At 71.9% G+C, this 56,574-nt stretch carries 51 protein-coding genes and 1 pseudogene; 38 read left to right on the forward strand and 14 right to left on the reverse strand.

All coding sequences use genetic code 11. The annotated features are described in order from the left end of the window. The first annotated feature begins 97 nt into the window (after positions 1-97). Positions 98-1,051: a heme o synthase gene (locus tag ACGFIB_RS29110; RefSeq protein ID WP_189105026.1), complete on the forward strand. Its 954-nt coding sequence runs from the start codon at positions 98-100 to the stop codon at positions 1,049-1,051. Between the two features lie 133 nt (positions 1,052-1,184). On the opposite strand, the gene ACGFIB_RS29115 is transcribed toward ACGFIB_RS29110, so the two are convergent. After that, the gene (locus ACGFIB_RS29115) at positions 1,185-2,735 is read right to left on the reverse strand and encodes a N,N-dimethylformamidase beta subunit family domain-containing protein (protein ID WP_357248168.1); all 1,551 of its coding nucleotides are present in this window, start codon (positions 2,733-2,735) and stop codon (positions 1,185-1,187) included. Between the two features lie 139 nt (positions 2,736-2,874). On the opposite strand from ACGFIB_RS29115, the gene ACGFIB_RS29120 reads away from it, so the two are divergent. Both ACGFIB_RS29120 and ACGFIB_RS29125 read left to right on the forward strand, forming a co-directional pair. Further along, positions 2,875-4,185 carry a PrsW family intramembrane metalloprotease gene (locus ACGFIB_RS29120; RefSeq protein ID WP_393376318.1) on the forward strand — a complete coding sequence of 437 codons (1,311 nt, stop codon included), beginning with the start codon at positions 2,875-2,877 and terminating at the stop codon, positions 4,183-4,185. A gap of 290 nt (positions 4,186-4,475) precedes the next feature. Next, positions 4,476-5,555: a lytic polysaccharide monooxygenase auxiliary activity family 9 protein gene (locus tag ACGFIB_RS29125; RefSeq protein WP_393376319.1), complete on the forward strand. Its 1,080-nt coding sequence runs from the start codon at positions 4,476-4,478 to the stop codon at positions 5,553-5,555. A gap of 259 nt (positions 5,556-5,814) precedes the next feature. Here the strand turns inward: ACGFIB_RS29125 and ACGFIB_RS29130 are convergent, their stop codons facing one another. Together ACGFIB_RS29130 and ACGFIB_RS29135 are read right to left on the reverse strand one after the other, a co-directional pair. Then, positions 5,815-6,618, reverse strand: coding sequence for a SanA/YdcF family protein (locus ACGFIB_RS29130; protein ID WP_393376321.1), 804 nt, complete (start codon positions 6,616-6,618; stop codon positions 5,815-5,817). Between the two features lie 6 nt (positions 6,619-6,624). After that, positions 6,625-7,623: a COX15/CtaA family protein gene (locus ACGFIB_RS29135; RefSeq protein WP_393376323.1), complete on the reverse strand. Its 999-nt coding sequence runs from the start codon at positions 7,621-7,623 to the stop codon at positions 6,625-6,627. 169 nt (positions 7,624-7,792) lie between these two features. Between ACGFIB_RS29135 and ACGFIB_RS29140 the strand changes: the two genes are divergently transcribed. Further along, the gene (locus tag ACGFIB_RS29140) at positions 7,793-8,479 is read left to right on the forward strand and encodes a GntR family transcriptional regulator (protein WP_317984875.1); all 687 of its coding nucleotides are present in this window, start codon (positions 7,793-7,795) and stop codon (positions 8,477-8,479) included. A 97-nt stretch (positions 8,480-8,576) separates the two neighbouring features. Here the strand turns inward: ACGFIB_RS29140 and ACGFIB_RS29145 are convergent, their stop codons facing one another. The 3 genes from ACGFIB_RS29145 to ACGFIB_RS29155 form a co-directional block, all read right to left on the reverse strand. Beyond that, the gene (locus tag ACGFIB_RS29145) at positions 8,577-9,485 is read right to left on the reverse strand and encodes an EamA family transporter (RefSeq protein ID WP_142572472.1); all 909 of its coding nucleotides are present in this window, start codon (positions 9,483-9,485) and stop codon (positions 8,577-8,579) included. Positions 9,486-9,645: 160 nt separating this feature from the next. Beyond that, positions 9,646-10,362: an ABC transporter permease gene (locus ACGFIB_RS29150; protein WP_142572541.1), complete on the reverse strand. Its 717-nt coding sequence runs from the start codon at positions 10,360-10,362 to the stop codon at positions 9,646-9,648. A gap of 56 nt (positions 10,363-10,418) precedes the next feature. Further along, complete coding sequence (locus ACGFIB_RS29155; protein WP_393376324.1) at positions 10,419-11,375, reverse strand: ABC transporter ATP-binding protein; 957 nt, start codon at positions 11,373-11,375, stop codon at positions 10,419-10,421. Positions 11,376-11,713: 338 nt separating this feature from the next. On the opposite strand from ACGFIB_RS29155, the gene ACGFIB_RS29160 reads away from it, so the two are divergent. The 19 genes from ACGFIB_RS29160 to ACGFIB_RS29250 all read left to right on the forward strand — a co-directional run bounded on the left by ACGFIB_RS29160 (position 11,714) and on the right by ACGFIB_RS29250 (position 29,966). Then, on the forward strand, positions 11,714-12,481 hold the full coding sequence (locus tag ACGFIB_RS29160) for a helix-turn-helix transcriptional regulator (RefSeq protein WP_393376529.1): 768 nt from the start codon (positions 11,714-11,716) through the stop codon (positions 12,479-12,481). Further along, on the forward strand, positions 12,478-13,890 hold the full coding sequence (gene sufB / locus ACGFIB_RS29165) for a Fe-S cluster assembly protein SufB (RefSeq protein WP_142572470.1): 1,413 nt from the start codon (positions 12,478-12,480) through the stop codon (positions 13,888-13,890). The genes ACGFIB_RS29160 and sufB overlap by 4 nt, the downstream gene beginning before the upstream one ends. Further along, positions 13,890-15,014: a Fe-S cluster assembly protein SufD gene (gene sufD / locus ACGFIB_RS29170; RefSeq protein WP_357167147.1), complete on the forward strand. Its 1,125-nt coding sequence runs from the start codon at positions 13,890-13,892 to the stop codon at positions 15,012-15,014. The genes sufB and sufD overlap by 1 nt, the downstream gene beginning before the upstream one ends. Next, positions 15,011-15,340 carry a non-heme iron oxygenase ferredoxin subunit gene (locus tag ACGFIB_RS29175; RefSeq protein WP_142572468.1) on the forward strand — a complete coding sequence of 110 codons (330 nt, stop codon included), beginning with the start codon at positions 15,011-15,013 and terminating at the stop codon, positions 15,338-15,340. The genes sufD and ACGFIB_RS29175 overlap by 4 nt, the downstream gene beginning before the upstream one ends. Positions 15,341-15,346: 6 nt before the next feature. Further along, complete coding sequence (gene sufC / locus ACGFIB_RS29180; protein WP_191052976.1) at positions 15,347-16,096, forward strand: Fe-S cluster assembly ATPase SufC; 750 nt, start codon at positions 15,347-15,349, stop codon at positions 16,094-16,096. Further along, on the forward strand, positions 16,096-17,358 hold the full coding sequence (locus ACGFIB_RS29185) for a cysteine desulfurase (protein ID WP_357248187.1): 1,263 nt from the start codon (positions 16,096-16,098) through the stop codon (positions 17,356-17,358). The genes sufC and ACGFIB_RS29185 overlap by 1 nt, the downstream gene beginning before the upstream one ends. A 3-nt stretch (positions 17,359-17,361) precedes the next feature. Continuing rightward, positions 17,362-17,799 (forward strand): Fe-S cluster assembly sulfur transfer protein SufU, encoded by a 438-nt coding sequence (sufU, locus tag ACGFIB_RS29190; RefSeq protein ID WP_142572465.1) that lies wholly within the window; start codon positions 17,362-17,364, stop codon positions 17,797-17,799. 67 nt (positions 17,800-17,866) lie between these two features. Continuing rightward, positions 17,867-18,256, forward strand: a complete 390-nt coding sequence (locus tag ACGFIB_RS29195; protein WP_393376327.1) for a metal-sulfur cluster assembly factor — start codon at positions 17,867-17,869, stop codon at positions 18,254-18,256. 463 nt (positions 18,257-18,719) lie between these two features. Continuing rightward, on the forward strand, positions 18,720-20,282 hold the full coding sequence (locus ACGFIB_RS29200; protein WP_142572539.1) for a DEAD/DEAH box helicase: 1,563 nt from the start codon (positions 18,720-18,722) through the stop codon (positions 20,280-20,282). 466 nt (positions 20,283-20,748) lie between these two features. Continuing rightward, a complete protein-coding gene (locus tag ACGFIB_RS29205; protein ID WP_142572463.1) occupies positions 20,749-21,714 on the forward strand; it encodes an acetylxylan esterase in 966 nt (321 codons plus the stop codon). A 128-nt stretch (positions 21,715-21,842) separates the two neighbouring features. Next, the gene (locus ACGFIB_RS29210) at positions 21,843-22,106 is read left to right on the forward strand and encodes a phosphoribosyl-ATP diphosphatase (RefSeq protein ID WP_357248191.1); all 264 of its coding nucleotides are present in this window, start codon (positions 21,843-21,845) and stop codon (positions 22,104-22,106) included. Positions 22,107-22,166: 60 nt separating this feature from the next. Further along, the gene (gene hisG / locus ACGFIB_RS29215; RefSeq protein ID WP_357261731.1) at positions 22,167-23,012 is read left to right on the forward strand and encodes an ATP phosphoribosyltransferase; all 846 of its coding nucleotides are present in this window, start codon (positions 22,167-22,169) and stop codon (positions 23,010-23,012) included. 365 nt (positions 23,013-23,377) lie between these two features. After that, entirely contained in the window at positions 23,378-23,920 is a 543-nt protein-coding gene (locus ACGFIB_RS29220; protein ID WP_393376329.1) for a PadR family transcriptional regulator, read from the forward strand. After that, on the forward strand, positions 23,917-24,648 hold the full coding sequence (locus tag ACGFIB_RS29225) for an ABC transporter ATP-binding protein (RefSeq protein WP_142572460.1): 732 nt from the start codon (positions 23,917-23,919) through the stop codon (positions 24,646-24,648). The genes ACGFIB_RS29220 and ACGFIB_RS29225 overlap by 4 nt, the downstream gene beginning before the upstream one ends. A gap of 5 nt (positions 24,649-24,653) precedes the next feature. Beyond that, positions 24,654-26,438, forward strand: coding sequence for an FtsX-like permease family protein (locus tag ACGFIB_RS29230; RefSeq protein ID WP_357261725.1), 1,785 nt, complete (start codon positions 24,654-24,656; stop codon positions 26,436-26,438). A gap of 16 nt (positions 26,439-26,454) precedes the next feature. Continuing rightward, positions 26,455-27,411, forward strand: a complete 957-nt coding sequence (locus ACGFIB_RS29235; RefSeq protein WP_393376332.1) for an ABC transporter ATP-binding protein — start codon at positions 26,455-26,457, stop codon at positions 27,409-27,411. 2 nt (positions 27,412-27,413) lie between these two features. Further along, the gene (locus ACGFIB_RS29240) at positions 27,414-28,151 is read left to right on the forward strand and encodes an ABC transporter permease (RefSeq protein WP_393376334.1); all 738 of its coding nucleotides are present in this window, start codon (positions 27,414-27,416) and stop codon (positions 28,149-28,151) included. Between the two features lie 46 nt (positions 28,152-28,197). Continuing rightward, positions 28,198-29,364 carry a sensor histidine kinase gene (locus tag ACGFIB_RS29245; protein ID WP_357248205.1) on the forward strand — a complete coding sequence of 389 codons (1,167 nt, stop codon included), beginning with the start codon at positions 28,198-28,200 and terminating at the stop codon, positions 29,362-29,364. Then, positions 29,361-29,966 (forward strand): response regulator transcription factor, encoded by a 606-nt coding sequence (locus ACGFIB_RS29250; RefSeq protein WP_393376336.1) that lies wholly within the window; start codon positions 29,361-29,363, stop codon positions 29,964-29,966. The genes ACGFIB_RS29245 and ACGFIB_RS29250 overlap by 4 nt, the downstream gene beginning before the upstream one ends. Positions 29,967-29,980: 14 nt before the next feature. On the opposite strand, the gene ACGFIB_RS29255 is transcribed toward ACGFIB_RS29250, so the two are convergent. Next, positions 29,981-31,252, reverse strand: a complete 1,272-nt coding sequence (locus tag ACGFIB_RS29255) for an EAL domain-containing protein (protein WP_393376338.1) — start codon at positions 31,250-31,252, stop codon at positions 29,981-29,983. Between the two features lie 228 nt (positions 31,253-31,480). Here ACGFIB_RS29255 and ACGFIB_RS29260 point away from each other — a divergent pair, with 228 nt between their 5' ends. The 5 genes from ACGFIB_RS29260 (at position 31,481) to ACGFIB_RS29280 (ending at position 37,311) form a co-directional block, all read left to right on the forward strand. After that, a complete protein-coding gene (locus tag ACGFIB_RS29260; RefSeq protein ID WP_393376340.1) occupies positions 31,481-32,176 on the forward strand; it encodes an acVLRF1 family peptidyl-tRNA hydrolase in 696 nt (231 codons plus the stop codon). A gap of 162 nt (positions 32,177-32,338) precedes the next feature. Then, entirely contained in the window at positions 32,339-33,937 is a 1,599-nt protein-coding gene (locus ACGFIB_RS29265) for an ABC-F family ATP-binding cassette domain-containing protein (protein WP_142572453.1), read from the forward strand. Between the two features lie 115 nt (positions 33,938-34,052). Then, entirely contained in the window at positions 34,053-34,268 is a 216-nt protein-coding gene (locus ACGFIB_RS29270) for a helix-turn-helix domain-containing protein (RefSeq protein ID WP_030507271.1), read from the forward strand. A 198-nt stretch (positions 34,269-34,466) separates the two neighbouring features. After that, complete coding sequence (locus ACGFIB_RS29275; RefSeq protein ID WP_223853909.1) at positions 34,467-35,324, forward strand: enoyl-CoA hydratase/isomerase family protein; 858 nt, start codon at positions 34,467-34,469, stop codon at positions 35,322-35,324. Between the two features lie 100 nt (positions 35,325-35,424). Next, positions 35,425-37,311 carry an ABC transporter ATP-binding protein gene (locus ACGFIB_RS29280; protein WP_142572452.1) on the forward strand — a complete coding sequence of 629 codons (1,887 nt, stop codon included), beginning with the start codon at positions 35,425-35,427 and terminating at the stop codon, positions 37,309-37,311. A gap of 61 nt (positions 37,312-37,372) precedes the next feature. Here ACGFIB_RS29280 and ACGFIB_RS29285 read toward each other — a convergent pair whose 3' ends face one another. Next, positions 37,373-38,251 (reverse strand): sulfotransferase family protein, encoded by an 879-nt coding sequence (locus ACGFIB_RS29285; RefSeq protein WP_393376342.1) that lies wholly within the window; start codon positions 38,249-38,251, stop codon positions 37,373-37,375. Between the two features lie 31 nt (positions 38,252-38,282). Between ACGFIB_RS29285 and ACGFIB_RS29290 the strand changes: the two genes are divergently transcribed. From ACGFIB_RS29290 to ACGFIB_RS29300, 3 genes are read left to right on the forward strand one after another with little or no spacing between them, the layout of a single operon-like run. Then, complete coding sequence (locus tag ACGFIB_RS29290; RefSeq protein ID WP_393376343.1) at positions 38,283-39,245, forward strand: S66 peptidase family protein; 963 nt, start codon at positions 38,283-38,285, stop codon at positions 39,243-39,245. A 43-nt stretch (positions 39,246-39,288) separates the two neighbouring features. Continuing rightward, a complete protein-coding gene (locus ACGFIB_RS29295) occupies positions 39,289-40,194 on the forward strand; it encodes a hypothetical protein (RefSeq protein ID WP_393376345.1) in 906 nt (301 codons plus the stop codon). 19 nt (positions 40,195-40,213) lie between these two features. After that, a complete protein-coding gene (locus ACGFIB_RS29300; protein ID WP_393376347.1) occupies positions 40,214-40,378 on the forward strand; it encodes a hypothetical protein in 165 nt (54 codons plus the stop codon). On the opposite strand, the gene ACGFIB_RS29305 is transcribed toward ACGFIB_RS29300, so the two are convergent. Beyond that, positions 40,360-42,132 (reverse strand): glycoside hydrolase family 15 protein, encoded by a 1,773-nt coding sequence (locus ACGFIB_RS29305; protein ID WP_393376349.1) that lies wholly within the window; start codon positions 42,130-42,132, stop codon positions 40,360-40,362. The genes ACGFIB_RS29300 and ACGFIB_RS29305 overlap by 19 nt on opposite strands. Positions 42,133-42,780: 648 nt before the next feature. Between ACGFIB_RS29305 and ACGFIB_RS29310 the strand changes: the two genes are divergently transcribed. Together ACGFIB_RS29310 and ACGFIB_RS29315 are read left to right on the forward strand one after the other, a co-directional pair. Then, complete coding sequence (locus ACGFIB_RS29310; RefSeq protein ID WP_393376351.1) at positions 42,781-43,719, forward strand: NADP-dependent oxidoreductase; 939 nt, start codon at positions 42,781-42,783, stop codon at positions 43,717-43,719. Then, positions 43,716-44,243: a cupin domain-containing protein gene (locus ACGFIB_RS29315; protein WP_393376352.1), complete on the forward strand. Its 528-nt coding sequence runs from the start codon at positions 43,716-43,718 to the stop codon at positions 44,241-44,243. Before ACGFIB_RS29310 ends, ACGFIB_RS29315 begins: the two co-directional genes overlap by 4 nt. A 153-nt stretch (positions 44,244-44,396) precedes the next feature. Here the strand turns inward: ACGFIB_RS29315 and ACGFIB_RS29320 are convergent. The 3 genes and pseudogenes from ACGFIB_RS29320 to yczE form a co-directional block, all read right to left on the reverse strand. Next, positions 44,397-46,226 (reverse strand): annotated as a pseudogene (locus ACGFIB_RS29320) (glycoside hydrolase family 15 protein); the annotation flags it as partial. Positions 46,227-46,265: 39 nt separating this feature from the next. Beyond that, positions 46,266-46,802: a hypothetical protein gene (locus ACGFIB_RS29325; RefSeq protein ID WP_393376354.1), complete on the reverse strand. Its 537-nt coding sequence runs from the start codon at positions 46,800-46,802 to the stop codon at positions 46,266-46,268. 5 nt (positions 46,803-46,807) lie between these two features. After that, on the reverse strand, positions 46,808-47,437 hold the full coding sequence (yczE, locus tag ACGFIB_RS29330) for a membrane protein YczE (protein ID WP_357261694.1): 630 nt from the start codon (positions 47,435-47,437) through the stop codon (positions 46,808-46,810). A gap of 64 nt (positions 47,438-47,501) precedes the next feature. Here yczE and yczR point away from each other — a divergent pair, with 64 nt between their 5' ends. After that, entirely contained in the window at positions 47,502-48,980 is a 1,479-nt protein-coding gene (gene yczR / locus ACGFIB_RS29335) for a MocR-like transcription factor YczR (RefSeq protein WP_393376356.1), read from the forward strand. Between the two features lie 40 nt (positions 48,981-49,020). Here yczR and ACGFIB_RS29340 read toward each other — a convergent pair whose 3' ends face one another. Further along, complete coding sequence (locus ACGFIB_RS29340; protein ID WP_393376358.1) at positions 49,021-50,526, reverse strand: peptide MFS transporter; 1,506 nt, start codon at positions 50,524-50,526, stop codon at positions 49,021-49,023. Positions 50,527-50,626: 100 nt separating this feature from the next. Further along, positions 50,627-51,346 (reverse strand): SDR family oxidoreductase, encoded by a 720-nt coding sequence (locus tag ACGFIB_RS29345; RefSeq protein WP_357261685.1) that lies wholly within the window; start codon positions 51,344-51,346, stop codon positions 50,627-50,629. 125 nt (positions 51,347-51,471) lie between these two features. Between ACGFIB_RS29345 and ACGFIB_RS29350 the strand changes: the two genes are divergently transcribed. The 4 genes from ACGFIB_RS29350 (at position 51,472) to ACGFIB_RS29365 (ending at position 56,419) form a co-directional block, all read left to right on the forward strand. Then, positions 51,472-52,335, forward strand: a complete 864-nt coding sequence (locus ACGFIB_RS29350) for a LysR family transcriptional regulator (RefSeq protein ID WP_142572441.1) — start codon at positions 51,472-51,474, stop codon at positions 52,333-52,335. Positions 52,336-52,432: 97 nt separating this feature from the next. Further along, positions 52,433-54,274: an AMP-dependent synthetase/ligase gene (locus ACGFIB_RS29355; protein ID WP_393376359.1), complete on the forward strand. Its 1,842-nt coding sequence runs from the start codon at positions 52,433-52,435 to the stop codon at positions 54,272-54,274. 93 nt (positions 54,275-54,367) lie between these two features. Then, on the forward strand, positions 54,368-55,276 hold the full coding sequence (locus ACGFIB_RS29360; protein ID WP_393376361.1) for a hypothetical protein: 909 nt from the start codon (positions 54,368-54,370) through the stop codon (positions 55,274-55,276). 180 nt (positions 55,277-55,456) lie between these two features. Then, positions 55,457-56,419: a hypothetical protein gene (locus ACGFIB_RS29365; RefSeq protein ID WP_357248249.1), complete on the forward strand. Its 963-nt coding sequence runs from the start codon at positions 55,457-55,459 to the stop codon at positions 56,417-56,419. The last annotated feature ends 155 nt before the right edge of the window (positions 56,420-56,574 follow it).

The following is a 56,574-nucleotide window of genomic DNA, read 5'->3' on the forward strand; positions in this document are numbered from 1 at the left end:
TGATTGACCAAGTGCCGGCTGCCGCCCGCAGACAGGCTGCCCGGAGATCCGCCCTAATCAGAGGTTACGCGTTGACCCCGCATGTGATGGAAGCGCCTTGACGGTCCTGACGAACAAGCAGACGGTGACCCCCCTCGGGTCCGCCGCCACGGCCACGGCTCCCCGCTCCATCGGGGCGCTCGTGAAGGCCTACGTGGCGCTCACCAAGCCCCGGATCATCGAGCTGCTGCTGATCACGACCCTGCCGGTCATGTTCCTCGCGGCGCATGGCCTGCCCGACCTGTGGACCGCGACCGCCACCATGGTCTTCGGCACCCTGTCGGCGGGCAGTGCGAACGTCCTGAACTGCTACATCGACCGGGACATCGACCGGACGATGCGGCGCACCCGCAGGCGGCCGCTCGCCAAGCACGACGTGTCGCCGGCCGGAGCGCTGGTCTTCGGTGTGATTCTCGGCACTCTTTCCACGCTCGGGCTCGCGCTCACGGTCAACGGACTGGCCGCCGCGCTGTCGCTGGGCGCGATCCTGTTCTACGTCTTCGTGTACTCGCTGGTGCTCAAGCGGCGCACGTCGCAGAACATCGTGTGGGGCGGCATCGCCGGCTGCATGCCGGTGCTGATCGGCTGGGCCGGCATCACCGGCGGGCTGTCGTGGGCCCCGGTCGTGCTGTTCGGCGTCGTGTTCTTCTGGACGCCGCCGCACACCTGGACGCTCGCCATGCGCTACCGCGAGGACTACGCGGCGGCCGCCGTGCCGATGCTTCCGGTGGTCACCACCGAGCGCCGGGTCGTCCAGCAGGTCGTCGTCTACACCTGGGCCACCGTGCTGTGCTCGCTGCTGCTGTGGCCGATCGCCGGCACCTCCCTGCTCTACCCGGCCGCCGCGCTCGTGCTCGGCGCGGTCTGCCTGGTGGAGGTCTACCGCCTGCTCGGCCGGGTCAACGCCGGCAAGACCGGCGTCGACCTGCGCCCGATGCGGTTCTTCCACTGGTCGAACATCTACCTGGCGCTGCTGTTCCTCGCCGTCGCGCTGGACTCCCTGTTCGCCTGATTCACTCGCTTCACCCAGGAGGTCCCGTCCGGGATTCGGACGGGACCTCGTCTGTGCGTCGCTCTGAGCGGGCGGGCGGTCAATCCGGCCCAACCCGCGAAGACTCGGCGAACCCCCGGCGACGCCCTGAGCGTCAGGCGCGATAGGTGCGGCGGACGTTGTCGTCGGGCGCGGGCAGGCGCTCGGCGGCCGGTCCCTCGGCGAAGCCCTTCAGCAGGTTGGTCGTCGCCGCGGTGACGAAGGCCCGCGTACGCGCGTCGATGCCGTGGGCCCGCGGCAGGTCGCGGGTGCGCGCCATGAGCGTCTCGGCCCACCGCATGGTCCCCGAGGCGAACACCCCGGCCCCGCCCGGGGCCGTGTAGTAGGCCGCGTCGGCGAAGCTGGGCCGCCCCACGCAGGTCACCGGCGAGTGGGCGAGGATCTGCAGCGGCCTGGGCGTCGGCACGTCGGTGTTCACCCGGTCGTACTCCACGCCCACGAGGTGCGCGAACGCGTCGCCGCGGCGCACGCCGGTGCCCGCGAAGATCCAGTGACGGGGCTCGTGCACCACGAACGGCGCGTCCACCGGATATCCGTCGTAGTAGACCCCGATGAGCGACGACTCGGGATCGGCCTTCGGCGCCGCGCGGAAGTCGGTCGTCGCCAGCGACGGGCGCGTCCGGACGAGCGGGTCGCGGTCCACCGCCGTCTTGTAGCAGACCACCAGCTTGCCGTCCTCCTCCATCCGGACGCGGCGGAAGCAGGTGTTGGCGCCGAGGAAGGCCAGGTTGGCGCCGGCGTCGCGGGCCTCGGTCACCGTGCGGCGCATCCCGGGCGTCCAGTACTCGTCGTGCCCCAGGAAGATCACCGCGGAGGCGCCGGTGAGCACGTCGTCGCCGGCCTCCAGGTCGCCGCCCGTCGTGTACGCCAGGGGCAGGCCGAGCCGTTCGGCGAGGGCCACCACCGGCCGTTCGTGGATGAGGAACTTCTCCATCCCGGTGCTGTCGTAGGGCCGGTCGAAGCTGACCGCGAGCGAGCGGCTCTCGTAGCGGCCGTCCTCGCCGTAATAGAGGCTGTAGCCGCCCCACCGGTTGTACGCCTGCCAGGTGGGGGTGGCGTGGACCAGGACCGTCCGGCCGGCCGCGGAGGCCGAGCGCACGACCAGCGGCACGTACCGCTGGTGGCCGCGCTCGGTGTCCAGACGCAGCAGGTAGGCCCCCTCCGGCCAGCCTTCCGTGGACACGCTCAGGGAGCGCCGCCACCCGGCCCGTACGGTGCGGGTGTCGCCGGCGAGCCGTCCGCGGCCCTGGTCGTGTCCCCTCATCCAGCCCGAACGCCACACCCGGCGGGCGAGTGTCCCGCCGTACCAGCCCATCCGGTAGGCCGTGACCCGGTAGCGGCCCTCGGTGGTGGAGACGTGCAGCCCGAACGACTCGCCGGGCAGCACGCTGGCGCGGTCGCCGTAGCCCTCGATCGCCTCGTCCGGGCCCCGCCTGCGCAGCCGCCAGTCCGCGTCGCCGGGGAGCAGCCGTTCCGCCGTCGCCTTCCTGGCCGGCGACGAGGAGGTGGCAGAGGGCGAAGGGGAGGCGGGAGTGGAGCCCTCCCGGGACCCGGGCGCGCATGCGGCGACCGAGCCGACGGCGGCGGCGCACGCGACACGGAGGAAACCGCGTCGTCCGAGCCCCTCACGTGGTGCGACATCCATGATCGCCCATTGTGCCCGCAACCGGCACGTGCTCGGGACGACCGCGTGCCTGCGGGATACTTGCCATGGCACGGAATGCGTAGGGATCTTTTGAGGCCGGAGGAGGACCGCGGCGGGCGTGGTCGGTTACAGTCGCACAGTGGCAGGCCTCGACCCCCGCGCCGTTCTCAGAGAGCGTCCGTCCATCGGCCTCATCGTGGGTCTGGTCGTCGCCGGAATCTGCGCCCTGGTGTCGTTCTCCTTCGACATCATCAACGGCGATCCGGTCCAGTTCTTCATCGCCCTCGGGCTCGCCGTGGCCCCCGTGCCGCTGCTGCTCGCTGGCGTGCTCGCCCTCGACCGCATGGAACCTGAGCCGCGCACCAACCTGATCTTCGCGTTCGCCTGGGGCGCGGGCATCGCCGTGCTGCTCGCCGGCGTGCTCAACTCGCTCAACCTCGTCTACGTGGCCCATCAGCTCGGGGACGCGACGAGCGCGCGCAACCTGGTCGCCACCTTCGGCGCCCCGCCCGTGGAGGAGACGGCCAAGGGGCTGGTCCTGCTCGGGCTGCTGTGGTTCCGGCGGCAGGAGCTGGACGGGCCCACCGACGGGATCATCTACGCCAGCATGGTCGGGCTCGGCTTCGCCATGTCGGAGAACGTCAGCTACTACCTCGCCGCGCTGGAGGAGAACGGCGCGCAGGGGCTCGCCGCGACACTCGTGCTGCGGGCCGTGCTGTCGCCGTTCGCCCATCCGCTGTTCACCTCTCTGATCGGCATCGCCGTCGCGTACGCCGCCCAGCGCGGCGGCGCGGTGGGGGTCGTCGTCATCGTCATCGGGTGGATCGGCGCGATGGTGCTGCACGGCCTCTGGAACGGCTTCGCCACGTTCGCCGGCCTCGGCGGGCTCGCCATCGCCTACCTGCTGCTGATGATCCTGCTCATCGTCGAGCTCATCGTGATCTTCCGGGACAGACGGCGGATCGTCGGCCTGATCCACCACTACCTGCCGCCGTACGAGCGCAACGGGCTGATCAACCAGGCCGACATCTTCATGCTGTCGTCCCTGCGCCGCCGTCGGCAGGCCAGGGTGTGGGCCAAGGCCCACGGCGGCAGGGCCGGGGCGCGGGCGATGATCGACTACCAGGTCGCCTCCACCGAGCTCGGGCTGCTGCACGCCCGCGCGGCCCGGGGCGGGGTGGACGAGGAGGCCTTCCGCGCCCAGCAGCGCTCGCTCGCGGACCTCATGGCCTACGCCAGGCTGTCGTTCCCGCTGCCGGAGCGCCACCAGGCGAACGCCGCGCGGGGGATGCCTCCGCCGGGGTACGCGCCGGGCGCCCCGCCCCCGGGCCGATGGCAGGGCGGTGGCCCCGCCGTGCCGCCCTGGTACGGACAGCCGCCGGGCCCGTCACAGGGCGGTCCCGGGCCGGGTGCCGAGCCGGGCGCCGGGCCCGGTGACCCGCCGCGCTGAGTCCACGCCGCGCTGAGTCCACGCGGCGGCACGATCGCGGTGCCGCTTGGCCCAGGCGGGCGGTGCGTGTTTCAATCACAGTGCGCGGTGGCCACTTGATGGGTGGGCTCCAGGAGGGCGTGTGGCGATGCCGCATGCGTTCTTCTCGTACGACAGCCCGAGACGGCGCGACCTTCCCGCGAAGGCGTGCCCGCCCACCATGAGGAGAACCCCCCACCATGGGAACCCCCAGCGAGAAAACCCCCGGCACGAGACTCACACGGCAGTCCGCGCGTGTGAGATCGCTGTCGATGACATCCGGGCGAAAATTCGCCGTCCTCGCCGCCGTCGCGGCCGTGCTCGCCGGTCTCATCGCGGTCCTGACGCAGACCGCGGCCGAGGCGCACGGCGCCCTGCAGGCCCCCGCGAGCCGCACCTACGCCTGCTACACCGACGGCCTCACCGGCGGCCAGATCATCCCGAACAACCCCGCCTGCAAGGACGCCGTGGCGGCCGGCGGCACCCAGCCTCTCTACGACTGGTACGGCGTGCTCCGCTCCGACGGAGGCGGCCGCACCCGGGGCTTCATCCCCGACGGCCAGCTGTGCAGCGGTGGTTTCAGCAAGTACGCCGCCTACGACGCGCCACGGACCGACTGGCCGACCACCACGCTGAAGGCCAACAGCACCTACAACTTCGTCTACGGCGCCTGGGTGCCGCACCCCGGTGGCTTCAAGCTCTACGTCACCAAGGACGGCTGGGACCCGACCCAGCCGCTCACGTGGGACGACATGGAGGAGCAGCCGTTCCTCACGGCCGACCCCGAGCCTGAGGTGAGCAACGGCGCCTATCGCTTCTCCGGCAAGCTGCCCGACAAGAGCGGCCGGCACATCATCTATGCGGTCTGGTACCGGTCGGACAGCCAGGAGACCTTCTACGGCTGCTCGGACGTGAACTTCCTCCGCGACGGCGCCTCGCCCAGTCCCTCGCCCAGTCCCTCGCCGAGCGCCTCGCCCACCAGGAGCCCGTCGCCCGGCCCGTCGCCCACCAGGAGCCCGTCGCCGAGCCCCTCGGCCTCCCCGACGTCCGGGAACCCGGCGTGCACGGCCACGGTGAAGCTGACCAACACCTGGCAGGGCGGCTTCCAGGGCGAGGTCACGATCAAGAACACCGGCACGGGCCCGCTCAACGGCTGGTACATCCAGTGGCAGATGTCGAACGGCGCGACGATCACCCAGGCCTGGAACGGGACGTCCATGCAGAGCGGGCCGTTCGCGATGATCCACGCCCCGGAGTGGAACTCCTCGCTGGCTCCGGGGGCCTCGGCCACGGCCGGGTTCCTCGGCAGCGGGTCGGCCACGCCGTCGATCAGCGACATCAGCTGCGGCTGAGCGAGGCCCGACCTCGCCGGGCACGGCCCGGCGCCGAGTCCGCGGGAGACGCCCGGGGGGCCGTCATGGCGGCCCCCCGGGCGTTGCGCGATGGGTGGACGGAGGAGGATCCGCCTCGTACCCGCGGTGCGATAGCCACTGTGGGTGTGGCCTCACCTCCCTCTGGGGATGGTGGGAGCGCTCCCACGTCGCCCGGACCCTAACGCGTCACGCCGTCACCGGCCAGTGGACGGACCTCCGCCCGTTCCGTCGGCCCAGCTCAGGGCGGGCCGCCCGGTGAAAGTTTCGCGCGCCGCCCGCCGCGCCCCGGCGAGACGGGGAGTCGGCCGGCCAGCGCGCGGTCGAGCGCGGTCTCGCGACGGCCGAGGAAGCGTGGTGAGGAGTGCAGGATCACGCTGTCCAGCAGGCCCTTGGCGGAGGCGGGAAACTCCCTGACGGCGTAGACCACCGTCTCGAGCGGCCAGTCGCGGCTGGAGTCGTCGCCGACGCCGAACGCGTCCAGCCCGGCCGCGCGGCACAGCGCGACGGCCCGGGGAAGGTGGAACACCTGGGTCACGACGAGGAGGCGGGACGCGCCGAAGACCTCTTTGGCCCGTACGCAGGAGTCCCACGTGTCGAATCCGGCGTAGTCGAGCACGATCTTTGCGGCCGGGACGCCGTGCGCGATCAGGTAGTCACGCATGATCGAAGGCTCGTCGTAGTCCTTGCGGCTGTTGTCGCCGGACAGCAGCAGGGCCCGCGCCTTGCCCGTGCGGTACAGCTCGGCGGCGATGTCGAGCCGGGCGCCCAGCATCGCACTGGGTTTTCCGTTCCAGACGCCCGCGCCGAGCACGAGCGCGGCCGGCATCGCGGGCACCTCGGCGGTCCAGCGCGTGCCCGGCTCGGCCGTCACCCGGTGGGCGGCGCTCGTCAGCCAGGCCCAGGTCATCGGTGCCAGCGGCAGCACGGTCAGGGCGACGAGCCCCTGGAACCCCCGGCGCAGGCCCGTACGCGACCAGGTCCAGGGGCGGACGACCCGAGACAGGAGACCTCCGCGCGACGAGGAGCCCGGTGACCCCTCCACCTCGGGTCACACCCCCGCGTGGTGCGGCTCCGGCTGCTCGGGAGCGGGGACGGGTGCGGGGCCCCGGCTCCGCATGAGGAAGACGACGCGCAGCGCGCAGATCCACACGAGCGTGGCTCCCAGCACGTGCAGGAGCACCAGGGCCGCGGGGACGGCGAGGAAGTACTGCACGTAACCGATCACGCCCTGGGACAGCTCCACCCCGAGCAGCACGAGCGCGCCGCGCCGGGCGCGGACGGGGGAGCCGGTGACGTGCAGGGCGAACAGCAGGGCGAACGTCAGCCCGACGACGACGTAGACGATGTCGGTGTGCAGCCGCACCACGCTCTGGATGTCGAAGCCGAAGCGGGAGGCCGCCTCGTCTCCCGAGTGCGGCCCGGTGCCGGTGACCACGACCCCGGCCAGCAGCAGCACGAAGGCCGCCGCGGCCAGCACGTACGCGAGGGTGCGGATGTCCTTGTGGACCAGCCGCCGCGCCGGGGCGTCGCCCTCGCCCGCCCGGGCGAACAGCACGACGGCGGCGGCGGTCATCCCGATGGACAGCAGGAAGTGGACGCTGACGGTCACCGGGTTGAGCAGCGTGTGGACCACGACCCCGCCCCACAGGGCCTGGACGAGGACGCCGGCCGGCTGCACCAGCGCGAGCCGCAGCAGGACCGGCCGGCCGCGCTCGCCCCGCGACAGTCGCCACGCGGCGATCACGCACGCGACCGCGACCGCGAGCACGAGGAACGACAGCAGCCGGTTGCCGAACTCGATCGCCATGTTGACCGGCGCGTGCGTGTCGATCCTCGCCGGCACGAAACTGTCGGGCGTGCAGCGCGGCCAGGTCGGGCAGCCCAGGCCCGAGCCGGTGACGCGGACGGCGGCGCCGGTGACGGTGATGCCGATGTTGACCACGATCGCCGCCAGGGCCCACCGCCGCATCGACTCGCTCGTCGGGAACATGAACGAGCGGTAGAAGGCGAGCAGCGTGCCGCGGATCCGGTCAGTCGTGGGATTCACGGAATTCATCGTAGGCGGCCCTGTGGGCGGTCCCTCTCCCGGGCCGCGCGGGCCTCCGCCGCCTCGGGCCCGCCGCGTCCGCGCTGATCGTTTTCCCGGCAGGGCCGGTACGATCGGCCGTACGGGACCGAGGAGGGGCCGGTCGATGGGCGGGGCGGGGAACGGACCGGTGGACCGCGCGTGTGACGACCTCCATGCGCCGGGCGCCGGAGCGCGGCAGAACCTGCGCGAGCGGGTCGCGCAGGCGCTGCGCGACGCGTTGGTGGCCGGGGAGATGCGGCCCGGCGTCGTCTACTCGGCCCCCGCGCTGGCGGCCAGATTCGGGGTCTCGGCCACGCCGGTGCGCGAGGCGATGCTCGATCTCGCCAAGGAGGGCCTGTTCGAGGCCCTGCGCAACAAGGGATTCCGGGTCGCGGAGGTGTCCGAGCGCGACCTCGACGAGATCATCGAGATCAGACGGCTGCTCGAGGTGCCGACGGTGGCCCGGCTCGCCGGTCAGTGCCCGGCCGCGGAGGCCGAGGCGCTGCGCCCGATCGCCGAGGAGATCGTCTCGGCCGCCGGAAGGGGCGACCTGCTCGCCTACGTGGCCGCCGACCAGCGGTTCCACCTCGCGCTGCTGGCCCTGTCGGGCAACGCCCGGCTGGTCGAGACGGTCAGGGACCTGCGCGGCAGGGCCCGGCTCTACGGGCTGCGCGGGCTGCCCGACGCGCGGATGATGGCGGCCTCGGCGTGCGAGCACCTCGACCTTCTCGACGCCCTCGTACGCGGCGACGCCGCGGCGGCCGAGAGCCTGATGAACCACCATCTCCAGCACGTGCGCGCGATCTGGTCGGGCGGGCCGGCGTCGCCCTGGTGACCGCGTCGAACACCGCGTCGGACGCCGGGTCGAACGCCGGGTCGAACGCCGGGTCGAACACCGCGTCGAACGCGCGATCCCGCGGCCGACCGGACGCTCAGGCGTCGGCGCGGGTGGCGCCGATGGAGGCGACGACCACGCAGCCGATCGCGGCCCACTCGCGAATCTGGAGCACCTCGTGCAGGACGAACAGGCCGACGAGCGCGGCGGCGGCGGGCTCCAGGCTCATCAGGATGCCGAAGACCCGCTTGGGCATCCGGCGCAGGGCCTCGAGTTCCAGCGAGTAGGGGATGACGGAGGAGAGCAGGCCCACCCCCGCGCCGACCAGCAGGATCTCGGGCCGCAGCAGATCACTCCCGCCCGCGGTGACTCCGATGGGCGCGACGACGATCGCGGACACGATCATGGCGAACGACAGCCCGCTCGCGCCGGGGAAGCGGGCGCCGGTGGCCTGGGAGAACACGATGTAGGCGGCCCAGAACGTCCCCGCCAACGCGGCGAAACCGATTCCCGCCCAGCTCACGGTCCCCGCCTGTCCCCAGGGGGCGAGCAGGATCACGCCCGCGGCGGCCAGCGTCACCCACAGCAGGTCGACCCGGCGGCGGGAGGACACCACGGCCAGGGTGAGCGGCCCGAGGAACTCGATGGCCACCGTGACCCCGATCGGCAGCCGGGCGAGGGCCTCGTAGAACGACAGGTTCATCAGCCCGAGGCTGAGCCCGAACGCGACGCCGACGGTGACGTCGCGCCACGACAGCCCGCGCACCCTGGGCCGGACGACGGCCAGCAGCATGACGGCGCCGGTGGCGATGCGCAGGAAGACCACGGCCGAGGGGGGCAGCTGCGTGAACAGGTTCTTGGCCAGTCCGGCGCCCACCTGGACCGACAGGATGCCCAGCAGCACCAGCCCCGACGGGGGTATCGCGTCCGAGGCGGCCCGCAGGGCCCTGCCCGGCGACGGCCTCATGCGATACGGCTCGGCTCCCGGAAGGGATTCAGCGGTCATGCCGGCGGCCCCACAAAATGGCATAGATCACGAATAAACGCCGCAATCATATGCGCTGAGCAGCAGCTCGCCGGTGCGGCCCCCCGGCGTCGCTCCCGCGCCGTCACTTCCGGAGCCCGGGGTCGTTCAGGCCGCCCGGTGGCAGTCCCGGCGGCTCGCGTCACTCCCAGCGGAAGGTGCGGGCGGCCAGGACGAGCCCGGCCACCGTCCAGCACAGCAGCACGAGCAGCGCGCCGCCGGGGAAGCCGCCGCCGGCGCTCAGGACGGTCCGCAGGCCGGAGGTGAGCGCGCTGATCGGCAGCAGTCCGAGCACGTGCTGCACCCCGGCGGGGAACCGGTCAAGCGGGAACAGCACGCCGCCGAGCCCGAGCAGCACCAGGTAGACGAGGTTGGCCCCGGCCAGCGTCGCCTCCGCCCGCAGTGTGCCGGCCATGAGCAGGCCGAGGCCGCTGAAGGCGGCCGTGCCCAGCAACAGGAGCGGCACCGCCCACAGCGGGTCGCCGTGCGGCGACCAGCCGAGCGCGAGCGCCACCGCGACGATCACCACGACCTGCAGCGCCTCCACGGCGACGACCGCGACGGTCTTGGCCAGCAGCAGCCCGGTCCGCGACAGCGGGGTCGCGCCCAGGCGCTTGAGCACGCCGTACCTGCGCTCGAAGCCGGTCGCGATCGCCTGCCCGGTGAACGCGGTCGACATGACCGCGAGCGCGAGGATGCCGGGGGCGACGAAGTCGATGCGCGCGCCGGCGCCGACGTCCACCAGCGGGACGGTGGAGAAACCGACGAGCAGCAGGATCGGGATGATCAGCGTGAGCAGGAGCTGCTCGCCGTTGCGCAGCATGGCGCGGATCTCCGCGCCCGCCTGGGCGAGGACCATCCGGTGCAGCGGCGCGGCTCCCGGCCGCGGCGTGAGGTCCAGCGTGGCGATCGCGGTCACCGCAGCTCCCTGCCGGTCAGTTCGAGGAAGACGTCCTCCAGCGTGCGCCGCTCGATGCGCAGGTCCTCGGTGGTGACGCCCTCGGTGGCGCACCAGGCGGTGACGGTGGCGAGCAGCTGCGGGCCGACCTGCCCCTCGATGATGTAGTGCCCCGAGGGCGACTCCTTGGCGGCGCTGCCCGGCGGCAGCGCGGCCAGCAGTTCCTCCAGGTCGAGTCCCGGGCGGGCGCGGAACCTGAGCTGACGCTCGGCGCCGGTCAGCGACTCGGGCGTGCCTTCGGCCACGACCCGGCCGTGGTCGATGATCACCACGTGGTCGGAGAGCTTCTCGGCCTCGTCCATCTGGTGGGTCGTCAGCACCACCGACACTCCGGCCGCGCGCAGCGCGGCGACCAGGTCCCAGCAGGCGTGCCGTGCCTGCGGGTCGAGCCCGGCGGTCGGCTCGTCGAGGAAGACCAGTTCGGGCCGTCCGATCACCGCCGCCGCGAGCGACAGGCGCTGCTGCTGGCCGCCCGACAGCCGCCGGTACGGCGTGCGCGTGTGGTCGGTCAGGCCGAGCACGCCGAGCAGGGCGCCGGGGTCGAGCGGGTGGGCGTGGAACCCCGAGACCACCCGCAGCCACTCGCCCGCGCGGGCGGCGGGAGGCACCCCTCCCGTCTGCGGCATGATTCCCAGGCGCGGCCTCAGGGCGGGGTCGGCCGGTTCCAGGCCGAGCACGCGCACGGTCCCGCCGTCCGGTCTCCGGAAGCCCTCACAGATCTCGATCGTCGAGGTCTTGCCCGCGCCGTTCGGCCCGAGGATCGCGGTGACGGCGCCCCGCGCGCAGGTGAGGGTCAGCCCGTCGACGGCCGTGGTGCTTCCGTAGCGCTTGACCAGCCCGTCGATCTCGACCGCCGGCGCGACGCCGCCCGCGCCGCCGAGCGTGCTGTCGAACGCGCTGTCAACCTCCGGCACTCCCACCGGCCCCCCCTCACAGGACCGACCGCCGGAGCGGGCTGGATGCGGGCCGCCCTGGTCGGTCGTCGACGGCATCGAGTCTAGGGAGCGGGGGGCGCGCTCTCGTCGGCGAGTGCCGCCATTCCAGCCCCGGGAGGCAAAGGATGCGGAAAAGTCTCATCGTCGCAGGTTAGGTAAGGCTTGCCTGCGTGAGAAATTGCATCTCCATCGACCCCATCTTGGGTTTGTCGCCGGGGAAGGAATTACGGCACACTGATGTTGTGAAAAACGTGCAGGGGAAGCAGGACGCCGAGAAGGCCGTGGTGACGCGGCCCGTTTCGGCATCCCCCGTGCACATGGACATCGGTGCCGAGCGCGGCACCCGGGCCAGGGTGGCGCGGCTCATCCTGGAGCACGGCCCGGTGAGCGCGGCGGCGCTCGGTGAGCGGCTCGGGCTTACCCCTGCCGCGGTGCGCCGCCATCTCGACGCGTTGCTGGCCGAAGGCATGATAGAGCCGCGTACGGCCCGCCCGCGCGGCCAGCGGGGGCGCGGCAGGCCGGCGAAGATGTTCGCGATCACCGACGCGGGCCGCAGCGCCTTCGTCCACGCCTACGACGACCTCGCCGGCAGCGCGCTGCGCTTCCTGGCCGAGCGCCTGGGCGGTGCGGCGGTGTCGGAGTTCGCTCAGGCGCAGGTGTCCGGGCTGGTCGGCCGGCTCGAGGCGCTGATGCGCGAGGTTCCCGCCGACCAGCGGGTCCGCGTGCTGGCCGAGGCGCTGTCCACCGAGGGCTACGCGGCCTCGGCGTCCGCGATGGGCAAGGGCGGCGAGCAGCTGTGCCAGCACCACTGCCCGGTCGCGCACGTCGCGGAGCAGTTCCCGCAGTTGTGCGAGGCGGAGACCGAGGCCTTCGCCCGGCTGCTGGGCACGCCGGTGCAGCGCCTGGCGACGATCGCCAACGGCGACGGGGTCTGCACCACCCACGTGAGTTCACACGCGCTCGCCGCCCGGCACGCGCGTCCCGATCTATCAGCCGCCGATTCATCGACCGCCGATTCGTCGACCACCGATCTATCGGCCGCACATCCATCGAGCACATCGACGAGCAAGGAGTCCGGAAGGTGACTGTCACCGACCGCCCGGAGCTGGAAGGCCTCGGGAATTACAAGTTCGGCTGGGCCGACGCGGACGTGGCCGGGGCCACCGCCCGGCGTGGGCTGTCCGAAGAGGTCGTCCGCAACATCTCCGCGCTCAAGAACGAGCCGGAGTGGATGCTCGACCTGCGCCTCAAGGGCCTTCGGCTGTTCGGGAAGAAGCCGCTGCCGACCTGGGGTTCCGACCTCACCGGCATCGACTTCGACAACATCAAGTACTTCGTCCGTTCGACCGAGAAGCAGGCCGCGTCCTGGGACGAGCTGCCTCCCGACATCAAGAACACCTACGACAAGCTCGGCATCCCGGAGGCGGAGAAGCAGCGCCTCATCGCCGGCGTCGCCGCCCAGTACGAGTCCGAGGTCGTCTATCACAAGATCCGTGAGGACCTCGAGGAGAAGGGCGTCATCTTCGTCGACACCGACACCGGTCTGCGCGAGCACGAGGAGCTCTTCAAGGAGTACTTCGGCACGGTGATCCCGGTGGGCGACAACAAGTTCGCCGCGCTCAACACCGCCGTGTGGTCGGGCGGCTCGTTCATCTACGTGCCGCCGAACGTGAACGTCGAGATCCCGCTGCAGGCCTACTTCCGGATCAACACCGAGAACATGGGCCAGTTCGAGCGGACGCTGATCGTCGTGGACGAGAACTCCTACGTCCACTACGTCGAGGGCTGCACCGCGCCGATCTACTCGTCCGACTCGCTGCACTCGGCGGTCGTCGAGATCATCGTGAAGAAGGGCGCCCGCTGCCGCTACACGACGATCCAGAACTGGTCGAACAACGTCTACAACCTGGTCACCAAGCGCGCCGTGGCGTACGAGGGCGCGACCATGGAGTGGATCGACGGCAACATCGGCTCCAAGGTCACGATGAAGTACCCGGCCGTCTACCTGATGGGCGAGCACGCCAAGGGTGAGACGCTGTCGGTCGCCTTCGCCGGTGAGGGCCAGCACCAGGACGCGGGCGCCAAGATGGTGCACCTCGCGCCCAAGACGTCCTCGACGATCATCTCCAAGTCCGTGGCGCGCGGCGGCGGCCGCACGTCCTACCGGGGCCTGGTGCAGATCGAGGAGGGTGCGGCCGGCTCGGCCTCGACCGTCAAGTGCGACGCGCTGCTGGTCGACCAGATCAGCCGTTCCGACACCTACCCCTACGTGGACGTCCGCGAGGACGACGTGTCGATGGGCCACGAGGCCACGGTCTCCAAGGTCTCCGAGGACCAGCTTTTCTACCTGATGAGCCGCGGCCTCGGCGAGGACGAGGCGATGGCCATGATCGTGCGCGGCTTCGTCGAGCCGATCGCCCGCGAGCTGCCCATGGAGTACGCCCTGGAGCTCAACCGCCTGATCGAGCTGCAGATGGAAGGAGCGGTCGGCTGATGGGCCTGGACACCAAGCCGCTGTCGACGTTGCACGAGAAGTCGTCGTACGACGTGGCCGACTTCCCGGTGCCGACGGGCCGCGAGGAGGAGTGGCGCTTCACGCCGCTGTCGCGGCTGAAGGGGCTGCACAACGGCACGGCCGCCGTCACCGGCGGCGTCGTGGTGGACGTCGAGGCCGCACCCGAGGTGCGCGTCGAGACCGTCGGCCGCGACGACGCCCGGCTCGGCCGGGCCTACACGCCGGCCGACCGGGTGAGCGCGCAGGCCTACTCGTCGTTCGAGAAGGCCACCGTCGTCACGGTGCCGAAGATGACGGCCGCCTCCCGGCCCACCGTGGTCACGCTGCGGGGATCCGGCGCGGGGGCCGCCGCCTACGGGCACATCCTCGTGTCGGTGGAGCCGATGGCCGAGGCCGTGCTGGTCCTGGACCACCGCGGCAGCGCCGTCTACGCCGACAACGTCGAGTTCGACGTGGCCGAGGGAGCGACGCTCAAGGTCGTCAGCGTGCAGGACTGGGACGACGACGCCGTGCACGTCTCCCACCACCACGCGCGGCTCGGCAAGGACGCGACGTTCCGCTCGTTCGTGGTCACCCTCGGCGGCGACGTCGTACGGCTGTCGCCCTCGGTGTCGTACACCGCGCCGGGCGGCGACGCCGACCTGACCGGCCTGTACTTCGTGGACGCGGACCAGCACCTGGAGCACCGCCTGCTGGTGGACCACAGCGTGCCCAACTGCCGCAGCAACGTGACCTACAAGGGCGCGCTGCAGGGCGACGGCGCCCACGCGGTCTGGATCGGCGACGTGATCATCCGGGCCGAGGCCGAGGGCACCGACACCTATGAGCTGAACCGCAACCTCATCCTCACCGACGGCGCCCGCGCCGACTCGGTGCCCAACCTGGAGATCCTCACCGGGGAGGTCGCGGGAGCGGGCCACGCGTCCGCCTCCGGCCGCCTCGACGACGAGCACATCTTCTACCTGCAGGCCCGCGGCATCCCGTTCGACGAGGCCCGCCGCCTGGTCATCCACGGCTTCTTCGCCCAGATGCTGGAGAAGATCGAGGTGCCGGAGATCCGCGAGCGGGTCCTGTCCGCGGTCGAGGCGGAGCTGGCCCGATGAGTGCCGACACCGCCCACTGGGAGAAGGTCTGCCAGGTCGGCGACATCCCCGACGGCGGCGTCATCGGCCTGGAGGTCGGGGAGACGCCGGTCGCGCTGGTGCGGACCGGCGATGAGGTCTTCGCCCTGCACGACGTCTGCTCGCACGCCGAGGTCCGCCTCAGCGAGGGCGAGGTCTACGACCACACGCTGGAGTGCTGGCTCCACGGCTCCTGCTTCGACCTGCGCAGCGGCAAGCCCACCGGGCCGCCCGCCACCAGGCCCGTCAACGTCTACCGAGTCAAGATCGAAGGCGACGACGTGTACGTCTCGCTCTCGAAGGAGTAAATACAAGTGTCCACCCTTGAGATTCGTGACCTGCACGTCGCCGTGGGCGACAAGGAGATCCTGCGCGGCGTCGACCTGGCGATCCGCAGCGGCGAGACGCACGCCATCATGGGCCCGAACGGCTCGGGCAAGTCGACGCTGGCCTACGCCGTCGCCGGCCACCCGAAGTACACCATCACCTCCGGCTCCGTGCTGCTCGACGGCGAGGATCTGCTGGAGATGTCGGTGGACGAGCGCGCCCGCGCCGGCCTGTTCCTGGCCATGCAGTATCCGGTCGAGGTGCCCGGCGTCAGCGTGTCGAACTTCCTGCGCTCGGCGATCACCGCGGTCCGCGGTGAGGCGCCCAAGCTGCGCGAGTTCGCCAAGGAGCTGAAGGCGGGCATGGACGCGCTGTCCATCGACCCGGCCTTCGCCCAGCGCAACACCAACGAGGGTTTCTCCGGCGGTGAGAAGAAGCGCCACGAGATCCTCCAGCTCGAACTGCTGAAGCCCAAGATCGCGGTGCTGGACGAGACCGACTCCGGCCTCGACGTCGACGCCCTGCGCGTGGTCTCCGAGGGGATCAACCGGTTCCGCGCGAGCGGCGACACCGGCGTGCTGCTGATCACCCACTACACCCGCATCCTGCGCTACGTGAAGCCGGACTTCGTCCACGTCTTCGCCGGCGGGCGCGTGGTGGAGGAGGGCGGCCCCGAGCTGGCCGACAAGCTGGAGGCCGAGGGCTACGAGGCGTACACGTCGAAGGCGTCCGCCTGATGAGTGCGCCCGGCTTCGACGTGGAGAGGATCAGGAAGGACTTCCCGGTCCTCGGCCGCGAACTGCCCGGAGGCAGGTCACTGGTCTACCTCGACTCGGGCAACTCCTCCCAGAAGCCGGCCCAGGTGGTCGAGACCATGCGCGACCACCTGACCTGGCACTACGGCAACGTCGGCCGGGCGCTGCACGTGCTGGGCAGTGAGTCGACCGAGGCGTACGAGGCCGCGCGCGACAAGATCGCCGCGTTCGTGCAGGCCCCGTCGCGCGACGAGATCATCTTCACCAAGAACGCATCCGAGGCCCTCAACCTCGTCGCGTACGCCTTCGGCAACCCCGTCGGCGAGGACGAGCGGTTCCGGATCGGCCCCGGCGACGAGATCGTCATCTCGGAGATGGAGCACCACTCCAACATCGTGCCGTGGCAGCTGCTCGCGCAGCGGACCGGCGCGACGCTGCGCTGGTTCCCCGTGACCGACGAGGGCCGCCTCGACATCGGGGGCTTGGAGGAGCTGGTCAACGAGCGCACGAAGATCGTGTCGATCACACACCAGTCGAACGTGCTCGGCACGGTCAACTCGGTCTCGCCGATCCTGGCGCGCGTGCGCGAGGTCGGCGCGCTGATGATGCTCGACGCGTCGCAGTCGGTGCCCCACCAGCCCGTGGACGTGACCGAGCTGGGCGTCGACTTCGTCGCCTTCACCGGCCACAAGATGGTCGGGCCGTCCGGCATCGGCGTGCTGTGGGGCCGCCGCGAGCTGCTCGACGCCATGCCGCCGTTCCTCGGCGGCGGCGAGATGATCGAGGCGGTCTGGATGGACCACTCGACGTACGCGCCGGTGCCGCACAAGTTCGAGGCGGGGACGCCGCCCATCGTCGAGGCGATCGGTCTCGGCGCGGCGGCCGACTACCTGACCGCCGTGGGCATGGACCAGATCAAGGCGCACGAGAAGGAGCTGGTCGCGTACGCGCTGGAGGCGCTGCCGGAGGTCCCCGGGCTCAGGATCATCGGCCCGCACACCCCCATCGCCCGCGGCGGCACGATCTCGTTCACGCTGGAGGGGATCCACCCGCACGACGTGGGGCAGATCCTCGACGACGTGTACGGGATCGCGGTGCGGGTAGGTCATCACTGCGCCCGGCCGCTCCACCTCAGGTTCGGAATTCCGGCCACCACGCGGGCGTCTTTCTACCTGTACAACACGACGGCCGAGATCGACGCACTGGTCCGCGGCCTCCACCACGTGCAGAAGGTGTTCGGCTGACCCATGATCGGTGAATCCATGTACCAGGAGCTGATCCTGGAGCACTACAAGCATCCCCAGGGGCGGGGACTGCGTGATCCGTACGACGCGGAGGTGCACCACGTCAACCCCACCTGCGGCGACGAGGTGACGCTGCGCGTGAAGGTGGCCGACGGCGGCAAGGTGCTCGACGTGTCCTACGACGGCCAGGGCTGCTCCATCAGCCAGGCCGCCGCCTCGGTGCTGCACGAGCTCGCCACCGGCTCCACGGTGGAGGAGTCGCTGTCGGTGGTGGACGAGTTCACCCGGCTCATGCAGGGCAGGGGCCAGGTGGAGCCCGACGAGGACGTGCTGGGTGACGCGGTGGCGTTCGCCGGTGTGGCGAAGTTCCCCGCCCGCGTCAAGTGCGCGCTGCTGGCCTGGATGGCCTACAAGGACGCGCTGATGAGGAGCCAGGGATGACCGGCCGCCCCGGCCGCGTTGCGATGGACGGCGCCACGCCGCGGGCGCCGAGAGGTGAGGAGACGACGTGAGCAAGCCGACCGAGACCCCCACGGGAACCGCGACCGACGCGCCGACCGGGACCTACGACGAAGAGAGCTCCCTTGACGACGTGCTCGAGGCGCTGAAGGACGTCGTCGACCCCGAGCTGGGGATCAACGTGGTGGACCTCGGCCTCGTCTACGGCGTCAACCTCGACCCGGCCGGCGAGGGCGAGCGTCCGATCGCCACCATCGACATGACGCTGACCAGCGCCGCCTGCCCGCTGACCGACGTGATCGAGGACCAGGCCAACTCGGCGCTCGCCGATCTGGTCTCCAACGTGGTCATCAACTGGGTCTGGCTGCCGCCGTGGGGTCCCGACAAGATCACCGACGAGGGCCGCGACCAGCTTCGCATGCTCGGTTTCAACGTCTGACCGGCCGACCGGGCCCGGTCCTGTCACCGCCCCGTGCGTCCGGGGCCTCACACCCCGGACGCACGCGTTCCGGCGGTCGTTCCCCGAGTGCTCACGACGTGGCTTTCAGGACGTGGCTTTCAGGACGCTGTGCTCGTGACATGATGCTCTCGACGCGGCGCATTCGCCGCCTTCCCTCCGCGGAACCGCCGTAGCGGTGCGGGAATGCCGTACAGTTGTTCTTTGCTTCGCTTTGCGCGACGTGAGTGTCGGGCGTCCGTGGGATGCCGCCACCCGGCGGCCTCCACTTCTGCGGGACGCGCTCACGGCATCACCCGGGCGCAGGCCGCTTCAATTTCCGGCCCGCGGCGCCCCGATCGGTACGGCTCGGCTGCCGTATGTGTTCAGGCTCGTCCTTTCGCAGAAGTGACGCGCCCACGTGTTCCGGCACGTTTCTTTCTACGAAAGGCACGATTTCGTGACCATGCTTGACCTCGGTGAGGGCACCGAGACCCGCGCCGAGTTCGCACTGCTGGGTCTGCCCAAGCCGCTCGTGGCGGGGCTGACCCGGCAGGGCATCAACGCGCCGTTCCCCATCCAGCGGGCGGCCATTCCCGACATCCTCGCCGGGCACGACGTCCTCGGCCGGGGCCAGACCGGCTCCGGCAAGACGCTCGCCTTCGGCCTGCCGACCCTGACCAGGATCGCGGGGGAGAAGGCACGCCCCGGACGGCCCCGGGCCCTCGTCCTGGTGCCCACCCGTGAACTGGCCCTGCAGGTGGCCGACGCCCTCGAACCGCTCGGCCGCGGGCTGTCGCTGCGCACCCGCACGGTCGTCGGCGGCATGTCCATGGGCCGCCAGATCGAGGACCTGCGCCGGGGGGTCGACCTCGTCGTCGCCACGCCCGGCCGCCTCGTCGACCTCATCGAGCAGGGCGAGTGCGCGCTGGACGACGTCCAGATCACCGTCCTTGACGAGGCCGACCACATGTGCGACCTCGGGTTCCTGCCCGTGGTCAGCGCGCTGCTGGCCCGCACGCCCGCGGACGGGCAGCGCCTGCTGTTCTCCGCGACGCTCGACGGTGACGTGGACACGCTCGTCAAGCGCTTCCTGACCGACCCGGTGATCCACTCCCTGGACCCGGCCACCTCCTCCGTGGAGACGATGGAGCACCATCTGCTCCAGGTGCACCGCGACGACAAGGCGGACGTGACGGCGGAGATCGCCAACCGGGCCGGCCGTACGATCATGTTCGTGCGCACCCAGCACGGCGTGGACCGCGTCGTGAAGCAGCTCGCCCGGTCGGGCGTCCGCGCGGGCGGTCTGCACGGCGGCAAGCGGCAGAACCAGCGCACCCGCATCCTCGACGGGTTCCGCGAGGGCACCATCGGGGTGCTCGTCTGCACGGACGTCGCCGCCCGCGGCATCCACGTCGACGACGTGAGCCTCGTGCTGCACGTGGACCCGCCGGCCGACCACAAGAGCTATCTGCACCGGGGCGGCCGTACGGCCCGCGCGGGCGAGCGCGGCGTGGTGCTGACGCTGGTCCTGCCGAGCGAGCGCCGCGCCACCGACTCGATGACCCGTAAGGCGGGGGTGACCCCGTCCCGTCACCGGGTGACGCCGGGCGACCCGGTCCTGGCCGAGATCGCCGGGGCCCGGCGGCCGAGCGGCGCGGCCGTGCCGGTGTGGGAGCCCGACGTGCGCAGGCCGCTGCGGCCCGCGCGGGACGACCGGGCGCCCGGCCGCCGACGACACAACGGGGAGCGTCATCGCGGCGACAGCCGCACCGAGCCCGGCGCCGGCCACCGCCGTGGCCGCGCGGGCGGGCACAGCGGCCAGGCCGGGCACGGTCAGGCCGGATTCGGGAGCCAGGGCGGCGGTCAGGCCGGGCACGGTCAGGCCGGGTACGGAAGCCAGGGCGGCGGTCAGGCCGAATACGGAAGCCAGGCCGGCCGCGGAGGTTACGGCGGCGACGGCGGCCAGGGCGGCCGCGGAGGTTACAGCGGGCGCCGCGGGCGCGGAAGCCGCTTCACCGGCCGCTGAGTCCTCCTCGCCACGTCGTCTTGAGCACCACTTCCACCGGGTCGTCCGTACGGGCGGCCCGGTGGCATGTGAGGGGCCGGTGGCATGTGGGGGGCCGGCTTTGCCGTTCGGCCCTTCAGGTCAGCCCCCCAGGTCAGCCCCCCAGGTCAGCCCCCCAGGTCAGCCCCTCAGATCAGCCCTTAGACCGCTCAGCGCGATCCCGCGGGTGAAGTAGCGCCGGGCGCATCCCGCCGCGCTTCGAATTCGCGCAGAGACCGGCACTAAACCGGATCAGTTTCTAGAGGCTGTTTCATCCCGCCGACCGGACGCCGCGCCGTACGGGGCGTGTTGCCCCAGTTCAACTCGATGAACAGTGATGAGGTGGATTGAGTGGATGGCCCTTAACCGGGTCAGAAGTCTGAAACAAGGCACTTGTGTAACCTTGCGGCGTAACACGAGCCAGGCCCACCACTCCACGGGAGCCCCCATGTTCGTCGATCTGCCCCTCGACCAGCTGCGTGCGTACCTGCCCGAGCGCCGGGAGCCCGCCGACTTCGACGCCTTCTGGGACCGCACGCTCGCCGAGGCGCGCGTGCACGACCTGAACCCCGTCTTCGAGCCGTACGAGGCCGATCTCGCGCTGGTTGACGTGGCCGACGTGACGTTCGCGGGGTTCGGCGGGCATCCGATCAAGGGGTGGTTCATCGCGCCCGCGGGCGCGTCGGGCCCGCTGCCGTGCGTGATGGAGTTCATCGGGTACGGCGGCGGCCGCGGCCGGCCGCACGACTGGCTGCTGTGGCCGGCCGCCGGATACGCGACGTTCGTGATGGACACCCGTGGGCAGGGCGGCACCTGGCGCTCGGGCGACACACCCGACCCGGTGGGCGGCAACGGCGCGCAGATCCCCGGCAAGCTCACCCAGGGGGTGTTCGACCGGGACGACTACTACTACCGGCGGCTCTACACCGACGTCGTGCGTGCGGTCGAGGCGGCCAGGTCGCACCCCCTGGTGGACGCCGGGCGGGTCGTGGTGACCGGCGGCAGCCAGGGCGGAGGCATGGCGCTGGCCGCCGCCGCGCTCGTGCCGGACCTCGCCTACGCGTTCGTCAACGTGCCGTTCATGTGCGACATCCGGCGCGCGGTCGAGATCACCGACGAGGACCCGTACGGCGAGCTGGGCCGGTTCTGCGGGATCCACAGGACCCGGGTCGAGGACATCTTCGCGACCCTCGACTACTTCGACGGCCTGCACTTCGCGGCGCGGGCCCGCACGCCCGCCCGGTTCTCCGTCGCCCTGCGCGACGGCGTCACCCCGGCCTCGACCGTGTTCGGGGCCTACAACCACTACGCCGGCCCCAAGGACATCACGGTCTGGCCGTTCAACGGCCACGAGGGCGGGGAGTCCCAGCAGGCGCTGGAGCAGCTCAGGCTGGCCAGGAAGATCCTCGGCTGACCCCTGATCCCGCCGCGTCCGGGCAGGTGCCGATCTCGCAGGGTGGACGCGGGGCGCGGCGGCCCGCCCCCCGCGACTACCCTGGGGCCGATACCCTGAACGCGCAGGCCCACGACCTGAGAGAGACCATGAAGACCTTCGAAGAGCTGTACGCCGAGCTGGCAGAGAAGGCGCGCACCCGGCCCGCGGGGTCCGGCACCGTGGCCGCCCTGGACGCCGGCGTCCATGCCATCGGCAAGAAGGTCGTCGAAGAGGCCGCGGAGAGCTGGATGGCGGCCGAGTACGAGTCGGCGGACCGGGCGGCCGAGGAGATCTCGCAGCTGCTCTACCACGTCCAGGTCCTGATGCTGGCGCGTGGAATCGGGCTGGACGAGGTCTACAAGCATCTGTAGCCGCCGCGGCGGCCGCAGATCGACCAACGACCTCGTTCTTCCCGAAAGGATCTTCCACTCATGCTGCGCATCGCCGTACCGAACAAGGGCGCGCTCTCCGAGGCCGCCCAGACCATGCTGAAGGAGGCGGGCTACCGCCGGCGCAGGGACAGCAAGGAACTCGTGCTCGTCGACTCCGAGAACTCCTGCGAGCTGTTCTTCCTCCGCCCGCGCGACATCGCCGTCTACGTCGGCGAGGGCACCCTGGACGCCGGAATCACCGGGCGCGACATGCTGTTCGACTCCGGCGCCCCGGCCGAGGAGGTCGTGCCCCTCGGGTTCGGCCAGTCGACGTTCCGCTTCGCCTCCACGCCGGGCGCCTACTCCGGCGTCGCCGGCCTGTCCGGCCTGCGCATCGCCACCTCCTACCCCGGGCTGCTCGGCAAGTACCTCGCAGACCAGGGCGTGGACGCCCGGGTCATCAAGCTCGACGGCGCGGTCGAGACGGCGATCAGGCTCGGCGTCGCCGACGCGGTCGCCGACGTGGTGGAGACCGGCACGACGCTGCGCAACGTCGGCCTTGAGGTGTTCGGCGACCCGATCGCGCACTCCGAGGCCATCTTGATCAAGCGGGCCGGCGCCCCCGAGACCAACGGGTTCCAGCAGCTCATCCGCCGCCTGCAGGGCGTGATCGTGGCTCGCGACTTCGTGATGATCGACTACGACATCCGGGCCGAGCGCATCGACGAGGCCATCGCCATCACCCCCGGCATGGAGGGGCCGACCGTCTCCCCGCTCCACCGCGAGGGCTGGGTGGCCGTGCGGGCGATGGTCCCGCGTAAGGGCCACCAGCTGGTGATGGACCAGCTCTGGGAGATCGGCGCCAAGGCGATCCTCGTCACCGCCATCTTCGCCTGCCGCCTCTGACCTGCCGCCTCTGACCTGCCGCCTCTGACCTGCCGCCTCTGACCTGCGGCCTCTGACCTGCCGCGTCTGACCTGCCGCGTCTGAGCCGCCGCCTCTGACCCGCCGCGTCTGACCCGCCGCGTCTGACCCGCCGCCTCTGAGTCGCCGAGCCGGCCGGGTGAGGTCACCCCGGCGGGGCCGGGGAGCCGCCCGCGCCTTCCGGCCGGGCGGCGGCGGCCGTCTCCGCCCGCCTGTCCGTCCCTTCGTTTCCACTCGGTTCCACGCGTGAACCCGTGGCCTCCCTTTGCGGGAGGTCCCGGGCGGGGACCGTTTGACACTTCTAATGGCTAACCGCTATCCATTGGATAACCGTTAGAGGGGGTCGCATGCAGGACGCGGTGCTGGCGATGCTCGCCAAAGAGCCGTCGCACGGGTACGACCTGCGTGCCCGGCTGCGGCGCAGTCTCGGCCCGCTCGGCGAGTCGATGAACCCCGGTCAGGTCTACGTGACGTTGACCCGGCTGGAGAAGGCCGGGCTCATCGTCTCCGAGCGGGCGAGCGGCCTGCCCGAGCGGCCGGAGCGGAAGGTCTACGCGCTGACGCCGGCCGGGCAGGAGCGGGTGGCCGTCTGGCTGACCGAGGTGGGCTGGCCGAAACCGGACCTGGCGGAGTTTCATCTCAAGCTCGTCGTGGCGGCCGCGGCCAGGCTCGCCGACCCGGTCGAGCTCGTGGCGGCACAGCGCCGTGAGCTGCTGCGCCGCCTGCGTGAGGCGCAGCACGCCGCTCTGGCCGAGCCGGAGGGCTCTGCCGCCGTCCTGCTGCTGGAGGGGGTCGTGCTGCGGCTGCAGGCTGACCTGCGCTGGCTGGAGGCCTGTGAGCGGGCCTGGTCCCCGGTGTCCGCGGTCGACGACGAAGCTGAGGATGCATGAACGCGCTGATCGGGGTTCGCGGCCTGGTGAAGGAGCACGGCGAGGGACGGAGCCGGGTCCGCGCGGTCGACGCGGTCGACCTGGAGGTCCCCGAAGGGCAGACGCTGGCGGTGATGGGGCCCAGCGGCTGCGGGAAGTCGACTCTGCTGCATCTGCTGGGCGGCCTTGAGCGGCCGACCGACGGGGAGGTGTGGCTGGCCGGGCGGCGCGTCGACACTCTGAGCGAGCGGGCTCTGGCGCGGCTGCGGCGCCGGTCGGTGGGGTTCGTCTTCCAGGCCTTCCACCTCATGGAGGAGCTGTCGGCGGCCGAGAACGTGGAGTTGCCCGCGTTGCTGGCCGGGCGCTCACGGCGCGAGGCGAGGCGGCGCGCGAGCCTGCTGCTGGAGCGGGTCGGGCTCACCGGCCGCGCCCGGCATCTGCCTTCGCAGCTGTCCGGCGGACAACGCCAGCGGGTCGCCATCGCCCGCGCGCTGGCCAACGATCCCTTGGTCGTCCTGGCCGACGAGCCGACCGGCAACCTCGACACCGCGGCGACGCACGACGTGCTGAGGATCTTCGAGGAACTGCGCTCCGCGGGGCAGACCCTCGTGATCGTCACGCACGACGAGCGCGTCGCGGCCACCGCGGACCGGCTCGTGTCCATGCGCGACGGGATGTTCGTCGACGACACCCGGCTGGCCGGCACCGGCACCGGGTGGCTCGGCGGCCTGATCGGGCTGGACGGCTGACCGCGATGGGCAGCGCCGTGATCGTGTTCCGGCTCGTCCTGGCCGACATCCGCCGGCACCGGGCCCAGGCCGCGATGCTCCTGCTCGCGGTGACCGTGGCCACCGCCGCCTACGCCCTGGGCCTGTCGCTGCAGGGGGTGAGCCAGGCCTTGTACCAGCAGACCCGGGAGGCCACCGCCGGCCCCGACGTGGTGGCGCTCGCCCCCGATCCGGGTCCCGACGTGGCCCCCACCCTGACCTCGCTGGCGCGCGCCCCCGAGGTCGTCGCCCACAACGGTCCCTACCGCATCGTCTACGCCACTCTCGTCGCGGGCGACGCCACCTCCAAGGTGGTGGTGCACGGCGCCGCGGACAAGCCCGGCGCGGTCGACCGCCCGCTGGTGACCTCGGGCCGCTGGGTGCGTTCCGGCTGCGCGGTGCTCGAACGGGGTTTCGCCGCCGCGCTCGGTGTGCGCGTCGGCGACCGGGTGACCATCGAGGGCCGCGCGTACCCCGTCGTCGGAATCGCCGTCACCGCGGCCACCTCCATCTATCCGTGGGCGGCGCAGATCGGCCCGGGCGGCGGGCCCAGCGACCCGACCGGCCTGGCCTGGCTCACCCGATCGGACGCCCGCGCGCTGGCCGCCGGAAACGATCTGCCGGTGACCACGGCCATGGACCTCAAGCTGCGCGACCCCGACGCCACCCAGGCCTTCGTCGACGCCCACCACCACCCCACCGTCAGGGTCACCTTCCACACCTGGCAGTTCAAGGCCGAGCAGGACGCCGTCATGCTCCGCAACAGTCAGCCGATCCTGGTCGTCGGCAGCTGGCTGCTCGGGTTCCTGGCCGTCACGGGAGTGGCGGCTCTGGCCGCGGGACGCGCCGGGGAGCAGTCACGGCGGGCGGGACTGCTCAAGGCCGTCGGCGCCGGCCCCGGCCTGATCGCCGCGGTCCTGCTCACCGAATATCTGGCGCTGGCGCTGCTGGCCGAAGCGCTGGGTCTGGTGCTCGCCCGCCTGGCCGAGCCCGCCATCGCGAGCCCCACCGCCAGCCGGATCGGCGACGTCGCCGGCCCGGCCGGAGCCACCGTCGTCGCGACGACCGCTCTCGCCGTGGCGGTGGCGGGGCTGTCCACCCTGCGTCCTACGCTGCGCGCCCTGCGCACCGCGACCGTCACCGCACTGGGGGGCGCCGCCCGCCGCCCCCGTCACCACCCCCTGCTGACCGCGCTGTCCGGGCTGCTGCCCGCCCCGCTTCTGCTCGGGCTACGGCTGACCGCACGGCGGCCCGGCCGCGCCGTGCTGCAGGCGTGTTCCACGGCCACCACGCTGATCGCGGTCGTCGCCTTGTTGGCCGTCCACGCCCAGCCCGCGCGGGAGTACGGCCTGGGCTCCTCCGCCCTGCCCAACCTGCGAGACGTCCACGACCGTCGGCTGCTGCTGGCGGTCACCGTCCTGCTGATCGCGCTCGCCGCCGTGAACACCCTCGCGCTCACCTGGACCACCGCGACGGAGGCCCGGGTGAACATGGCCGTCGCGCGTACGCTCGGCGCCACCCCGGGGCAGGTCTGCGCGGGGCTGTCCACCGCCCAGCTTCTGCCCGCCCTGCTCGGCGCCGTCGCCGGCGTACCCCTGGGCGTCTTCGTGTACTGGCTGTTCAGCGCCGGGGAGACGACCGCGCCTCCCATGTCCTGGATGATCTCCGCCGCGCTCGCGGTCCTCCTGGCGACGGCGGCGCTCACCGCCCTCCCCGCACGCCTGGCGGCCCGCCGTCCCGTGGCGCCGACCCTCAGTGCCGAGGCGGCCTGACCCCCGGGGCCCGTGGATGACAAATGTCACCGCGAAGGCCGGAGACGCGGCACTGATGATCGGCACGTCCGATCCCTACCGTGAGGGCATGAACGCCATCGCCTTCACCGGCGTCACGAAGAGTTACGGGGATGTGCTCGCGGTCGACGGCCTCGACCTGGAGATCCCGGCCGGCGCCACGGTCGCCCTCCTCGGGCCGAACGGGGCCGGGAAGTCCACCTCCATCAACATGCTGCTGGGCCTGCTGCGGCCCAGCTCCGGGGAGATCCGGGTCTTCGGCTCGCCGCCGGAGACGGCGGTCGCCGACGGGGAGATCGGCGCGATGCTCCAGGAAGGCGCGCTGATCCCCGAGCTGACCGTGGCCGAGACCGTGGACTTCGTCCGGCGGCTCTACCCGCGTCCGCTGCAGCTGGAGGAGATCCTCCGGCTCGCCGACCTCACCGAGCTCGCCCGGCGGCGGGCCGACCGGCTGTCCGGCGGCCAGACCCAGCGGGTGCGGTTCGCGCTGGCCGTCGCGGGTGGGCCGAGGCTGCTGCTGCTCGACGAGCCCACCGCGGCCATGGACGTCGAGTCCCGCCGTACGTTCTGGGACAACATGCGGGCGTACGCCGCGGGGGGCCGGACGATCCTGTTCGCCACCCACTACCTGGAGGAGGCCGACGAGAACGCCGACCGGGTCGTCGTGATCGCCCGCGGCCGGGTCGTCGCCGACGGCAGCGCCGCCGAGATCAAGGCCGGAGTCGCCGGTCAGTCGGTGAGCTTCCTGCTGGGCGACCAGCCGGTGGCCGGGCTCGACGCCCTGCCCGGGACGACCCGCGTGGAGCTCCAGAGTGGCCGGGTCACGCTGCGCAGCACCGACCTCGACGCCACCGTCGCCGCCCTCTATCGCAAGACCACCCTCGACGTCCGCGACCTCCAGCTCCACGGCGCCGACCTGGAGGACGCCTTCCTCGCCCTCACCAAGGAGGCCTGACCATGCGGCACTACATCAAGGTCGAGATGCTGCGGATGCTGCGCAACAAGCGCTACATCATCTTCGTGGTCGCCTTCCCCGTCGGGTTCTACCTCCTCTACTCCAACCTCTGGGGGTCGGAGTCCGACCAGGCGACCGGGCTGCGCGGCAGCGTCCTGCTGATGGTCTCGATGGCCGCGTACGGCGCGCTGTCCGCCGCCATGATGTCGACGGCCGTGCCGTGGTCGCAGGAGAGGCACAGCGGCTGGCTGCGGCAGCTCCAGATCACCCCGCTGCCGGGCCGGGCGATCATCCTGACGAAGCTGATCTCCTCGATGCTGCTCGTACTGCCGTCGCTGCTGCTGGTCGGCCTGGCCGCGGTGCTGACCCAGGACGTCTCGCTGTCGCCCGGGCAGTGGGTGGGGCTGATCCTGGCGATGTGGGCCGGCACGATCCCGTTCGCGGCGCTGGGCCTGGCGATCGGGTCCCTGCTGCCGCCCGACACCGCGCAGCCCGTCGCGATGATCGGCATGTTCGGGCTCGCCCTGCTCGGCGGGCTCTGGTTCCCCGAGAACATGATGCCCGCGGCCATGAAGAGCATCGCCCACGTGACCCCGTCGTACGACTACGCGCGCATCGGATGGCAGATCGCGGCGGGCGAGACCCCGCACGCGGCCGACGCGGCCGGCATCCTCGCCTGGGGGGTGGCCTTGGTGGCGCTGGCGCTCTTCGCCTACCGTCGTGCAACGGTGCGCGCCTGACCGGAACAGTGCGCGCCTGACTCCACCACGGTTCGGAGGACAGCGGATGAGCCGGCTGGCCAACGTGTTCACCTTCGGCGGGCTCGACGAGCGTCCCTCCCGCCTGAGGCGCCTGATGGGCATGTCGCTGGGGCTGATCTACCTCTTCTACCCGGTGTCCGAGGTGGCCAACGGCACGGTGAGCGGAGCGCGGGCGGTCTGGTGGATGGGCGCGCTCGCGGTCTTCGTGGCCCTCTATCTGTCGGTCGTGCTGGCACCGCGCGATTTCGACCATCACCCCCGGTGGATGTTCCCCCTGCTCGGCGTCGTGACGGTGATGGCGGCCGTCTTCCCGTTGATCTTCAGGAGCCCTTCCTGGCTGACCCTGCCGATCTACATGGTGGTCGTCTACGCGATGGGCCTGCCGCCCCGCCGCGCCCTGCTGGGGATGGCGATCATGGCCGGGCTCGTCGTCGCCGAGGGCAAGGTCATAGGCGCCGACGACGGCACGGTGTGGGCGCTCGTCCTGCAGATCGTCACGCTCGGCGTGCTGTTCGTGAGCGTCCGCAACACCACCGTCCTCGTCGTCCAGCTCAGACAGGCGCAGAGCGAGGTCGCCAGGCTGGCCGCCACGGAGGAGCGGCTGCGGATCGCCCGCGACCTGCACGACCTGCTGGGGCACAGCCTCTCGCTCATCGTCCTCAAGAGCGAGCTGGCCCGCCGCCTCGGTGAGCAGGGCTCGCCGAAGGCCGCCGGGGAGGTGGCCGACATCGAGTCGGTGGCGCGGCAGGCGCTGGCCCAGGTGCGCGAGGCCGTCAGCGGATATCGCCGGCGCCGCCTGTCGGAGGAGATCGACGGCGCCAGGTCCTCGCTGGGCGTCGCCGGCGTCGCCCTCACCGTGCGCACCCGCGGCACCCCGCTGCCCGAGGACCTCGACGGCCTGTTCGCCTGGGCCGTACGCGAGGCCACCACCAACGTCGTACGGCATTCCGGGGCCACCCGCTGCGAGATCGACGTGGCGTACGGCGAGGAGGGCGCGGTGCTGGAGATCGCCGACAACGGCGGCGGCGCGTACGAGCCGGGCAACGGCCTCACCGGGCTCGGCGAGCGGGTGCGCGCGGCGGGCGGGAGCCTGGAGATCGAGGGCGGCAAGCGGGGGTTCAGGGTGCGGGTGGCGGTTCCGCCGCCCCTGGACCACACGACGGAGATGATCACGGATAGGTTGGGCGAGTGATCAGGGTCGTGCTGGCGGAGGACCAGAGCATGGTGCGGGGGGCGCTCGCCTCCCTGCTCGGCCTGGAGCCCGACATCGAGGTGGTCGGAGAGGCGGCGGACGGCGAGGAGGTGATCGCCGTCGCCGAGGCGACCAAGCCGGACATCGCGCTGCTCGACATCGAGATGCCCGGCAGGGACGGGATCTCCGCCGCCGAGGAGCTGCGCCGCCGGGTCCCCGGATGCCGGGTGGTGATCCTCACGACCTTCGGCAGGCCCGGCTACCTGCGCCGCGCGATGGAGGCCGGGGCGGTGGCCTTCCTGGTCAAGGACAGCCCTGCGAGCGAACTGGCCGCCGCGATCAGGCGGGTGCTGCGGGGCGAGCGCGTGATCGACCCGGGGCTGGCCGCCGCCGCGCTCAGCGCCGGGCCGAACCCCCTGTCGCCGCGCGAGCGCGACGTGCTGTCCGCCGCCGCGGACGGCTCGACGATCAACGACATCTCGCTGCGGCTGCACCTGTCGGAGGGCACGGTGCGCAACTACCTGTCGGCGGCCATCCACAAGACCGGCGCACGCAACCGGATCGAGGCCGTCCAGAAGGCCCAGGCGCAGGGCTGGCTCTGACCGGCGAGGCGGGCTCAGCGGGCCGGCTGCGCCTGGAGGGCGGCGGCGTGTCGCAGCAGGTCGCCGACCCGCACCACGCCCATGCACCTGCCGACTTCGTCGACCACCACGAGGTCGTCGTACACGCGGGCGTTGTCCTGCCCCGCCACCTGCATGGCCGCGATCACCGGGGTCGTCTTCGCCACGATCTTCGCGGTGTCCGCCAGACGGGCGGCGGACTTCTTCGCGTGCAGCGCGTGGCCGTACGCCCCGGCCATGAAGAGCAGGAACCGGCTGCGGTCGATGCTGCCCTGCGGCCGCTGGTATTCGTCCACCAGGATCACGCTCGTGATCGAGGGCTCGGCGCTCAGCACGGCGACCACCTCCTCGGCCGTCGACTCGGCCGGCAGCGTGACCGCGGGGAGCAGGAGCTCCTGCACCCGGGGGCCCAGCGACGCGGTGGCGGCGGCCGCCTCCGGCACCGGCAGCGGCACGTGGACCCGGTTGTACCCGTGGGAGGGCCGCCAGTCGGACGGCGCGAGCAGGGGACCCTGCGCGAGCCGGATCCCCCAGCCGCGTACGGCCGCCAGCTCCGTCTCGTCCCGCACGCCCGGGGCGAGCACGTGCGCACCGACGCCGCGCGCGAGCCGGACCAGCGACTCCGCGAGCGCGCCGCGCCGGGGATCGCGTGGCCCTCGCCTCACCAGGTCGGAGGACAGCGCGATCACGTACGGCGAGGCGTCGGCGAGCAGGTCGAGCGGCAGCGCGGTGGTGCCGACCCCGCCGAACGCGATGAGGTAGCCCACCGCGCGCAGGCCGTCGATCCCGGACAGCAGGGCCGTACGCTCCACGGGCCCGGGATCGCCCTCGATCACGAGGATGACCTCGCGGGGACGCCGGTTGCACACGCGCATGGCCTCGTGCAGGGGTGCGAGGCCGGCCGTGCCCCCGGCCACGGCGGCGGCGGGGATCGGCAGGACCAGCGGCAGCAGGGCCTCCTCGCGGGCGGCGGCCAGCAGGCCGTTCACCGTGCCCGCGACGCCCGCGACGCCCGCGACGCCCGGGCCACCAGGGCCGCCGGAGGAGGCCCGCTCGGCGGTCACCTCGATGGCCACGGCGCCGCCGGTGTCGAGGTCGACCACCGGGAGGAAGCGCGGGGCGGCCGGGCCGGGGAGGCCGGGCTGGTGACCCTCGGGCGGGTACACGCGCTGGTCGTATGGCGGGGCGGCCGCCGCCGGGGTGTATCTGCGCACCATGGTGGCCGGGTCGTGGTCCCCCGTCATGTCCGCGGGGCCGTGTTCTCGCACGCTGTCCCGGGGGAACGGGGTCGCCGGGGCCGGACCGGACGCCGGACCGGACGCCGGAGTGCGTTGCGAAGCCGCGGCGAGCGGCGCCGTCGGAGGGGAGGGGAGCGACACAATTGAATTGTGGGACGCCGGATCCCCGCACTTGCCGTCTACGGGGGGAAATTCACCTATATTTCCCCGTCAGTTGGACGGAATCCTACAGACGGGGCACGAGTAGGCTGATCAGCCATGACGGCAGGGCCCGCCGCTGGAGGCGGCAGATGGATCTCGGTCGCCCCCGAGCGGCTCGCCCGATGGATCGCGAGCTTCGCCGGGCGGCACGGCGCGATCGAGGCCGTCGTCCTGCCCGACCTGGTCCGTCTCGACGCCGCCGACGGCGCGGTCGCCGAGTGCCACATGCCGTTCCCGCCGCTGCGCCCCTCCCGCGACGGTGAAGGTGACGGTGGGCACGAGGACGAGCCGCGCCTGCCCCCGCCGGCGGCGGCGCTGGTGGCCCACGTGCGCCGTGAGCGGACCGTCGGCGTGCTGCTGGCCCGGCTCGGCGGGCACGCCGCCGGCGTCTTCACCGGCGCCCGCCTCGTCACGGGCAAGGTCGGCTCGCGCCAGGTCCACGGGCGTAGCGCGGCCGGCGGGTGGTCGCAGCAGCGCTTCGCGCGGCGCAGGGACAAGCAGTCGGCCGAGGCGCTGGGGGCCGCCGCCGAGGTGGCCGCCCGCGTCCTCCTGCCGAGGCTCGCGGACCTGGAGGCCGTCGTGCTCGGCGGGGACCGGCGCTCGATCGACGAGATCAGGCGCGACCGGCGCCTCGCGCCGTTGTTCGCCCTGGAGACCGGCCCCTTCCTCACCGTCCCCGATCCCCGGCTGGCGGTCCTGGAGGGCGCCCCCGCGTTGTTCCGCGCCGTACGGATCCGCCTGATCGACCCCTGACCGGCCGTGCGGCGGCGGCGGGGCGGCGGCGGGGCGAGGGCGGGGTTTCACCGCAGACGGCGGTGGACACGGCGGCACTACACTTGAGCCCATGCGCGCTCCCGACTGATCGCTCCCGGTGCCGACGCCGACCTCATCACCTACGGGAGTGTCCCCTTAACCATGATCATCGCTACCGACATCGAACTTCGCGCCGGCTCGCGCCTGCTCATCGAGGGCGCCTCGTTCCGGGTGAACCCGGGCGACAAGATCGGCCTGGTGGGCCGCAACGGAGCCGGCAAGACCACCCTCACCAAGGTCCTGGCGGGAGAGGGCCTGTCCGCCGCGGGCACGGTCACGATCTCCGGCAGCGTGGGCTACCTGCCGCAGGACCCCCGCACCGGCGACCTGAGCGTGCTGGCGCGCGACCGCATCCTGGCGGCCCGCGGCCTCGACGAGGTGCTCCGCGAGCTGCGCGAGGCCGAGGCCGGGATGGCGTCCGACGACCAGCGCGTACGCGACCGCGCGGTGCGCGCCTACGGCCGCCTGGAAGACCGCCTGCACGTCCTCGGCGGCTACGCGGCGGAGTCGGAGGCGGCCTCGATCGCCTCCAGCCTCGGGCTGCCCGACCGCGTCCTCGGCCAGCCGCTGCAGACCCTGTCCGGCGGCCAGCGACGGCGGGTGGAACTTGCCCGGATTTTGTTCTCCGGAGCGGAGACTCTCCTGCTTGACGAGCCGACAAACCACCTCGATGCGGACTCGATCGGCTGGCTTCGTGAGTTTTTGCGCTCGCACCAGGGCGGCTTGGTGATCATCAGCCATGATGTGAACCTTCTTGAAGCGACGGTAAACCGGGTGCTCCACCTCGACGCGAACCGCTGCGTGATCGACACCTACAACGTCGGCTGGAAGGCCTACCTCGCCCAGCGGGAGACCGACGAGAAGCGGCGCAAGCGTGAGCGGGCCAACGCCGAGCGGCAGGCGTCGGCCCTGCTGACCCAGGCCGACCGCATGCGGGCGAAGGCCACCAAGGCCAAGGCGGCCCAGGACATGGAGCGGCGCGCCCGTCGGCTGCTGTCCGGCGTCGAGGGCGAGCGGCGCTCCGACCGCGTCGCCAAGCTGCGCTTCCCCGACCCCGCGCCCTGCGGGAAGACCCCGCTGACGGCCCGCGGCCTGTCCAAGTCGTACGGCTCGCTGGAGGTGTTCACCGACGTCGACGCCGCGGTCGACCGGGGCTCGCGGATCGTCATCCTGGGCCTGAACGGCGCGGGCAAGACCACCCTGCTACGGCTGTTCGGGGGCATCGAGAAGCCCGACACGGGCGAGGTGATGCCCGGTCACGGGCTCAAGCTCGGCTACTACGCGCAGGAGCACGAGACGCTCGACCCCGGGCGTACGGTCCTGGAGAACATGCGCTCGGCCGGGCCCGACCTGGCCGACGTCGACCTGCGCAAGGTGCTGGGGTCGTTCCTGTTCACCGGCGACGACGTGGACAAGCCCGCCGGGGTCCTGTCCGGCGGCGAGAAGACCCGTCTCGCCCTCGCGACGCTGGTGCTGTCGAGCGCCAACGTGCTGCTGCTCGACGAGCCCACCAACAACCTCGATCCGGCCTCCCGCGATCAGGTGCTCGCGGCCCTCGGCTCCTACACGGGCGCGATCGTGCTGGTCACACACGACGAGGGGGCCGTGGAGGCGCTGCAGCCCGATAGGGTGATTCTGTTGCCAGACGGAGTAGAAGACGCATGGAGTGACGAATTTTCCGATCTTGTGGCGCTTGCCTGATCTTAATTTGAGCGGGTAGGGATCTTTTCCCGCGGAGTAGGTAGCCGATCCCGTCGAAATGACTGATCATGGGCTGAAGTAACGCTGCGGAAGTCTGGCACTACAGGAGGTACTCGTGGCCGAGACTCTGAAGAAGGGCACCCGGGTGACCGGGGCCGACCGGGAAAAGCTGGCCGCCGATCTCAAGAAGCGCTATTCCGCGGGTGAGAGCATCCGCGCCCTGGCTGCTTCCACCGGCCGCTCGTACGGGTTCATCCACCGCATCCTGAGCGAGTCCGGGGTGACTCTGCGCGGGCGCGGCGGCGCGACCCGGGGCAAGTCCAAGCGCTAGAGATCCACCTCAAGACGCGCGACCGCAGCCGCTCGTTCCTGCAGGAGGGGCGGTCGTGTCCGATCAGCCAGAACGATATTCGGTAAGCTCGGGCGCGACCGCGAGATGAACAGGAGGGCGGACGCCCGGCACGGACGGTGCGCCGCACCGGACCGGCCGTGCGAGGCGACGTCTTCCGCACTGAAGCAGGAGCGGGGCATGGCGGAAGCGGCAATGGGGGGATATCCGGAGCACGCCCGTGTGACGGGCGACGGCTCCGATGCGTCGACGATCTCGGCGGCCGCGCCGGCCGGGGTCGGACTGCGTTTCGAGGTGGACGGCGAGATCGCGACCGTCACTTTGGACCGGCCGGACAAGCGCAACGCTCAGACGTTCGCGACATGGTCGGCCCTGGCCCGGATCGGGGAGACCCTTCCGGAGCAGGTGAGAGTGGTCGTGGTCAGAGGCGAGGGGCCGTCCTTCTCAGCCGGGATCGACCTGCGCATGTTCACGCCCGAGGGGGTGCCCGGACAGGAATCGTTCGCGAGCGCCGCGGCGCTCGCCGACACCGAGTTCGAGCAGCGCATCGCCGAGGCTCAGAAGGGTTTTCTGTGGCTGCGCAGGCCGGAGATCGTGTCGATCGCGGCCGTGCAGGGCCACGCGATCGGGGCGGGCTTCCAGCTCGCACTCGCGTGCGACCTGCGTGTCGTCGCGGACGATGTGAAGTTCTGCATGAAAGAGCCCGCGCTGGGGCTGGTTCCCGACCTGACCGGGACCAAGCCCCTGGCCGACATCGTGGGGGTTCCCCGGGCCATCGAGATGTGCCTGACCGCGCGTACCGTTGGTGCCGCCGAGGCCGTACGCCTCGGTCTGGCCGAGATCGCGGTGCCCGCGTCCGAGCTGGCCCAGGCCGTGGAGGACCTGGCCGCGGCGCTGCTGGGGACCGACCGCGCCGCCGCGGCCGCCACGAAGCGGCTGCTGCAGGCCGCGCCGGGACGCACACTGGAGGAGCAGGCGGCCGCCGAGCGGGCCGAGCAGGTGGTGCGCATCCGGGCACTGTTCGGGGCGAACGGATAGGTGCTGCCGGAGTCGGACGGACAAATGCTGTTCGCTTCGAGCTGACCGGGGAATCGGGGGAGTCCTCTCACCGCTGCACGGCTGGGAGGATGTACGACATATGTCGATGATGAACGGGGGCTACGGCCTTCAGGTGATGCGGTCCTTACGGCGTGACAGCTCCGTGACGAAGGAGCGGATCGCGCCGGGGACCGTCCGGCGCATCGCCGGATACGCCCGGCCGTTCCGCACACAGATCGCCGGTTTCCTCGCGCTGGTCATGGTCGACGCGGTCATCGTGGTCGCCAACCCGCTGTTGATGAAGGCCATCATCGACTACGGCATCACCCCTGGGCGGGTCGACGTCGTGATGTGGCTCGCCGTGGTGATCGGGGGGCTGGCGGTGCTGGACGCCGGGCTCGGCCTGCTCCAGAGGTGGTATTCCGCCCGGATCGGCGAGGGCCTGATCTACAACCTGCGCACCGAGGTCTTCGACCACGTGCAGCGGATGCCGGTCGCGTTCTTCATGCGCGCCCAGACCGGCGCGCTGGTGTCCCGGCTGAACACCGACGTCATCGGGGCGCAGCGCGCCCTCACCAGCACGCTGTCGTCGGTGGTGTCCAACGTCATCAGCCTGGTCATGGTGCTCGTCACCATGCTCGTGCTGTCGTGGCAGGTCACGCTGGTCGCGCTGGTTCTGTTGCCGATCTTCGTCTTCCCGGCGAAGTGGGTCGGCCGCCGGATGTCCACGCTGACCCGCGAGCAGATGCAGCTCGACGCCGAGATGAGCTCGGTGATGACCGAGCGGTTCAACGTGGCCGGCGCCATGGTCGCCAAGCTGTACGGCAGGCCGGACGATGAGGCGGCCCACTTCGCGGACCGCGCGGGACGGGTCCGCGACGTGGGCGTGATCGTCGCCATGTACGGCGCGGTGTTCCGCATCGCGCTCGGCCTGGTCGCCGCGCTGGCGACCGCCCTCGTCTACGGTCTCGGCGGCGTGCTCGCGATCTCCGGGGCCTTCGCGCTCGGCACCCTGGTCGCCCAGTCGTCCCTGCTGATGCGGCTGTACGGCCCGCTGACCAGCCTGTCGAACGTCCACGTGGACGTGATGACCGCGCTGGTGAGCTTCGACCGCGTCTTCGAGGTGCTCGACCTCAAGCCGATGGTGGCCGAGAAGCCGGACGCGGGACCGATCCCCGAAGGACCGGTCACGATCGAGTTCGACGACGTCCGCTTCCGCTACCCGGCCGCCTCCGATGTCTCGCTGGCGTCGCTGGAGTCGGTGGCCCGCCCGGACACCGGGCCCTCGCAGGAGGTGCTCAAGGGCGTGTCGTTCACCGCGCACCCGGGCGAGCTGGTGGCGCTCGTCGGTCACTCGGGCGCGGGCAAGACGACGATCACCTCACTGGTGTCCCGGCTGTACGACGTGGATGAGGGGGCCGTCCGGATCAACGGCGTCGACGTCCGCGACGCCACCCTGGACGGCATCAGGGACACGGTGGGAGTGGTCATGCAGGACGCCCACCTGTTCCACGACACGATCGGCAGCAACCTCCGCTACGCCCGTCCCGAGGCGACCGACGAGGAGATCTGGGAGGCCCTGCGCGCGGCCCAGATCGCCGACCTGGTGAAGAACCTGCCGGAGGAACTGGAGACGGTCGTCGGCGACCGCGGCTACCGGCTGTCGGGAGGGGAGAAGCAGCGCATCGCGCTGGCGCGGCTCCTGCTGAAGGCGCCGCGGGTGGTGGTGCTGGACGAGGCGACCGCCCATCTGGACTCGGAGTCCGAGGCCGCGGTGCAGCAGGCGCTCAAGACCGCCCTGCGGGGGAGGACGTCGCTGGTGATCGCCCACCGACTGTCGACCATCCGCGAGGCCGACACGATCCTGGTGGTCGACGACGGCCGGGTCGTCGAACGCGGCCGGCACGAGGAGTTGCTGGAGCGGGCCGGCGCCTACGCCGAGCTGTACCGCACGCAGTTCACCGGCTCCGGCCCGGGCGGCGCCTGAGGCGCACCCGAGACGCCTGGCCTGACACACAGCTCGGCGTCAGCGGAGCCTGGGACACGGCTCAGCGGTAGCCGAGGCGGGCGAGCTCGTCCCTGGTTACTTTCTCCACCAGTTCGGCGTCCTCGGCCGACAGCCGCCTGCGCCAGCTTCCCGGCCGGGGGATCGTCCTGCCGTACAGCGCGATCGTGGAGATCTTCGATTCCAGGAAGGACGACACCGCGTCTATCGCCTCTCCCGGCGAGGCCACCATGTCCTCGTACCGCAGGGTGAGCAGATGCTCGCCGGGCAGTTCGCGGCGCAGGGCGGCGCTCAGCCGCACGGCGCCGCGCCAGCGCAGGGCGCACTTGCCCGCGGGCGGCATGCCGGCCCAGCGCTCGCGGTGCTCGGCCGAGCGCACGCCGAGGAACGGGTTGGGAAACTCGGCGTCCTCGCTCAGCATGTGGGGCTTGACCCAGGTCATGCAGGCGGGGTCGGCGAGCATGTCGGCCACGACGTCGCGGCCGTCGCGGATGATCTGGATGAGCCGGGCGTCGGGGAACGCCCGCAGCAGCACCGGCACGCTGTAGAGCAGGTCGGGGCTGGCGTCGCCGAAGCGCGACAGCGCGCCCGGCCCGACGCACGGCCCCGCGCCGACGATGCCGCCCGCCTCCCGGCAGGTGGCCGTGCAGTCCGCGCACGCCGCCGGCACCACCTGCCACGCCTCGGCCAGCACGTCGCGCAGCACCTGCGGGGCGCCGCCGCTGCGGGCGATCGACGGCCTCCTGGCGAAGGCGTGGACGACCCGTGCCACCGGGCCCCTGCCCATGGTCACGTGGAAACCCGGCGAGCGCTTGAGGGCACGGCTCAGCAGGTCCGCGCCGGAGTGCGGCGCCGCGACAACGAACACCGGACGACGGACCTTGACACCGTTGACCACGAGGATGTGCGTCGGAGGTCGCATAGATACCGCTAAGTCTGACACCCTTTGAAGGGTGAGCGAGCGCTTCCGCGGCGGGGCGGACGGTGACGCCTCGGTAACGGTCCCGAGCCTGCCCCGGCGGCTGCGGCCCGGCGATACCGTCGCGCTGGTCGCGCCGGCCGGCCCCGTCGATCCCGTACGGCTCGAGCGCGGCACGGAGGTCCTGTCCGGGCTCGGACTGCGGGTCGTGCACGGGGCGTCGATCCTCGCGCGGGAGGGCTACCTGGCCGGGCCGGACGCCGCACGGGCGGCCGACCTCCAGGACGCGTGGTGCGATCCCGGGGTGGCGGCGGTCATCTGCGCCAGGGGCGGCTACGGCACCACCCGGCTGCTCGGGCTGCTCGACTGGGACGCCATGGCGGCGGCCGGTCCGAAGATCCTGCTCGGGTCGAGCGACATCACCGCGCTGCACCGGGCCTTCGCCGACCGGCTGGGCCTGGCGACGCTGTTCGGGCCGATGCCGGCGGGCGCGACGATCAGCGACCCGGAGGGGCCCGAGCGGGTCACCTTCGCCCACCTGCGCGAGGCCCTGTTCGAAGGCGGCACGCCCGCTCCGGTCACGGGCGACCGGGTGATCGTGCCCGGCCGGGCCGAGGGCCGGCTCACCGGGGGGAACCTCGCCCTGCTGGCCGCCCTGTGCGGCACGCCGTACGCGCTGCGTGCGCGGGACCGCATCGTGCTGCTGGAGGACGTCACCGAGGAGCCGTATCGGATCGACCGCATGGTGACGCAACTGCTGCAGGCCGGGTGTCTCGACGGCGCGGCGGGCATCGTGCTGGGATCGTGGGTGGACTGCGGCGACCCGCTGCCCGTGCTGACGGAACTCCTGGCCCCGCTGGGCGTCCCGGTCGTCGCGGGCCTGCCCGTCGGCCATGGCACACCACAGATGGCGATGTGGTTAGAGACGAATGTGGCTATTGTGACCGAATCGTGCTCTGTCGCGTCCACCTTCCGCGACTCTGACGCGGCAACCTGAGACGCGCCCGGATATGCCCGGGCCGTGGTGAAGGGATGGTGCGTTGGGACTCCTGCGGCGACTGCTTAGCCGGACGCGACCGGACCATCCCGCTCTGAGAGCCGTCGAGGACGTCGATCTCGACTCCCTGCTGGCCCTGGTCGCCGAGACCATGGGCTACACCTGCGCGTTCGCGGCCGACGGCACGTCGCTGACACTGACCTCGCCTGAGCGTGAGCGGGCGGTGAACCTCATCGGCCTGCGCAGAGAGGCCGGTCGCCGCGCCCGCGAGGACTGGCCGATGCTGGTCTCCGAGCACCTGGCCCACGCGGTGTCGGGCGAGCCGTTCGACGCCTGCAACCTCACGCCCATCAAGCCGCTGCTGCGCACGCGGGTCCACGCCGCGGACGACCCCGCCTTCCCCGACCCCTCCCGGATCATCGGCCGCCACCTCAGCGCCGACCTGATCGAGGTGCTGACCATCGGCGCCCGCCCGGTGCGCCCGGAGGAGGCCTTCTGCTGGCCGATCCCGCCGGCCGAGGCGCTCGACGTGGCGATCGGCAACGCCCTGACCGACGAGCGGCCGACCGTGTCGCAGCTCGACCTCGCGGGGACCGAGGTCTCGCTGCTGTCCGCGCCAAGCGCGGCGGCCCACCTGCGCCGCCTCACGGCGTACATGGACGTGCCCGAGGACGGCACGCTCGCCGTGCTGCCGCATCGAGGCATGGTCGCGGTGCACCCGGTCGCCGGCATCGGCGTGGTCCGCGCGATCGAGCGCCTGCGCATCTTCGCCCACCGGGAGCACGCCGGCCGGGCCGACGGGCTGAGCCCCCACGTGTACTGGTGGCGCCGGGGCAAGCTGACCCGCATCCAGGCCGACCTCATCAGTCACGACGGGCAGACCCGGCTGGTCGTCGCACCGCCGCCGGAGTTCGCCCGGCTGCTCGCCCGCATCGCCGGCCAGTCGTAGCCGGCGAGCCGGAAACCGGATGCGCGGGCACGCCGGCCGGGAGCACGAGTGGCCCACCATGCTCTGGGACGCCGGCGGCGTGAGCCCGCGCGGCGACGACGCCTATCCGGTGCCCGCGCGGCTCTACCGGTCGCTCGGGTTCCGGGAGTGCACGAGGAGCCTCGGCTACCGCTGCCCGGCGTAGCCCGCAAGCGCCTGGGCGGTGCGGATCAGGTGGATGTGGGTGAAGGCCTGGGGGAAGTTGCCGAGTTGGCGGCCTGTTCTGGGGTCGTATTCCTCGGCGAGGAGGCCGACGTCGTTGGTGAGGGCGATGAGGCGTTCGAAGAGTTCGACGGCGTCGTCGTGTCGGCCGATCATGGCTCTGGCCTCGGCGAGCCAGAAGCTGCAGGCGAGGAAGGCGCCTTCGCCGCCGGGAAGGCCGTCGACGGGGTTGTCTTCGGCGAGGGGGTAGCGCAGGACGAAGCCGTCGGTCATGAGTTCGCGTTCGATGGCTTCGACGGTGCCGATGACGCGGGGGTCGTCGGGTGGGAGGAAGCCGACGATGGGGATCTGCAGGAGGGCGGCGTCGAGTTCGCGGGAGCCGTAGGACTGGGTGAAGGTGTTACGTTCGGGGTCGTAGCCCTTGTCGCAGACCTCGGCGTGGATGCGGTCGCGCAGGGCACGCCAGCGCACCACGTCGCCCTTCCGGCCCAGCTCCTCGATGACACGGACCATGCGGTCGGCCGCGACCCAGGCCATGACCTTGGAGTGGACGAAGTGGCGGCGGGGGCCGCGCACCTCCCACAGTCCCTCGTCCGGCTGGTCCCAGTTGTGCTCGAAGAACTCCATGATCTTCGTGACCAGGGCCCAGGCGTGGTCGTCGGGCGGCATGCCCTGCTTGCGCGCCTGAAAGAGGGCGTCGACGAACTCCCCGTAGATGTCGAGCTGGAGCTGGGTCGCCGCGCCGTTGCCGATGCGCACCGGCGTCGAGTTCTCGTAGCCCGACAGCCAGTCGAGAGTCATCTCCGGCAGGCGGCGTTCGCCGGCCACGCCGTACAGGACCTGGACGTCCTCGGGGCGGCCGGCGATGGCGCGCAGCAGCCAGGAACGCCAGGCGTCCGCCTCCTCGACGTAACCGGCGCCGGTCAGCGCGTCGAGCGTCATGGAGGCGTCGCGCAGCCAGCAGTAGCGGTAGTCCCAGTTGCGCACCCCGCCCAGGTGCTCGGGCAGCGACGTGGTCGGCGCGGCCACGATGCCGCCGGTCGGGCTGTAGGTGAGCGCCTTGAGCGTGATCAGCGAGCGGACCACGGCGTCGCGCCAGCGACCCCGGTGACCGCATCGGGAGACCCACTCCTCCCACAGGAGCCTCGTCTCCGCTAGCTGCTCCAGCGGGTCGATCCGCTCCGGCTGCGGCTGGTGGGAGGGGTGCCAGGTGAACACGAACGGCAGTCGCTGCCCGGCGGTGACGGTGAACGTCGCCTCGTGCCGGTAGTCGCCGCCGCGCAGCGGGACGGGTGAGTGGATCCAGACCGAGTCGGGGCCGCCGATGGCGTGCAGGTGCCCGTTCCTGCGGCGCACCCAGGGGACGATGCGGCCGTAGTCGAAGCGGATGCGGATCTCCGTCGTCATCTCCACGGTGCCGGACAGGCCCTCCACGATCCGGACGAGATCGGGGTTGGCGTGCCGCGGCGGCATGAAGTCGATGACCTTGACCGCGCCCGTGGGCGTCTCCCAGACGGTCTCGAGGATGAGCGTGTCCTCGACGTACGCGCGGCGTGTGGCCTGCTCGTGTCCGGCGGGGGCCAGGCGCCAGAAGCCGTTGTGCTCGTCGCCGAGCAGCCGGGTGAAGCAGGAGGGGGAGTCGAACCTCGGCAGGCACAACCAGTCGATCGAACCGTCCCGGCCGACGAGGGCGGCCGACTGCATGTCACCCACCAGGGCGTAGTCCTCGATCCGCATGCCCGTCACGCTACCGGGCGCGGGCCGTCCGCTCATCCGCGGGCGGATTGCCCTGTCGATCGGATGGATTCACTGATGCAGGACGCGAACGGATTCTGCGTCTGCCACTTGGCGCCGATCGTGCTGGAGTCCGCTGTTCTCATGATCGCGGTGGTCATGAGAGTCGGTGTAGCGGTCATGGCCGAGCGTACGACTGTGATCCGGTCCGTCCAAAAACGAGTGCTTCCTGGCCGGATGGAGGCGGCATGGGGTGCCGCCGGTCGGGCAAATTGGAGGCGGACATAAAGGCCATAACAGACATATATCGGAGCGCCGGTGGACTGGCGTCGCTGCGACCACGGGTCCGCGTACCCCGGGAAGCCCGGCCGGAGTTCCTCGCCTCGGTCCCCGCCATCGTCGCGGGGTGGTCCGTGATGGCGGGGGCCGGGGGCCACGGCCTGCCTCTACATCGCATTCGCGGAGTGCTCTCCGTGATCGCCGGAGTTGACGCCGGGCGTCCGCGGGCTCACGAGCGCGCCGGCGACGGGCGGTCCGCGACCTCGGCGGTGGGGAGCCGCCACCACCTGCGCCACAGGCGGACCCCGTCGCGCCACAGGCGGACCCCCGTACTGAGCCGCCCGCAACCAATCCGGGACGAAAGGATCAAAGATGCGAGCAATCACCGTGCGTGATCGTGACGCTGATGTCGGCGGTCTCACCCTGACCGACATGCCGTACCCGCACGCCGCGGAGAACGACGTCATCGTGCGCGTGCACGCCGCGGGCTTCACCCCCGGAGAGCTCGACTGGCCGGCGACGTGGACCGATCGCGCCGGCCGCGACCGGACACCCACCATTCCGGGGCACGAGCTGTCCGGAGTCGTGGTCGAGCTCGGCTACGGAACCACGGGCCTGACCGTGGGCCAGCGGGTCTTCGGACTGACCGACTGGGCCCGCAACGGATCCCTGGCGGAATACACCGCGGTGGAGGCGCGCAACCTCGCCCCCCTCGCGGCCGACGTCGACCACACCGTGGCCGCCGCGCTGCCCATTTCCGGACTGACCGCGTGGCAGGCCCTGTTCGACCACGCCCACCTCACGACCGGCCAGACCGTCCTGATCCATGGCGCCGCGGGCGGCGTCGGCTCGATCGCCGTCCAACTCGCGCGAGAGGCAGGCGCCCGGGTGATCGGCACCGGCCGGGCCGACGACCGCGATGTCGTGCTCGGCCTCGGCGCGCGGACCTTCCTCGACCTGGACGCCGATGACCTGCGGGGCGTCGGCGAGGTGGACGTGGTGCTCGACGTGATCGGCGGCGACATCCTCGCACGATCGACCGAGCTGGTACGTCCGGGCGGCACCCTCGTCACCATCGCCATGCCGCCCACCGTGCAGCCCAAGGACGGGCGAGCCGTCTTCTTCGTCGTCGAGCCCGACCGCGCCCGGCTGACCGACCTGGCCGAGCGCCTGCGGGCCGGACGACTCAACCCCATCGTCGGCGACGTGCGACCGCTGGCCGAAACGGCCGCGGCGTTCGCCCGTCACCGCCGCACACCAGGCAAGACCATCATCCAGGTCACGGACGAACAAGGAGCACAACACTCATGATCAGTAAGCGAATCGCCGGCGGAGTGCTGATCGCCGGCACTGCTGCCGCGATCCTCGGTTGCGCCCCCGGGACGGAGCAACCGGCCGCGCAGGCCGTCCGGGCGTCACAGGCCCAGGTCACCACCGTCACCCAGGCGACACACGCGACACAGGAACAGGCCGGCGCGGCGATGGCTACGGGACACCCTTCGGAGAGCCTGAAAGTCCTGATCCAGAAGGCGCTCCCGAACGTCCCCGGCAAGACCTTCACCTCGGCGATCGTGACCCTGCCGCCGGACGCCCGAGCCACGCCGCACCGGCACGGCGACGCGTTCGTCTACGCCTATGTGCTCAAGGGCACGGTACGCAGCCGGCTTGAAGGCGCACCGATGCGGACATACCACCAGGGCGAGAACTGGACCGAGCAGCCAGGAGCCCACCACGTCGCCACGGAGAACGTCAGCATCAAGGAGCCGGCCGAGCTCCTCGTCGTCTTCGTCTCCACAACCGGGGATCCGCTCAAGGTCGACGACCCGCACAAGTAGCCCGTCGCGACACTCCCCGGTGCATGAGTCACCGACGCCCGGGCCGGTTGTCCTGGCTGGGGCGGACTCCTGACGAGGTGTGGGTCGACGGGCAGCGCCGCGCGAGCAGGGTCGATGCCGCTTCAGGACCTCCCGAGAAAGACGTCCTTGAGCTCACCTCGCGCGGGTGCGGGTGCGGGTGCGGGCCACGGCCGGTGCGGGTGGTGCCGATGTTCGTGCTCCGCTCAGCGCCTGGGCGGTGTGGATCAGGTGGACGTGGCTGAAGGCCTGGGGGAAGTTGCCGAGTTGGCGGCCTGTTCTGGGGTCGTATTCCTCGGCGAGGAGGCCGACGTCGTTCGACAGGGCGATGAGGCGTTCGAACAGTTCGACGGCGTCGTCGTGACGGCCGATCATGGCTCTGGCCTCGGCGAGCCAGAAGCTGCAGGCGAGGAAGGCGCCTTCGCCGCCGGGGAGGCCGTCGACGGGGTTGTCTTCGGCGAGGGGGTAGCGCAGGACCAAGCCGTCGGTCATGAGTTCGCGTTCGATCGCCTCGACGGTGCCGATGACGCGGGGGTCGTCGGGGGGCAGGAAGCCGACGATGGGGATCCGCAGCAGGGCGGCGTCCAGTTCGCGGGAGCCGTAGGACTGGGTGAAGGTGTTGCGTTCGGGGTCGTAGCCCTTGTCGCAGACCTGCGCGTGGATGCGGTCGCGCAGGGCGCTCCACCGGTCGAACGGCCCGGTGCGGCCCAGCTCCGCGGCCCCCCGGGTCACGCGGTCCAGAGCGAGCCACGCCATGATCTTGGAGTGGACGAAGTGCCGGCGGGGGCCGCGCACCTCCCACAGTCCCTCGTCGGGCCGGTCCCAGTTGTGTTCGAGGAACTCGGCCCCTTTCATCACTAGTGACCAGGTGTAGTCGTCGGGCGGCATGCCCTGCTTGCGCGCCCGGTAGAGGGCGTTGGCCACCTGACCGTAGACGTCGAGCTGGAACTGGCCGGCGGCGCCGTTGCCGATCCGGACGGGGCGTGACCCCTCGTAGCCGGAGAGCCAGTCGAGCGTCGTCTCCGGCAGGCGGCGCTCGCCGGCCACGCCGTACATGATCTGGTGGTCCTCGGGGCGGCCCGCGATGGCGCGCAGCAGCCACACGCGCCAGGCGTCCGCCTCCTCGACGTATCCGCATCGCAGGAGCGCGTCGAGTGCCATCGCCGCGTCGCGCAGCCAGCAGTAGCGGTAGTCCCAGTTGCGCACCCCGCCGAGGTGCTCGGGCAGCGAGGTGGTCGGCGCCGCGATGATCCCGCCGGTCGGGCTGTAGGTGAGCGCCTTGAGCGTGATGAGCGAGCGGACCACGGCGTCGCGCCAGGGACCCCGGTAGCCGCAACGGGAGATCCACTCCCGCCACCCGGCGACGGTGAGGCCGAGCTCGCGCGAAGGGTCGATGCGCTCCGGCTGGGGCCGGTGGGAGGGGTGCCAGGTGAAGACGAACGGCACCCGCTCGCCGGCGGCGACCGTGAACGTCGCCTCGTGCCGGTAGTCGCCGCCCTCCAGGCAGATCGGGGAGTGCACCCAGACCGAGTCCGGGCCGCCGATGGCGTGCAGGTGACCGCCGACCCGGCGGGCCCACGGCACGATGCGGCCGTAGTCGAATCGGATGCGGATCTCGGTCGTCATCTCCACGGCGCCGGACAGGCCCTCCACGATCCGCACGAGGTCGGGATTGCCGGAGCGGGGCGGCATGAAGTCGACGACCCTGGCCCTCCCGGTGGAGGTCTCCCAGTCGGTCGCGAGCACGAGCGTGTCCTCGACGTAGGCCCGCCGGGTGGCCCTGTCGCGTTCCGCGGCGGCCAGCCGCCAGAAGCCGTTGTGCTCGTCGCCGAGCAGCCGGGCGAAGCAGGAGGGAGAGTCGAACCTCGGCAGGCACAGCCAGTCGATCGAGCCGTCCATGCCGATGAGGGCGGCCGACTGCGTGTCCCCGATCAGGGCGTAGTCCTCGATCCGCACCCGCTCGCCTCCCCGCGCTCGCCTCCCCCTGCGTACGGCGTGTCCCCCTCAGCGCCGGGTGTGGGCCTCCTCCCTCGGCAGCGGGCCCACGCCGGCCCGCCGTCCCGGGCGCATCCGCGCGTGCCGTTGCCCGGAGCCCGGTCCCGTACGGCCGGCCAGGGCGTCGGCCACGACCCCGGTGGCGAAGGCGTAGACGGCCTTGTGGAGCACATCAACGCCGAGTTCGAGACGGGGCCACGTGGGGGGCGGCGCGCCGACCCCGGTGGCGTTCTCCAGGATCTGGTCGTTGGTGAGCCGCACCACGGCGAACTTGGCCGACGACCACGGGCCCCTCAGCCCGGCGTGGGCCATGACGGAGCGCAGGACCCCCAGCAGCGCGCCCTCGCCGTAGTGCATGGCCCAGTTCACGGCGTCGGACGCGCGCCCGGACCGCTGGGCCATGCCGGTCAGGCGTTCCAGGACCCGCGCCGGGACGTAGGAGCCGGGCCGCCCGGTCAGGCGCTGCTCCACCTTCTCGCCGAGGGTCATCACCGCCGCCCCGGCCGCTCCGGCGACCAGGCCTTCCCAGAGCGCTCGCCTCATCATGACCGCTACGTACCCGGTGGCCGGGCGGTGTCCCCGGCGGGGGCCCACAGCTTCATGAAGACCTGCGTCAGCGGGCCGATCGCCAGGGCGAACACCACCGTGCCGATCCCGACCGTGCCGCCGAGCAGCCAGCCCACGGCGAGCACGCCGATCTCGACGACCGTGCGGGCGAGCCGGATGGACAGCCCGAGCCGGTTGAGGCCCGTCATCAGGCCGTCGCGCGGCCCCGGACCGAAGCCGGCGTGGATGTAGAGCCCGGAGGCGGCGGCGATGGCGACGATGCCGCCCAGGAGGAAGGCCCACTGGACCGGCCAGGCCGTGGGCGCGGGGACCAGCGCCATCACCCCGTCGGCGCTGGTGCCGACCACCAGGACGTTGCTGATCGTGCCGAGGCCGGGGCGTTGCCGCAGGGGAATCCACAGCAGCAGCACCAGCGCGCCCACCAGGTTGATGCACAGGCCGATCGACCACCCGGTGCGCACCGACATGCCCTGGTGGAAGACCTCCCAGGGGTCGAGGCCCAGCCCGGACCTGACGAGCAGGGCGATCCCAGCGCCGTACAGCGCCAGGCCGGTGTAGAGGCGGATGAGCCGCAACGGGAGCGAACGGGGGCTGGGGAGGGAGAGTTCGGTCATAGTCGGCCCATCGTGGACGCGGGTGGGGTTGCGGGAAAAGGGCCAATCGGAGAAATTGGCCTTTATGGACCGGCACCTCAGCGCTCCCCAACTGGCCAGGCTCGTCCGGAGCGGCATCGGCGACGGCACCGGGAAAGGTACGGGGAAGGGCATCGGGAAGGGCGCGGGAGACGCGCCGGAAGCCCGGCCCTACTACCGGGCGCTCGCGGAGGCCGTACGCGGCCTGGTCCTCGACGGCAGGCTCGCCGTGGGGGTGCGGCTGCCGGCCGAGCGGCACCTGGCCGAGTCCCTCGGAGTGAGCCGCACCACCGTGACCGCCGCGTACGACCGGCTGCGCGAGCAGGGCTATCTGGAGAGCCGGCAGGGGTCCGGCAGCCGGGCGGCCCTGCCCGACGCGGGCGCGCTCGGGACCGACAATCCGTGGCTGGCGTCGGACGACGGGCTGCTGCCGCTGCACGCGGCCGCGCCCGCGGCGACCGCGCTGCTCGGCGAGGCCATCGAGGAGGCGGGCCGGGCCTACCATCGGTACGCGCTGGGCATGGGTTACCACCCGGCGGGGCTCGCGCCGCTGCGCGAGGCGATCGCCCGCAGGTACGGCGAGCGGGGGCTGCCGACCCGGCCCGAGCAGATCCTCGTCACGGCCGGGGCCCAGCAGGCGATTCATCTGCTGATGTCGGTGTTCGCCGGGCCGGGGGACCCGGTGCTGGTCGAGTCGCCGACCTATCCGCACGCGCTCGACGTGGCCCGGATGCGGGGAGCCCGGCTGGTGCCGGTCGGTGTGGAGGAGGACGGCTGGCATCTCGACCTGGTGAGCGGCGCGATGCGCCAGTCGGCGGCCCGCCTGGCCTACGTCATCCCCGACTTCCAGAACCCGACCGGCCACCTGATGGCCGACGGCACCCGCGCCGAACTGGTGGAGGCGGCCCGCCGGCACGGCGTCACGCTGATCGCCGACGAGAGCTGGGCGGAGATCGTGCTGGACGAGACGGCGCGTGCGGCGCCGCTCGCCGCCTTCGACACCGACGGCCGGGTGATCAGCGTGGGCTCGGCCTCGAAGCTGTGGTGGGGCGGCCTGCGGGTCGGCTGGATCCGGGCGAGCGCCGCGACCGTCCGCCGCCTGGCCGTGCTGCGGGCCGCCGTGGACATCGCGGGTGCGGTCTTCGAGCAGCTCGTGGTCGCGCGCCTGTTCGAGCGGATCGAGGAGGCGCGTGCGGAGCGCCGCCGCACCCTCGGCGCCTCGTGCGCGGCGCTCGCCGCGGTCCTGCGCGAGGAACTGCCCGGCTGGGCGTTCAGGGTGCCGCGCGGCGGCGGCTCGCTGTGGGTGCGGCTCGACGGGCCGGTGGCGAGCTCGGTCGCCGGGGCCGCCGCCGCCCGTGGCGTACGGCTGGCTCCCGGACCGTGGTTCGGGGTGGACGGCACGCTGGAGGGCTACCTGCGGCTGCCGTTCACCCAGCCGCCGGCCGTGCTGGAGGAGGCGGTGCGCCGCATCGCCCGCGACCCCGCCGGCTATCGCCCGTCCGAGCCGCTCACGCCGACCCTGTGAGCGGCGTTTCCGGCCCTGCCTCTGTCCGGCCCTGCTCCGCTCAGCCGGCCGCGGGCACCGACGGCATGTGGTGCTCGGCCATCAGCGTGCGGAGCCTGCGCACGAACAGCAGCATGACGAGCCCTGCCGCGATCGCGGCGAGCGCGAGGACGAGGTAGTAGACGGGCATCGGCACGACCGTGGTCAGCCGGTAGGCCTGGCCGCCGACGGAGTCGCCGAGGGCCATGGAGAGGAACCACAGGCCCATGAGCTGGTTCTCGAACGCCCGAGGGGCGAGCTTGTTGGTGACCGACAGCCCGGCCGGGCTGAGAAACAGCTCGCCGACGGTCTGGATCAGGTAGACCGACAGCAGCCACATGATCGAGACCTTCACCCCGCCGGAGGCGGCGCCGGCCGCGACCGACATGACGACGAAGCTCACCCCGACGCACACCAGGCCGACCGCGAACTTGAGCGGCGTGCTGATCCGGGTGCCCGCCTTGAGGAACATCTCCGCGAAGAGGGGGGCGACGAGGATGATCGCCAGCGAGTTGATGTTGCCCACCCAGCCCGGGGGGATCGTGAAGCCCAGCACGTTCAGGTCGGTGTCGTTCTTCGCGAACAGCAGCAGGGCGCTGCCTGCCTGGTCGTAGACGAGCCAGAAGATCGCGGCGGCCAGGAACAGCCAGACGTACGCGAACAGCCCCCTCCGCTCCTGCTCGGTGACCTCCCGCGAGGAGAACAGGAAGGCGAAGTACGCCACCGGCACGGCCGCCGTCACGACCGTGAGCACGAGGGCGAAGCGGTCCACGGTGAGCGTGCCGCTGAGCGCCCACAGGGCCAGCGCCCCCGCGCCGGCGGCGAGGCAGACGCCCGCGACGACCTTGAAACGCCGCTCCTCGTCCGGGGTCAGGCGGTGGTCCGGCTCCTCGCCGGCGCCGCACAGGGTGGCCCGGCCGCGGACGTACTGCGTCAGGCCCACGGCCATGCCCAGCGCCGCCGCGCCGAAGGCGAGGTGCCAGCGGTCGCCCGTCTGGAGCCAGGGCACGATCATGATGCCGAGGAACGCGCCCAGGTTGATGCCCATGTAGAAGATCGTGTAGCCGGAGTCGCGCCGGGCGTCGTCCTCGTGCCGGTACAGCTCGCCCACCAGCGCCGACATGTTCGGCTTGAGCAGCCCGCTGCCCAGCGCGATCAGCACGAGGCCGAGCCAGACGAACCCGCCGCCCATGGGCATCGCCATGCTGACGTGGCCGCCCATGATGACCAGGGCGCCGCACAGCACGGTCCTGCGCGCCCCGAGCAGCCGGTCGGCGAGCCAGCCGCCCGCGATGGCGAGCAGGTAGACCGAGGCGATGTAGACGCCGTAGATGCCGACCGCGGTGGTCTCGGGCAGGCCCATGCCGCCGCGCGTGACGGGCGCGGTCAGGAACAGCACGAGGACGGCGCGCATGCCGTAGTAGCTGAAGCGCTCCCACATCTCCGTGCCGAACAGCGTGGCCAGCCCCCGTGGATGGCCGAAGAACGTCTGCTCGCCCAGCGGCGGGCCCGATCTTCCGGATGCCATGCGATCCCCCCGATCACGCACCATCCTGTGTACCTTACCTGGCTTTATGTCCCTTTTGTCCGATTGTGATGGCGTCGTGAGGGGCCCGGTAGCAGCGGGGTCACACCAGGATCGCACCGCCGTCCACGGTGAGGACCGTGCCGGTGACCCACCCCTGGGTCATGCAGTAGAGGTAGGCGGGCGCGACGTCGCCCACCTCGCCGACCCGTCCGGCGGGGACGGCCGCGCCGACACCCTCATACATCGCCTGCCGGTCGGTCTCGCTCATCGACGCCCACAGGGGCGACCGTACGACCCCGGGCGAGACGGCGTTGACGCGGACGGGGGCGAGCTCGACGGCGAGGGCGCGGACCAGCGACTCGATCGCCCCGCAGATGCTCGCCGCGACGGCCCAGCCGGGGCCGGGCCGGTCCTTGGCGATGCCGGTGGTGAGGGTGATCGAGCCGCCGGCGCGGATCAGGGGGACGGCGGCCTGGACGGCGGCCAGGGCGCCGAAGTAGCGCACGGTGAAGAAGTCCCGGGCCGTGGCCAGGTCGAGTGTGGCGACAGGCATGAGATCCAGTGCCTCCCCGGCGGTGAACACCAGGTGGTCGAGCTCGCCGATCTCCTGGAGCACCGCCCGCACGCGGGAGGGGTCTGCGAGGTCGGCGACCTTGCCCACGGTCCCGCCGGGGAGGGCGGCCAGCGCCCGGTCGACGCCCGCACGCCTGCTGGACACCACCGCGACCTCCGCGCCCCGGGCGGCGGCGGCCTCGGCGGTGGCGAAGCCGATGCCGGAGGTGCCGCCGAGGACGACGACGCGCTGTCCCTTGAGGTTCATGAGACGGGCCTTTCCATAAGTGCCGTTCTGTCCCCTTCACGATGCCGCCGCACCGGCCCCGCCGTCCAAGACCCTTCCGGGCCGCTGTAATACCCTGAGGGCATCACGGAGCGGAGGAGATGCCGGTGGACGTCGACCTGCGCAAGCTGCGCTACTTCGTCGAGGTCGCCGAGCGGCTGCACTTCGGCCGCGCCGCGCAGGCGCTGCACATCGCGCAGCCCGTGCTGTCCCGGCAGATCCGCGCGCTGGAGAGCGAGCTCGGGGCTCAGCTGTTCGTCCGGGACAGGCGGGCGAGCGAGCTGACCCCGGCGGGCCGGCAGCTGCTGGAGGACGCCCGGCCCTTGCTGGCCTCCGCCGAGGCGCTGCGCCGCCGCGTGGGCCGGGCCGCACGCGGCCCGCGCGTGTTCGCCGTGGGGTTCATGCCGGGCCTGATCGTGACGCCCGCGGTCCGCGCGCTGTCGGCCCGCCACCCCGGCCTGACCGTCGAGGTGCTGCGCATGAGCTGGGACGACCAGGCCGAGCTGATCCGCGACGGCCATGTTGACGTGGGCTACGTCCGCCTGCCGATCGATCGGCGGGGCCTTCGGACGCGCCACCTGCTGTCCGAGCCCCGCGTCGTCAGCCTGCCCGCCGACCACCGCCTCGCGGGCAAGGACGTGATCAACGCGGCCGACCTCGCCGACGAGCACCTGCTGCAGGACCCGGACGCCGTCCCCGAGTGGCGGGACGTCGCCACCGAGATGGCCACCGGTTCACGGGGCGCGGGGCCGCAGATCCGCACGGTCGAGGAGAAGCTCGAACACGTCGCGGCCGGACGCGGGATCGTCATCCTCCCGCTGTCCACGGCGACCTTCTACACCCGTCCCGACGTCGTCCACGTCTCCGTGTGCGACCTGCCGCCCAACCAGGTCCACCTGGCCTGGGACGCCACCCGCCGCAGCCCGCTGATCCAGGAGTTCGTCGGCGTGGCCGTCGCTTCACAGGGCTGAATCTCGCTCGCGCCGGCTCTCCGCCGGGGTCTTGCCGACGGTGATCTCATGTGGTGCGATGCATGCCACGCGTGCGAAATGCCCGTTGGGAGGCGCGATGACCGGCGTACTGGAAGAACGGGCCGCGATCGAGCGGGAGATAGCGGGCAGGACGATCTGCGAGCAGCTCAGGTGGGCCGCGCAGGGGCATCCGGACTCGCCGGCCTACTCCGATCCGGCCGGGGACGGCTGGACGACCCTGACCTACGCCGAGGCGCGCAGGAGGGTGCTGCAGATCGCCGCGGGCTACGCCGCGCTGGGCGTGCGGCCGGGCGACTCCGTCGCGCTGATGCTGGTCAACCGCAGCGAGCACGTGCTGGCCGACCTCGGGGCCGTCCACGCGGGCGCCGTCCCCTGCTCGATCTACGCGACCTTCGCCCCCGAGCAGGTCGCGTACGTCGCCCGCGACGTGGGGGCGCGCATCGCGGTGCTCGGCGGCCCGGCCGACCTGGCCCGCTGGGAGCCGGTCCTCGGTGAGCTGCCCGCGCTCACGAAGGTCGTCATGCTGGAGGGCGCGCCCGAAGGCGACGAGCGCTTCCTGAGCTGGGAGGCGTTCCTGAAGCTCGGCGCCGGCGCGCTGGCCGCCGACCCGGCCGCGGTGGAGGCGCGCTGGCGCGCGGTGACCGCGGAGGACACGCTGACCGTCCTGTACACCTCGGGGACGACGGGCACCCCCAAGGGCGTCCCGCTGACGCACGCCAACGTGCTGTTCGAGATCGCCTCCACCCAGCGGATGATCCACCTGCCCATCCACGGCACGCAGATCTCCTACCTCACCTACGCCCACATCGCCGAGCGGGTGCTCAGCCTGTACCTGCCGCTGGTCAAGGTCAACCACGTCCACTTCTGCACGGACATGGCGAACCTCGGCGCCACGCTCGGCCGGGTGCGTCCCGTGCTGTTCTTCGGCGTTCCCCGCGTCTGGGAGAAGATGACGTCCCGTCTGCAGGCACTGATGGCCACCCAGCCGCCCGAGCAGCAGGAGAGCGTGCGCGCGGCGATGGCCGCCGGGCTCGCGTACGTCGAGGGGCTGCAGCACGGCCGCACGGTCACCCCCGAGGTGCGCGAGGCGTACGAGCGGGCCGACGCCGCGCTGCTGTCGGTCGTGCGCGGCCTGATCGGGCTCGACCAGGCCCGCTGGTGCGCGACCGCCGCCGCGCCGATGCCGGTCGAGGTGCAGCGGTTCTTCGCCGGCCTCGGCCTGAAGGTCATCGACGTGTACGGCATGACCGAGACGACCGGCGCCTTCACCGTCAACTCGCCGGACGTCTTCAAACTCGGCACGGTGGGCCGGGCCGAGCCGGGCGTCGAGGTGCGGATCGCCGAGGACGGCGAGATCCTCACCCGCAGCCCGCTCAACACCCGGGGCTACCTCGGCCTGCCCGAGGCGACCGCCGAACTCCTCGACGACGACGGCTGGCTGCACACCGGCGACGTGGGGTCGGTCGACGAGGACGGCTTCGTCCGCATCGTCGACCGCAAGAAGGAGCTGTTCATCACCTCGGGCGGCGAGAACGTCTCCCCGGCCGCCATCGAGGGCCATCTGACGGAGCATCCGCTCATCGGGCAGGCCCTCGCGTACGGGGACCGCCGGCCCTACCCGGTGGCGATCCTCACCCTGGACGGCGAGGTGGCGCCCGAGTGGGCGCGGGCGCGCGGCATCGCCTTCGGCTCCCTGGCCGACCTGGCCGCGCATCCGGACGTGCTCAAGGAGGTCGAGGCGGCGGTCGAGTCCGCGAACCGCAAGCTCGCCCGGGTGCAGCAGGTCAAACGGTGGCGGCTGCTGCCCGTCGAGTGGACGGCCGAGACCGCCGAGCTCACCCCCAGCCTGAAGCTCAAGCGCCGGGTCGTCCACGCCAGGTACGCCGAGGTGATCGAGGAGCTGTACGCGACCGGCTGATCCCGGGGCGGGTTCTCCCCGGGGCGAATCTTTACCGGCCCGGGAGTGTGTCGGGGGCCGGGGGCCCGGCGGGTGTGCGTACGGTCACGGGGCATGATGAGACCTCTGCTCGCGACGCTGGTCCTCGCGACCGCGACGACGGCGGCGGCCGCGCCGGCCCCCGCCTCCGGTGACCTGGCCGTCCGCTCGGTCGAAGTGCGCCCGTCCGACCCCGTGGTCGGCCCGAGCGGGTCGGTGCGGCTGGTCGTCGACGTGGTGGCGCGCGGAGCGGACCGCGTCTCCGTCGTCCTGGAACCGGGCCGCGCCCCCTCGGAAGGCGACGAGCCCGGAGGAGAGCCAGGCAAGGAGCCGGAGCCGGCCGTGACGCCCTCGCCGCCGTCCGGCGACGCGGTGCCGGTGCCGGTGCCGGTGCCGTCCGCCTCACCGAACCCGGTGGTCCCCCCGGGCGCCGCCCTGCCCGCGACCGTGCCCCTGCCGGGCCTGGGCGGGCTGGCGTCCGCCGCGATGCCCCGCGTGATGGGCGCGTCGCGGGACGGCCGGCCGGTCCGCCGGATCTCGTCGGGGGAGTGGGAGACCTGGCGGTTCCTCCCGGACAAGCCGCTGTCGCGGTGGTATCCGAACGGCCCGTGGACGGTCACGGCGACCGCGGTGAACGCGCAGGGCGAGCGGGCCGTCGCCCGGGGGGAGTTCAACCTGCGCCGGGCGACCGAGATCGAGGGGCTCAAGGTGGTGCGCGAAGGAGACGACGTGCGCGTCACCGGGACGCTGCTGCGGGTGGACCCGGTCGGGAAGGTCGACTACCGGCCCTTCGCCGGGCAGCGGGTCAGGATCCAGTTCCGTCCCGCGGGGTCGTCCCACTGGAAGACCGTCGAGGAGGCGGTCACCCGCAGGGACGGCTGGTTCTCCGCCCGCGTCCGTGCGGACGGCGAGGGCGCGTGGCGTGCCGAATATCCAGGGACATCTCGGTATGCCGCCGACGCCAGCCCGCGCCGAGAAGTGTGAACGGGCCGCCGACGCCTCAGGTGCTCCTCACGCGTCCATAACGCGAATATCGGGAAAGTTATCGTTCCGAGACCTATTTTCCGAAGATGTGGAGCAACTTTTCTCTCCCTTGTGACGTCTATGACGTAGGCGTGCCCCAAACCGGGGGCGCGTTCCTGAACGGGGAGAGGATTAACCCTCATGGTGAAACGAGCTGCTACCACCCTGGTAGCGGTCGCCATGGGCGCCACGGCGCTCGCGACTGCGCCCGCCTTCGCGGACACTGTCGTGCCCACGCCGTCGCCCACGCCGAGCCCCACCGTTGGGCACAACTTCCTTAAGCCGCACACGCCGAGCCACTCCACCGGGCACAACTCGCACAAGCCGTACACGCCGCACCCGAGCATCGTGTCGGTCGACGTCGACCCGAACGTGGTCGTGGTGAGCAAGGGCCGGTCCACCCAGGTCACCGCTCGCGTCACGGCCAAGGACGTCAAGAGCGTGGACATCGACCTGTGGGGCCCGAGGAGCCACGGCGACCACGGCGGCGACCACTGGTTCGGCAACGAGAAGGGCGGTCACAACGACGGTCCGAAGTTCGACCGCGCCTCGCGTTCGTTCAGCTTCGACTGGAGTGACCGGGCGGGCACCTACCGGGTGCACGTCGAGGCGATCGGCCTCGACGGCAAGAAGTACACGGCCGACCGCGCCTTCACGGTGAAGCGCAAGGAGTGGCACGCGCCGCGCCCGTCGGGCCCGAAGGCGACGCGCATCGCCGGCTTCGACGCCACGCCCGAGCCGGTCCGCAAGGGCCGCGCGCTGACCCTCAAGGGCAAGCTGCAGGTCGCGCAGTGCTGGGGTGACTGGTACTACGACGGCTGGAACAACCTGTCCGGCCGTCCCGGCGGTGACCGCTACTGCTCCGACAGCCACAACTACTGGAACAACTGGCACTGGCTGGGCTCGCAGAACGTCAAGGTCTACTTCCAGTCCTCGGGCTCCCACAAGTGGCAGTACGTGGACACGATCAAGACCGACGGCGACGGCGACTTCGCCACCAAGGTCCGGGCCTACCGGTCCGGCACCTGGGCGGTGCGGTTCGACGCCGGCCATGGGCTCAAGGGTTCCGAGGCGACCGACTACGTGAAGGTCGTGCGTCACTAGGAAACCCGACCGTGACGCCCGGCTCCCTTGGGGGCCGGGCGTCCGGCTTTCTCGGACGCGGTTCCTGATTAAAGCTGACAGTTCGGGTAGAGAGGTCCCGGCGTGCGCGCGGAACCTGCATAGTGAGTGAAGCGCTGCGGTCACCAACGGCGAGC

The sequence above is a fragment of the Microbispora bryophytorum genome, from assembly GCF_043197435.1.
GTDB lineage: Bacteria > Actinomycetota > Actinomycetes > Streptosporangiales > Streptosporangiaceae > Microbispora > Microbispora bryophytorum.

What these genes read in the sequence shown, in the direction of transcription:
- ACGFIB_RS29115 (WP_357248168.1), bottom strand. Translation starts at nt 2,735, where the DNA reads ATGGATGTCGCACCACGTGAGGGGCTCGGACGACGCGGTTTCCTCCGT.
- ACGFIB_RS29125 (WP_393376319.1), top strand. Translation starts at nt 4,476, where the DNA reads ATGACATCCGGGCGAAAATTCGCCGTCCTCGCCGCCGTCGCGGCCGTG.
- ACGFIB_RS29145 (WP_142572472.1), bottom strand. Translation starts at nt 9,485, where the DNA reads ATGACCGCTGAATCCCTTCCGGGAGCCGAGCCGTATCGCATGAGGCCG.
- ACGFIB_RS29150 (WP_142572541.1), bottom strand. Translation starts at nt 10,362, where the DNA reads ATGGTCCTCGCCCAGGCGGGCGCGGAGATCCGCGCCATGCTGCGCAAC.
- ACGFIB_RS29160 (WP_393376529.1), top strand. Translation starts at nt 11,714, where the DNA reads ATGGACATCGGTGCCGAGCGCGGCACCCGGGCCAGGGTGGCGCGGCTC.
- sufD (WP_357167147.1), top strand. Translation starts at nt 13,890, where the DNA reads ATGGGCCTGGACACCAAGCCGCTGTCGACGTTGCACGAGAAGTCGTCG.
- ACGFIB_RS29175 (WP_142572468.1), top strand. Translation starts at nt 15,011, where the DNA reads ATGAGTGCCGACACCGCCCACTGGGAGAAGGTCTGCCAGGTCGGCGAC.
- ACGFIB_RS29185 (WP_357248187.1), top strand. Translation starts at nt 16,096, where the DNA reads ATGAGTGCGCCCGGCTTCGACGTGGAGAGGATCAGGAAGGACTTCCCG.
- sufU (WP_142572465.1), top strand. Translation starts at nt 17,362, where the DNA reads ATGATCGGTGAATCCATGTACCAGGAGCTGATCCTGGAGCACTACAAG.
- ACGFIB_RS29200 (WP_142572539.1), top strand. Translation starts at nt 18,720, where the DNA reads ATGCTTGACCTCGGTGAGGGCACCGAGACCCGCGCCGAGTTCGCACTG.
- ACGFIB_RS29205 (WP_142572463.1), top strand. Translation starts at nt 20,749, where the DNA reads ATGTTCGTCGATCTGCCCCTCGACCAGCTGCGTGCGTACCTGCCCGAG.
- ACGFIB_RS29210 (WP_357248191.1), top strand. Translation starts at nt 21,843, where the DNA reads ATGAAGACCTTCGAAGAGCTGTACGCCGAGCTGGCAGAGAAGGCGCGC.
- hisG (WP_357261731.1), top strand. Translation starts at nt 22,167, where the DNA reads ATGCTGCGCATCGCCGTACCGAACAAGGGCGCGCTCTCCGAGGCCGCC.
- ACGFIB_RS29220 (WP_393376329.1), top strand. Translation starts at nt 23,378, where the DNA reads ATGCAGGACGCGGTGCTGGCGATGCTCGCCAAAGAGCCGTCGCACGGG.
- ACGFIB_RS29225 (WP_142572460.1), top strand. Translation starts at nt 23,917, where the DNA reads ATGAACGCGCTGATCGGGGTTCGCGGCCTGGTGAAGGAGCACGGCGAG.
- ACGFIB_RS29230 (WP_357261725.1), top strand. Translation starts at nt 24,654, where the DNA reads ATGGGCAGCGCCGTGATCGTGTTCCGGCTCGTCCTGGCCGACATCCGC.
- ACGFIB_RS29235 (WP_393376332.1), top strand. Translation starts at nt 26,455, where the DNA reads ATGACAAATGTCACCGCGAAGGCCGGAGACGCGGCACTGATGATCGGC.
- ACGFIB_RS29240 (WP_393376334.1), top strand. Translation starts at nt 27,414, where the DNA reads ATGCGGCACTACATCAAGGTCGAGATGCTGCGGATGCTGCGCAACAAG.
- ACGFIB_RS29245 (WP_357248205.1), top strand. Translation starts at nt 28,198, where the DNA reads ATGAGCCGGCTGGCCAACGTGTTCACCTTCGGCGGGCTCGACGAGCGT.
- ACGFIB_RS29260 (WP_393376340.1), top strand. Translation starts at nt 31,481, where the DNA reads ATGACGGCAGGGCCCGCCGCTGGAGGCGGCAGATGGATCTCGGTCGCC.
- ACGFIB_RS29265 (WP_142572453.1), top strand. Translation starts at nt 32,339, where the DNA reads ATGATCATCGCTACCGACATCGAACTTCGCGCCGGCTCGCGCCTGCTC.
- ACGFIB_RS29275 (WP_223853909.1), top strand. Translation starts at nt 34,467, where the DNA reads ATGGCGGAAGCGGCAATGGGGGGATATCCGGAGCACGCCCGTGTGACG.
- ACGFIB_RS29280 (WP_142572452.1), top strand. Translation starts at nt 35,425, where the DNA reads ATGTCGATGATGAACGGGGGCTACGGCCTTCAGGTGATGCGGTCCTTA.
- ACGFIB_RS29285 (WP_393376342.1), bottom strand. Translation starts at nt 38,251, where the DNA reads ATGCGACCTCCGACGCACATCCTCGTGGTCAACGGTGTCAAGGTCCGT.
- ACGFIB_RS29300 (WP_393376347.1), top strand. Translation starts at nt 40,214, where the DNA reads ATGCGCGGGCACGCCGGCCGGGAGCACGAGTGGCCCACCATGCTCTGG.
- ACGFIB_RS29305 (WP_393376349.1), bottom strand. Translation starts at nt 42,132, where the DNA reads ATGCGGATCGAGGACTACGCCCTGGTGGGTGACATGCAGTCGGCCGCC.
- ACGFIB_RS29310 (WP_393376351.1), top strand. Translation starts at nt 42,781, where the DNA reads ATGCGAGCAATCACCGTGCGTGATCGTGACGCTGATGTCGGCGGTCTC.
- ACGFIB_RS29315 (WP_393376352.1), top strand. Translation starts at nt 43,716, where the DNA reads ATGATCAGTAAGCGAATCGCCGGCGGAGTGCTGATCGCCGGCACTGCT.
- ACGFIB_RS29325 (WP_393376354.1), bottom strand. Translation starts at nt 46,802, where the DNA reads ATGATGAGGCGAGCGCTCTGGGAAGGCCTGGTCGCCGGAGCGGCCGGG.
- yczE (WP_357261694.1), bottom strand. Translation starts at nt 47,437, where the DNA reads ATGACCGAACTCTCCCTCCCCAGCCCCCGTTCGCTCCCGTTGCGGCTC.
- yczR (WP_393376356.1), top strand. Translation starts at nt 47,502, where the DNA reads ATGGACCGGCACCTCAGCGCTCCCCAACTGGCCAGGCTCGTCCGGAGC.
- ACGFIB_RS29340 (WP_393376358.1), bottom strand. Translation starts at nt 50,526, where the DNA reads ATGGCATCCGGAAGATCGGGCCCGCCGCTGGGCGAGCAGACGTTCTTC.
- ACGFIB_RS29345 (WP_357261685.1), bottom strand. Translation starts at nt 51,346, where the DNA reads ATGAACCTCAAGGGACAGCGCGTCGTCGTCCTCGGCGGCACCTCCGGC.
- ACGFIB_RS29355 (WP_393376359.1), top strand. Translation starts at nt 52,433, where the DNA reads ATGACCGGCGTACTGGAAGAACGGGCCGCGATCGAGCGGGAGATAGCG.
- ACGFIB_RS29360 (WP_393376361.1), top strand. Translation starts at nt 54,368, where the DNA reads ATGATGAGACCTCTGCTCGCGACGCTGGTCCTCGCGACCGCGACGACG.
- ACGFIB_RS29365 (WP_357248249.1), top strand. Translation starts at nt 55,457, where the DNA reads ATGGTGAAACGAGCTGCTACCACCCTGGTAGCGGTCGCCATGGGCGCC.